Source organism: Paenibacillus sp. DMB20 (assembly GCF_000987955.1).
In the GTDB taxonomy this organism is placed as follows: domain Bacteria; phylum Bacillota; class Bacilli; order Paenibacillales; family Paenibacillaceae; genus Paenibacillus_AQ.
Genome location: NZ_LAZU01000025.1, coordinates 115,344 through 173,014, shown reverse-complemented (window position 1 = coordinate 173,014; position 57,671 = coordinate 115,344). Strand labels below are relative to the sequence as shown.

Genomic DNA, 57,671 nt, shown 5'->3' with positions numbered 1-57,671 from the left:
AAGATTGGACATCCTTGTCCAGATCGATCTTTCCCTGCTCGACCAGCTGCATGACGGCCGTGGCGGTAAACACTTTGGAGATCGAGGCGATCCGGAACGCGGTCTGGCGGGGATCCACAGGCGTTTTGGTTTTCAGGTCGGCGTAGCCGTAGCCTTTTTCAAGCAGCACCTTGTCTCCCTTGACGACGACAAATACCGCCCCCGGTACGTTTAGCGCCTTTACATCCTCGCGTTTAAAAAAAGCGTCCGCAAAACGCTCCGCTTCTTTCGCATCCAAACTTGCGGCCGGATTCGCAGCCGGCGCCGCGTATGCAGGCAAGGCCGTTGTGAATGCCAGACAGCTTCCTGCCAACACGCTGCACAACTTGGTCCAAAGCCTCTTCTTTCTTTTCATGTAAAAACCTCCTCTGCTTAACTGTTCTCCGTTTCCAATCCTATCAATCAAACCTGTCTCCAGACTTGGATTAACCTTACATTTACCTTTCAAAGAGCCATTCTCAACAAAAAAACCGCCCTCAAAGACTCGATTTGGTCTTGAGAGCGGTTTGCGACGGTATAGTATCGCCAATTACAAATCTGAAAATCTTATATCCCTTCGGCTATCCTAATCCATCCCAGGGTAATCCAGCTGCCGCAGTGCCTCGTAAACGACGATCGCCGCCGAGTTGGACAGATTCAGGGAACGGACTTTGTCCGTCATCGGCATCCGGATGCATTGATCCGGGTTCGCGGCCAGAAGCTCCGGAGGAAGCCCTTTGGTTTCCTTCCCGAATACCAGGAAATCCCCGTCTTGATACGCTACATCGGTAAAGCGCTTGTGAGCCTTGGTCGTGGAATAAAAAAACCGGCCCTCCGGATACATGGCCTGAAGCTCCTCGAAAGAGTCATGGTATTCGATATGTACGGCATACCAGTAGTCCAGCCCGGCCCGCTTCAAAGTTTTGTCGTCGGTGTTGAAGCCCAGAGGCCTTACCAAATGAAGATGCGTGCCGGTTGCGGCGCAGGTTCTTGCTATATTTCCCGTATTGGCCGGAATCTCCGGCTCAACGAGTACAATGTGCAGTGCCATGTTGTTCCAATCCACCCTTTTCGCTTGTTTCCTTCTATTATAACTTATCCGTGCAAAAAAAGACCGCCGCTATGCCGCGGCAGCCTTTCCAACCCGTTTAAGCGTTTTGTTGTTTAAAATGAGCCATAAAATCAACGAGTGCCTTGCAGCTTTCGTACGGAACCGCGTTATAGATCGAAGCGCGCAGCCCCCCGACGCTGCGGTGGCCCTTCAGGCCGACGAAGCCTTCCTGCTCGGATGCTTTGATAAACGCCTTTTCAAGCTCTTCGGACGCCAGGCGGAACGTGACGTTCATATGGGAGCGGCTGTCCGGGTTAACGCATCCGCTGTAGAAGCCTTCGCTGCCGTCGATCGCGTCATAGATCAGCTCGGCCTTCTTCCGGTTCGACTCCTCGATCCCTTGAAGACCCCCCCGCTCCTCAATCCATTTGAGAACTTCATTGATCATGTATATGCCGAAAGAAGGAGGCGTATTGTACAGAGAGTTATTGCCGCTGTGCGTGCTGTAACGCAGCATGGTCGGCAGGTGTTTCGGCGATTCGCTGATCAATTCTTCTCTCGCGAGCACGACCGTCACCCCGGATGGGCCAAGGTTCTTCTGCGCCCCGGCGTAAACCATCGCGAATTGATTCAAATCAAACGGCCGGCTTAAAATATCGCTCGACATATCGCAAATGAGCGGTACCGATCCGATATCCGGGAAAGCTTTGAACTGGGTCCCTTCAATGGTCTCATTGGAGGTCATATGCAGATACGCCGGATGATCCGACAGCTTGATATCGTCAAGTCGAGGCAAATCCATATATTTGCTTGCTTCCGAAGTTGCGGCAACATGCGTTTTCCCGATCAATTGGGCTTCCTTTAGCGCCTTGCCCGCCCAGCTGCCCGTCATGACATAGTTGGCCTGCTGACCTTCTCCGAGGAAATTCATTGGAATCATGGCAAACTGGGTACTCGCTCCGCCCTGAAGGAAGAGAACCTTGTAACCGGACGGATTGCCAAGCAGGGACAACATTCGCTCCTGCGCTTCATTATGTACCGATTCGTAGATGGCCCCCCGGTGGGACATTTCCATGATGGACATGCCGCTCTCCCGAAAATCAACAAACTCTGCCTGCGCCCGCTCCAACACTTCCAACGGCAGCGCTGCCGGACCTGCATTAAAATTGTATGCTCTCTTGCTCAAACGACTCTCCACCCTTTCTCTATCCTCTGAATAAATGTTATCGACTATCATAGCAACAATAAGGGATGGTATCAAGTGCTTTTTTCTCTATTAAAAGACACGGTAAAGGACCATAGGATTGTTCTTCGTTAAACCTTCGGTTGGCAAGCATACGCTCCGACGGTCATGAACTTTTTGCACCTTCCTTTTAAGAAAAAATACCGGGAAGGCGCTTCCTCCCCGGCTTTTTTCCATATACCATTCCAGTTATTAAAGATCGTAGTAGAGCGAATATTCGTGCGGATGTACCCGGATCGATACGGCCTTGGCTTCGCTGCGCTTCAGCTCAATGAAGTTATCGAGGAATTCCTTCGTGAACACGCCGCCTTCGGTCAGGAACTCGTAATCCGCCTGCAGTGCATCCAGCGCGTCATCCAGGGTTCCCGGAACGCTGCGGATTTCTTTCTTCTCGGCATCGGACAACTCGTAAATGTTTTTGTCGAACGGCCCAAATCCCAACGCAACCGGATCAATCTTCCGTTTGATGCCGTCCAGACCGGCCATCAGCATAGCCGAGAACGCAAGGTAAGGGTTCGCGGTGGAGTCCGGCGTACGGAACTCGATCCGGCAGCCCTTAGGCGTTACCGCCGCAACCGGAATCCGGATCGCCGCCGAGCGGTTTCCTTTGGAGAATACCAGGTTTACCGGAGCCTCATACCCGGGAACCAGACGCTTGAAGGAGTTCGTGCTCGGGTTGGTCAACGCGATCAGGGCCGGAGCATGGTACAGGATGCCCCCGATGTAGTGCATCGCCATTTCGCTCAGGTTGGCGTAAGCGCCTTTTTCGTAGAACAGCGGAGTATCGCCGTTAAAAATGGATTGGTGCACGTGCATCCCGCTGCCGTTGTCGCCAAAGAGCGGTTTCGGCATGAAGGTCGCCGTTTTGCCGTATTGGCGCGCCGTGTTATGCACGATGTATTTATAGATCAACAGGTTGTCTGCCGTCTTTTTCAAGGTGTCGAAACGGAAGTTGATTTCCGCCTGGCCTGCGGTAGCCACCTCATGATGATGGCGCTCGACGCGCAGACCCGCTTCATTCAGCAGACGGCACATTTCGCTGCGGATGTCCTGCTGGGTATCCACCGGCGCTACCGGTACATAACCTCCCTTAACCCTGATTTTGAAACCGAGGTTGCCGCCTTCTTCCTTGCGGTTCGTGTTCCAAGCCGCTTCTTCCGACTCCACGACATAACTGGAGCTGTTCATGGTACTTTCGTACCGGACATCGTCAAACAGGAAGAACTCCGATTCCGGTGCGAAAAACGCGGCTGTACCGACGCCGCTGTCCTGCAGGTACTTCTCGGCACGCCCCGCGATTCCGCGCGGATCGCGATCATATGCTTCGCCGTCCGGCGTAAAAATGTTGCTCATAATATTCAATGTCGGATGCGCGGTAAAAGGATCGATGTAGCAGGATTCCGCGTCCGGCATCATAACCATATCCGATTCTTCAATCCCCCGGAAGCCTGCAATGGAGGAACCGTCAAACGCTACCCCGTTAACAAAGGTTTCTTCATCCACCTCGGATGCCGGCAGGGTGATGTGATGTACCCGTCCAGACAAGTCGACAAAACGGAAATCAACCCACTCGATGTTGTTCTCTTGAATTGTTTGCAATACTTTCTCTACCGACATGCTTCTTCCTCCCAATATCCGAACATTAGATGCATTTTATTCAGCGAATGTTCCGAATTATAATTTCTTTGTTTGTAATTATATTCTGCATGATAGATAACGTCAATATTGATGTTATATATTTTTTCTGATTGTGTAAGATAATCTAACATTTCATTAAATAACTGCAAAAGTAAAACCCCTCAACGATGTGTTGAAGGGTTGATTAACGACTCGTCCCGTGCCCTATACTCTGGCAAACTCGGAAGCCGGCGCTTTCGATGTATTAAAGTTCTTCCCTACGATCGGGGCCAGCTTTTCCAGATCCTTCAGAAGCTCCGCGAACTGGTCAGGGAACAGGGATTGTACCCCGTCTCCCGTCATGGAGTTGTCCGGATCGGTATGCATTTCAATAATAAGCCCATCCGCACCCGCCGCGACGGAAGCCTTGGACATCGGCTCGACCAGCTCACGCCGGCCTGTACCATGACTTGGGTCGGAGATGACCGGCAGATGGCTCAGCGATTGCAGGGCAGGAATGGCCGACAAATCAAGGGTATTCCGGGTGTACGTTTCAAATGTTCGAATACCCCGCTCGCACAGCATGACATTCGGATTGCCGCCGGCCAGGATATATTCCGCCGCATTCAAGAATTCATCGTATGTGGAACTGAAGCCGCGTTTTAGGAGCACGGGCTTGCCGCAGGTTCCCAGCTTCCGCAGCAGGTCGAAGTTTTGCATGTTGCGGGTACCCACCTGGAGGATGTCCGCATACTCCGCACAAATATCAACATACTCGGGGGTCATGACCTCCGTAATGGTCAGAAGGCCGTGCTTCTGCCCTGCCTCGGCCATCATGATCAGGCCCTCGACGCCAATCCCCTGGAAGCTGTAAGGCCGGTTCGTGGCTTAAAAGCGCCTCCGCGCAGCACCTGCCCGCCCGCAGCCTTAACGAGCCTCGCGATTTCATCGATCTGTTCCGGGGACTCAACGGCGCATGGCCCGCCCATCACGACAAGATTGCCGCCGCCGATCCGGGTTCCCTTGATGTCAATGACCGTGTCCTCCGGATGAAAATCGCGGCTGGCCAGCTTGTAAGATTTTGAAATCTTAACTACGTTTTCAACGCCCTTCATCTGCCGCAGGTGCTCGGCAAGTTTGGGATTCACGCTGCCGATCAGGCCGATAACCGTACGATCGGCGCCTTTCGAGATATGGGCCTGAAGCCCTTCCTTTTCGATTTCCTTTATAATCAGGCGGATGTGCTCTTCCGGTGTTTTGTTGGATGTAATAACGATCATTGCAATACCCTCTTCCTCGAATGTCTTATTTCGCCTTGGTACCATCAACCAAGAACAATCGCTTTCGCGCTTTTATGCTTTTATCCACTGAAGTAAATATACAAAAGAAAACCTTGTTCGTCAAGCCCAACATCTCTTGACCCCAAGGCGCCTCGCCAAGATTTTCAAGTATTACGCCGCCTCCCAATAGGAAGGCGGCTTTTTTCGCAAGAAACCTCGCAAGTATGAATGTAACTCCCGCTGCCTCTCTTTAAATGGCCATCTTGTTTCTGCCTTCCGCGGCCATACGTTTTACAAGCGGAATGATAATTTTGACCGTCGTCCCCATTCCCGGCCTGCTGAACAGCGTCACGCCATACTCCGGACCATAGTGAAGCTTGATCCGTTGGTCCACATTCCGGATGCCGTACCCGGCATTCCTTAAATCCTTTGCGTTCGTCATTTCACGGGCGGTTCCCGGCGGGAAGCCGACTCCGTCATCGATGATTTTAAACTCAAGGGCCTCGCCGGTAACCGCTCCGCAAATCCGGATATGAATCCGGTCTCCGGTCCATGCATGCTCCAGCACGTTTTCAATAAAAGGCTGCAGTATAAGTTTAACCGTCTCGTAACGAACAAGCTCGGGTGCAATATCATACTCCACCTGCATCCGGTTTTGGTATTTGATTTTTTGAATGTCGATATACGCTTGAGCCTGTTCCAGCTCATTTTTGACGGGAATGATGTTCCGTCCGTCATTAAGGGAAAGACGGTAAAATTTGGCCAAATCCATAACCATCCGCTGCAGCTTATCCAGTTCCCCGAACCTGGCGAGCCTGCTGATGGAAGACAGGGTATTGTACAGAAAGTGCGGGTTGATCTGGGCGTGCAGGGACTCCAGCTCCGCCTGCTTTTTTTGCAGGTCGGCAAGATAAACCTCTTGAATCAACCTGCCAATATTGCTGCCCATCTCGTTAAGCGCCGAAGCGATCTTGGAAAATTCGTCGTTCCCCTTGAAATGGATACGTTTGTGGAACTCCCCTTCCTGAAAAGAATCCACGACCTTGACAATCTTATATACGCGTCTTCCGAAATACCTTGATACAATTACGCTCACAATAGAAAAAAGAACAATGCATCCCAGACCGATCAACAGCGTCAAATTGCGGACTTTGACGGAGTCCTTCTCCACGATATTTTCAGGCACAACAGCAACCAGCTCCATATTTAATCCCGGCAGCATGTCGCGGATGACCAGATCATCGTTGCTTCCGCCCGACTGATGGGGCGCCGTTCTCTGCGATGCCAATTCAGGACCTGACGATATGATGACGTTGCTCTTGGGGTCGGATATATAAATGGTTGTGCCTTCACCGATTTTCTGAAAATCCACGCTGTCAAACAGATCAGCCAATGACACGCTGATCCTCATAAAACCGATCTCGTCATAGGGTTGCTGCCGTCCGCTAATATCCACAAGCCGCCTCAGGAGCGATATTCTCCCGTACTTGGCATCATCCTCGATCTGCAGCCACTGCATCGTCGTTCCGTAAACCTCTTGGGTAGGAAAGCCTAGGTACCATTCTTTATTTTCAAGCCTGTGGTACTGGTATATGTCATAGAGCCGGGCTTTTATATCCAGCGGATCCATATTTTCATATACATTATAAGTTTCCCGAAACGTATCGTTCTTAAGGTAAACCGACAGCCACATCCGGCGGTTGGCCGTTTCCACGGCGGTTTGGAATTTCGGAATCAGCACATTTTTGGTCGCATCATAGCTCGCCCAGCCTTCCTCGTAGTGGCGGAGCTTTCTTGCAAGCATATCATCGAAATATAGCATATCGGAAATCCGCTTGGTATCCTCAAGCTTAAATGCAATATTATTTTTCATCTGATGAAGCGTTCCCTGGATAATGCTGCGGGTCTGCTCGCGGATGGACTCCACATAGATCCGGTTTGCCACATTGCCGACAAGGAGCACCGGGATCATGATGAAGACGCAGTAAGACAGCATTAGTTTATAGCCGAACGGAAGCTGCTTTAATTTGATTTTGTTACGCACGTCTGCTCACGCTCCCGAGTTCTTCTGTCTCATTGATGCACTCTTCGGTATTCCAGCGGCGTCATGCCGTAGGTTTCCTTAAACTGCCGGCTGAAGTACGGAAGATACTGATATCCTGTCTGCGCGGCAACCTCATAGATCTTCAGTTTGGTCGTACTGAGCAGCTCCCTGGCTTTTTCCATGCGCAGCGCAATGACATAATCACTGAAATTTTGGCCTGTTTCCTCTTTGAACAGCACGCCCAAATAATTGGGAGAGAATGAAAAACGGTTCGCGACATCCCTCAGCGTGATGCTTTCATGAAGCCGCTCCTTGACGTCATCGATCATCTCCTGGATTAATCGTCCATTCTTCGAGCTTTTCCGGTTGTGCAGTTGTTCGGAGATTTCAAACACCTTGCGGCGAAGCAGGAAAATATATCATCAATCGTTTCAAACTGAAGCAGAACATCCAGGTTTCTGAACTCCATTCCAAGAATTTTGAACAAATCCTCATGCATCGTATGCAAATATTCATCCAGTTTCATGATGATAAACACTGCGAAGTTGCGGATGGTGAACTTGGACCGCATGCTCGAGGCCAAGATTAGCATTGCTTCGATCTCGTCATGGATCGTTACCAGATCGTAACGGGTCATGGCGGTCAGAAGCGAGTCCAGCCGGATATCGAGATTTTCCGCATCCTTCCTGTCCTCGGAAGGCACGTCGCTGTACATGATCCACTTGCCCTTTCCTCGGAACATTTTGTAATCCAGCGCAGCGACGGCCTGGCGGTAGGATGGATGAAGCTCCTCAAGCCTGCTCACGGGATTGCCCGCTCCGACGGTAACCGTAAAAGGAAATTCAAGCTTCAGCTTATCCAGCAGCAAGGACGCGGCCTGATGACCTTTTTCCTTATTTAAAAGAACGGCAGTGCGGTGATTGCTGATCTTGCACGAATGGTTCAGTTCTTGTTCGGTCAATAGACTGTGCAGCCTGGAATTAAACCGCTCGATGAGCTCCCGTTTTTCAGCCTCATCCACGTGATGAGACTGCCACGAAATATCGTCCAGCTCGAGTATGGCGACATAAGCCGGCCAGGCAATCTCGTTCAAGCGGTATTCCTTGTTTAATACGTCGATCGGCACCGATTCATAGGGATTTTCCAGCAGCTGCAGCAGGTATTGATGTTTGACCATCGGGATCATCTTCTTGTAGGCCATTTCGGTTTCCTGCCGCTGCCGCTGGCGGTCCAATTCCCGGCGAACCTTGTTCAACGCATCGATCAGTTCATTATCGTCCATCGGTTTCAAAACGTAGCTGCAGGCATTCAGCGCGATCGCCTGTTTCACATACCCGAAATCCTGGTAACCGCTGACAAAAATAATCTGAATGTTTTCTTGCGTTTCGATCGCTTTTTGCGCCAGCTCCAGGCCCGTCATATTCGGCATCCGGATATCGGATACAAGGATATCGATCTTTTGTTTCTCCAAGACTTCGCAGGCTGCAAAACCGTTGTTTACGCTATCGACCACGGACATCCCCAGCGACTCCCAAGGGATGAACCGCTTCATTCCTTCCAGATCCAAAACCTCATCATCGGCTAATAATACTTTATACATGGTAAATATTTTCACCCCTAAAGTAGAAACGACTCGTCCCCAACGAAAGACGAAAGAATGACTCTAGAATGCTTCAGATCCGTTGAAACCCTTTATATCCAAATAATACTAAAAAAAGCCCTAAGGGTATACTGCGGCCGCAGTATACCCTGGCATTCGGAGAAGCTGTTATTTCCCCTGCATTTTTTTGAGGTTTTCTTGCCATTTTTTCGTTTTGAACTCAAGCAGCTTGCTGTAGCCTGCAGCCTGGGCATCCGCTTCGGCTTTATCCAGAATCGCGATGACCTCGGCATCGTCCTTAGCATACAAGGCTTTTGCTCTGGCTTCCAGGAAAATATCTTCAACGCGCTGACGGATAATTCCTTCCTCGCTGTCCGGCATAGGATCCAAATTGATATATTCCGTAGCGTTGGCCTGGGTTTTCCATGTAATTTCCGACTGCCAACGGGTTGACCAGTTGCGTTTTTCCTCAGGCAGCGTGCTTTCATATTTAGCCTTGGCTTGGTCGATATATACGGTATTTCCGTTCCAATGGATATTGGTCGTTATCGCCTGCAGCTTGCCAAGACCTTCGGCATCGCTTGTATACTTTTCGGTAAATTTAGGCGTTTTGCCGTCGGCTTCCAGACCCTTCCAATATCCGCCCTCCGGTCCCCACATCAGAATGCGCTGTCCTTCCGGACTGGTGTACCAGTCAAGGAAAGCAAAGATTGCTTCCGGATCTTTGGCAGCTTTCGTGATTACGCTGACGTTCCAGCCAAGCTGGGTATAGGTACCAGGGAAAATTTTATTTTTATCGAGTCCCTCTTTGTGAATCGGCCAGATCATGAAGTAGCCGGCTTCCGGATCTTTTTCCGTCAGGAGCGCGTGACCGTTCATCGCATACTCCGTCGGGCTGGAGGAAGCGAATACGGCCGCTCTGCCCGTATTGATCTTCTCTTTCACCTGGTCAGCCGTTTGGGTCATGGCATCCTGGGATATCAGCTTCTCCCGGAACAGTTTCGCGGAATACTGCATCGATTCGCGGAAGATCGGATCCGTGAAGATGGAAGTCAGCTTGTCGCCGTTCGCGACTCCGCGAATGCTGATCCAGCGGTTCACGGCATTTTCGCCAAACGCGGAATAGAGGACGTCCAGGCCTTGTCCGTCTTTCGCCAGATGCGGCTCAAAAGGAACGACGTTCGGGTATTTCTCTTTGACCTTCACGAGGTAATTGTAAAGATCATCCGTTGTTTCCAGCTTCGGCGAACCGAGCTCTTTGTATATTTTCTTGTTGACGACATAACCCGCGTTGCCGTTCGGCTGGTTCGTGTACCAGTTCGGGAACTGATAAAGCTTGCCGTCCTCGGAGCGAAGCATGTTGATGCCCGCCTCGCCCAACCATTCCTTCAGGTTAGGGTATTTATCCAGATAATCATCGAACGGAACCAACATGCCTGCCTGGCGAAGCTTCTCGACGTCCGGACCGCGGTCCATCCAAATCACGTCGGGAAGAGAGTTCGATGCGATCATCGTATTGAATTTTTGGGCCGCGTTGCCGCCGCTGTGAACCGGCGTCACGTTGACCTTCATATTTTCCTTGATCCATTTGGAAGCTTCATCCCCGCCCCATGGAGGCATCGTATACCAGTCGTAGTGCCCGTAAAAAGTGAAATCCAAGGGGTTTTGGCCCACAACGTATTTGCTTTCCGTTTTGGGAGCTTCCGCCTTACCAGCGTCTTTTGGCGTTTCCCCGGTGGCTGTTTTTCCTCCCGAACCGCCCGCGCATCCGGCCAGCATGAGAGCACCGGCTAACAGAGCCGCCATGGATGACGTTAATGCCTTTTTCCTCATCCTCATTTCGTAGTTTCCCCTTTCGTTCTTTCTGTGGTTATTTATGTTAAAGCCTTTCGGCCTTAAACACCTGTTCCAGAGAAAATGCGCTATTCCTTCAGCGATCCGACCAATACGCCTTTGACAAAGTATTTCTGAACAAACGGATACACCAGAATAATCGGTATCGTTGCAATCATCATGGTCGCCATGGAAAGCGATTTCGAGGTGACGCTCTGCATTTTTTGCAGCTGACCCTGGGCGGCGGAATCCAGATTGCCGATCTGATCGGATACGATGTTGGTGTTCAATATCTGCTTCAGCATCGTTTGAATCGGCATCAGATTTTCATTGTTGATATAAATGCTCGGCTGAAACCAGTCGTTCCAGTGGAACACCGCGGTAAACAGGGACAGGGTTGCAATGACAGGCCCCGACAGCGGAAGAACGATCCGGAAAAAGGTTCCCCAGTTGCCGCAGCCGTCAATCTTGGCCGATTCCTCCAGTCCTGAGGGAAGTCCCTGAAAGAACGTCCGGAAGATGATCATATTCCAGACGCTGATGAGCGACGGGATAACGAACACCCAGAACGAATCCATCAGACCGAGACTGCGGATCAGCAGGAAGCTCGGGATCAATCCTCCGCTGAAATACATGGTGATAATGCACATGACCATATAATACTTCCGGCCGATCAGCTCCCGCTTCGTCATTCCGTATGCGAACAAAGCCGTGGCGATAATGGATGCAAGCGTACCGACAATCGTCCGCATAACGGAAATGTAAAACCCGTTAAGCAGCCTGTCATCGTTGAACACGATCTTGTAATTCTCCAAAGTAAACTCCCTCGGCCAGAAGGTAACTCCCCCGAGCGCCGTATCAGAGCCCAAATTAAAGGAGATGACCGCCGCATTCCAGAAGGGATAGAACGTTGTAAATGCCAGCAGAGCCAGAAAAACATAAATGATAATGACCATTAACCGGTCCCCAAAGCCTAATCGTACCAAGACCATCTGCTCCTTTCATCTTGAGGCTGCCGGTATCTTACCACAAGCTGTTCCCCGATCTGCGCGCAACGAAATTCGCTATGGTTAACAGACCGACACTGACAACCGCCTTGAACAAACCGACTGCCGTAGCGTACGAAAACCGGGAGTTTTGGATACCCACGCGGTAGACATACGTATCAATGACGTCCGAAACCTCGCGCAGCACCGGATTGACGCCGAGAAGGAGGATATCCTCAAACCCTGCGGTCAGCAGGTTGCCGATTGCCAAAATCATAAAGATGATGACCACTGGCATGATGGACGGGAGCGTAATGGTGAGAATTTGCCGGAACTTGCTGGCTCCGTCCATATCCGCCGCTTCGTACATATGCGGATCGATTCCGGCGATGGCGGCCAAGTAAACGATGGATCCAAATCCGATTTCTTTCCAAACGCCGGTCGTTACCAGAATGGTCCAAAAGTATTCGGGTATCGACAGAAAGCTGATCGGCTCGTCAATCAGGCTGAGCTTCTCCATCAGGATATTGACGCTTCCATTGTCGGTCGACAGCATCGACATGACAAAGCCTGCTACGATAACCCAGGACAGGAAATGCGGCAGATAACTGACCGTCTGAACGATTCTCTTAAAAGCCATGTGCCTGATCTCATTGAGCATCAGGGCAAGCAAAATCGGTGCCGGAAAGCCTATCAAAAATTTGAGAAGGCTGATCACCACAGTGTTGCGCATGACATGATAAAATTCCGGCGATTCGAAAAACATCCGAAAATGTTTTAGCCCCACCCACGGGCTTTCGCTCATGCCCCCGAAAATGTTGTAGTCCTGAAAGGCCATGAGGACGCCGTACATCGGTATGTAGCTGAATACAAAAATAAGTGCAAGTGCGGGAAGCACCATCAGCTGGATGTCCCACTGCCTGGCGAACCTGACGAAAAAGTTGACCTTTCTCGGCTTCGAAGCAGGCTTCCGTTCCACGGATATTTGCGCCATAACCAACCCTCCGTTGCGTTGACTATCATACATGATGTCGTATGTCCTAATTGTAAGGGAGTCGCGCACCCATAACCATTTGTCTGATCAACGAAATTTGATACTTTTCAACCGGAATCTAAACCGCTTTCAAACCCGAAACAGTCCGATATAACACAAAAAAACCCGCGCGGCCTGTACCGCAGCGGGTTATAAGCTTAAATTATTCGGATTCAAAACATGATAATAATCAACGCAGCTCCCGTTATACGGAAGATTCGCTCTTCGGCTTCGGTTTTACCGGAGGCAGCAGCTTGCTCATATTCACGGTCCGTTTGACCTCCCAGGTTTCCGGCTTATCATGCTCGTACTGCTCCAGGTAAGAGATCACTTCCTTCGTGATCGGCGTTGGCGTTGATGCCCCGGACGTGACGGCCACCTTGCCGATGCCTTCCAGCCATTCCCGTTTCAGTTCCGTGACGTCACTGATCCGGTGGGCCGGAACGCCGGCGATTTCCTCGGACACCTGGGCAAGCCGGTTCGAGTTGTTGCTGCGCGGATCGCCGACCACAATGACCAGATCCGCCTGGCCCGCTTGTTCCGCTACGGCTTCCTGGCGCACCTGGGTAGCCAGGCAGATCTCGTTATGGATTTCGGCGCCTGGGAATTTCTCCAGCAGCCGTTTCATAATATGTTTGATGTCCCACTGGCTCATCGTGGTCTGGTTCGTGATGACGATGCGATCTCCGTTCACCTGCAGTTTATCGATCTCTTCTTCCTTCTCGATCAGGTGGACGTGATCCGGGGCAATGCCAATCGCGCCTTCCGGCTCGGGATGCCCTTTTTTCCCGATGTAAATGATATCGTAACCGTCCGCGGCCTTCTCCCGGATCAAAACATGGGTTTTGGTCACGTCGGGACATGTCGCGTCAAGCGTTGTCAGCCCTTTATCCCGGGCCAGCTTGCGCACTTCGGGCGACACGCCGTGGGCCGTGAAAATGACCGTACCGCGATCAACCTGACTCAAAATGTCCATCCGGTTCGGTCCGTCAAGCGTAATGATGCCTTCATCCTCAAAGGACTGGGTGACATGGCTGTTGTGCACGATCATGCCCAATATATATATAGGCCGGGGAAGATCCAAATTTTGCGCCGCCTGACGAGCCAGCACCATGCGTCAACAACGCCGTAGCAATAGCCGCGGGGCGAGATTTTAATCACTTCCAAGGTCCTCACCTGCTTTCTATCCAGCTTGAAATGCGAATCCACTCCATTATACCGTTATTCCAGCGGAGGGGCAAAGATGACGGGCAGCCATACAATAAACGTGCTTCCTTCCCCGCGTTTGGTCACGACCTCCACCGAGCCCTCATGGACGTCAATAATCCATTTCGCAATGGACAGGCCGAGACCCGTCCCTTCCGTAATCCCCCTGGATTGGTCCGCACGGTAAAAGCGCTCAAAAATGTGGGGGATTTCATCCTTATCCATCCCGATGCCCGTATCCATAAAGCGGATGCCGACCTGCCCCCTGTAAAGGATCACATCGAGCCTGACTTCGCCTTCCGGCGTATATTTAAACGCGTTTTCTATGAAAATGAACAGCATTTGCTGCAAATAATCGCGGTTGCCCTCCACATACACCCCGTTCAGCACCGCGAGGTCGCCGGTATGCCACTCGGCATTCCTCGGAAGGAACTGGGCCCGGCGGATCACCTCCTCCAGCAGCGGCTGCAGCGCGACCGGGTCCCTTTCAAAAGTCTGTCCCGTATCCGCTCTGGCCAGGGAAAGCATATCCGTCACCAGGCGCGTCATCCGCTTGGCCTCGTCGGAGATGTCGCCGATCGCCTCCACGGACATCTGGCGCAGCGTCTCTTCATCCAGATTCGGGCGCTCCTCCGAGGAGCCTGCCCAAATTTTGTGAAGCAGGTCCACGTTGCCCCGGATGGTGGTCAGCGGCGTCCTCAGCTCGTGCGAGGCATCCGATACGAATCTCCGCTGGGCGGCGTAGGCATCCTCCAGCTCTTTGTAGAATCCCTCGGTCCTCGCGAGCATGCCGTTAAAGGTATCGATGAGCCTGCCGATCTCGTCCTGCGGGCCGCTGTACTCGATCCTGACGCTGAGGTCCGTCCCCTTCTGAATCTGGTTGGCGGCATCGGCCACCTTTTGGATCGGCTTCATGGATTTGCGGGCCAGAAACAGCCCGAGCGTGGAAGCGATGATCAATGTCGCCAAAGAGCCGGTGAACAGAATGGACTGCAGCCGGTCAAGCGTTTTTTCCGCCGTTCCGGTATAGGCCCCCACCTGAAGCCATCCGACTATCTGATTGGTATCCTCTTCGACAACGTAACCCTGATATATCAGGAACGGGTACCCTGCCACGTTCGTTTTTTTGAACCCCTGCTCCCTTTGACCTTTGGAGATGGAGGGAACATCAAATTCAAGCCCTCTGAGCTTCATGTTCTCGGACCACCACTGCAGCCGGTTGGAATACGTAAAGGTTTGAACGTAAAAGTCGGCCTCCTCCATACGCTGCGCGGAAGAACGGTCGGGAGCAACGACGAGAATGCCGTTTTCGTTAAATATCAAGACCGGTTCTATTTTGTTATACAGCTGCTGAATCCGGGATTTCAATTCATCATACGTATACAGGTGGACGAAACCGTAAACGGCCATGCTGAACACGAGCAGCGTAATGAACAGGATGCCGGAATACCATGCCGTAAGCCGCCAGCGAATCGACATGCTAATGGTCTCCCCTTAGAATATATCCGGCTCCGCGGATCGTTTGGATCAGCCGCTTCCCGCCGTGCTCCTCCGTTTTTTGGCGAAGCATCGCAATGTATACCTCCAGGACGTTCGATTCGCCGCTGTAATCGTACCCCCAGATTTTGTCCATGATCAGATCCCGGGACAGCACCCGTTTCGGATTCATCATGAACAGATGAAGGAGTTCGAATTCCTTCGCCGTCAGTTCCAGCCGTTTGCCCGACCGGATCACTTCCCTGGCGTCGGTATCCATGACAAGGTCCTCGAATACAAGCTTCTGCGTGGCCGAGTCCTCTCCGGTATTTCTGCGGAGCAGGGCACGGACCCGGGCCAGCAGCTCCTCCAGGGCAAACGGCTTGACCAGGTAATCGTCGGCGCCGGTATCCAGCCCCTTCACGCGGTTCTCCACCTCGTCCTTCGCCGTCAGCATCAGCACCGGAATCTTGCTTCCGCCCTCCCTTAAGCGGCGCAATGCCTCAAACCCGTCCACCTGCGGCATCATGACATCCAGAATGACCATATCGGGTTCCTCGTTCATGATCGCCTTTAGTCCTTCGGCGCCGTTTGAGGCCGTGTGCACTTCATATCCTTCAAACGCAAGTCCGCGCCGAAGCATGGAAATGATTTTCTCATCGTCGTCTACTATTAGAATACGGGATCGCATACAGGTATCTCCTCTATCGGTTCTATGGTTATGTTAACCTAATTATATCTATCCGGCCGTATACAGCACAAGCGGAAGGGATCTCCCTTCCGCTTGTCACCGGGATTGCTATGCTACTGCCGGATCGATTCCTCGAATTTGTTGCGGTCCCCGATCGTCACTTCCAGATCCAGGTTTTTTCCGTTGCGGACCACATTGAACGTAACCTTGTCGCCGACTTTCTTGGACTGGATAAACTCGATCAAATCCTGCGAAGTCGGATATTTCTGTCCGTCGGCGCCGACGATGATATCGTACTGGCGCAAATCCGCTTCATATGCAGGGGAACGGTAAACGATGCTGTCGACATAAGATCCTTCCGTTACATCCGTACCGAGCTGCTGGGACACTTGCGGCGTTACGGTCCCAAGTTTGGCGCCGATAAACGGAACCGGCTTTTTCGGAACCTCTTTATTGTTCTTCAGATAATCCAATACCTCGTTGATCGTTTTGGACGGGATCGCAAAACCGATCCCCTGGGCATCCGCGCTGACCGCCACGTTCATGCCGATGACCTCGCCCTTCAGGTTGAGCAGCGGGCCGCCGGAGTTGCCCGGGTTAATGGAAGCATCGGTCTGAAGCAGATGTTCGTAATTCCGGTCGGCTTCGCCGTTTTCGCCGGAAATATCGATATCGCGTTCCTTGGAGCTCAGCACGCCGGCTGTTACCGTGTGGTCGAAGCCGTGCGGGTTGCCGATCGCTACAAGCCACTCCCCGACCTTAAGCTCATCCGAGTTGCCCAGATTCACGGAAGGGAAATCTTTGTCCCCTTCGATTTTCAAGACGGCGAGATCAAGTTCATAGCTTGAACCCAGCAGCTTGGCTTCGTAAGGCTTTTTATTGTCCTGAAGCGTAACCTGAATGACGTCAGCTCCATGGATGACGTGTTCGTTGGTCAAAATATAGCCGGACTTGTCAAAGATGAACCCGGAACCGATGCCGGACGGCTGCAGCTGGGAGGAGTCCGTGCTTCCGTTATCCTGGCCCCCGCTGTTTCCTCTGCTGCCGGATTGGTCGCCGAAAAAGTAGCGGAAAATCGGATCGTCCATATTCGGGCTGGACTGTCTCTGTCCATTGTTCTTGACCAGCGTTTCGATCAGCACGACGGCCGGACTTGCCTCATCCACGACCGCGGCGACATCCCCCGGATTGGAAGGAATCATGGCCGAAGCGGTCTTGGCGCTGCCGCCGTCGCCTGCAGGCGCAACCGCAGGCGCTGCATTCTCCTCCCCTGCCGCCTGGGAGCTCAAAGCCTGATCGGGCGTGAACAGATTGGTGCGATCCGCCGCGAACATGGAGCCCGTGATCACGATCATGCCGGCCAAGAAGGACAGCAGCACCGTTTTCACCGAACTTTTCGGCTTCTTGCTATAATTCCATTGTCCGGCCGAGGATTTCTCCGGCATATACCCTCCGTTTCCGCTGCCGCTCCCTTGTCCGCCAGCCGATCCGGAATAGCCGGACGTCGGGACCGGCTTAACCGGCTGGGGCGCCGTAATTTCTACCTCCTGCGGATTGCGTCTGACGTAAGAATTGTCCTGCTGCTCATTTCTTTGCTCTTCGTCGCTGATGGATTTAAAGGGTCCATAGGAATAATAATACGATGATTGATTCGATGAAGAATCCTGCTGCTCCCGCGGCTCGTTGTCAAACTGTTCATCCTTGCCTCCGAACCGATTTCTCTGATCGTCCATGACCTTACCTCCTATTAAATCACCTGCCCCTCTCGGGAGGTGGTTCGTTTATTATCTGTTCTTATTGTGTACTATAAACCTTAATAGCACCTTAAAAACAATTAAAAGGGAGATAAAAACAGAGAAATCGCGGTGCCGGAAGCAAAGATTCCGTCATTCCGGCTTGACCCAGCCTTTGCGGTGCGCATAGATCGCCAGCTGGGTTCGGTCCTCCAACTCGCATTTCATAAGCAGGTTGCTGACATGGGTTTTTACCGTTTTGATGCTGATATGCAGCTCCTCGGCGATTTCCTTGTTGCTTTTTCCTTCGGCAATCAGCAGCAGCACCTCTTGTTCCCGTTCGGTCAATCCCGAATGATCGTCCTGAACCATATGCTGCCGGATGCCTCGGGTCAGCGCCTCCGATACGTCCTTGGTCATCACCGGCATGCCCCGGTATGCTCCCTGGAGCGCATAAATAAGCTCGTCGGCCGACACGGTTTTAAGCACGTAGCTCACCGCGCCCGCCTCCACGCACTTCATGACCAGTTCATCCTCCAGGAAGCTGGTCAGGATGACGATTTTCTGGTCCGGAAATTCGGACATGACCGCTTTTGTGGTTTCCGCCCCGTTCATCACCGGCATCATTAAATCCATAAGAATGAGATCGGGCCTCTCTTCCGGCTCTCCATTCCGGAGGATTTCCAACACTTCCATTCCGTTTGCAGCCTCGCCGATCACCTCGAATGAAGGATCTAGCGATAAATATGTTTTAAGCCCCATCCGAACCATGTCATGGTCGTCTACAAGCAATACCTTAATAGCCCCATTACTTTTCTCCCCCCAAATCTAGGACAAATCCGCTTAAGAACCTCCGTTTTCCCCGGCACCAGCCCGGGCTTCTTCCCCTTCGTTGCTTTCAAACAGCGGTATATGTACCCTTACGGTCGTACCCGCGCCCCGGCGGCTTATAATCTCCACCTGGCCGCCCAGCTTCTCGGCCCGCTCACGCATCGTGGACAGCCCGTAGGAGCCGTGCTTCTGCATCGTTTCATCGAATCCCGTGCCATCGTCGCTGATGCTCAAAACGACGCGCTTCTGCTCCTCCCGGAGCGACAGGCTGACCAGTCCGGCCCCGGCATGTTTCACGATGTTGGCGACGGCCTCCTGGATAATAAGAAACAGTTGGTGCTCTATCGCGTCCGATAGCCCGTCGTACAACTCCACATCCTTGATCCCTTTCAGGCCGTTTTGCCGGCAATAATCGGGAAACCAGCGTTCAAGGGCTTCCTCCAGGGTCTTTCCTTCCAGCTCGACGGGGCGCAGTTGCGCGATCAGCGCCCTCATCTGCTTCTGGGCCGTATGCGACATGGAGATTAGCTGCTCCAGTACCTGACCGCCCTGTTCGGGATTTCTTTTGAGCATGACCGGCAAAGAGGATGCAGACATATGTATGGCAAAAAGCTGCTGACTGACCGTATCATGCAAATCCCGGGCCATCCGGCGTCTCTCTTCCAGCACCGCCGCTTCCGCGGCAACTTCCTTCTCCAGCACCTCCTGCTCGCCAAGCCTCTGAAGCAGCTTCATTTTTTTCTCAAGCGCCTCCGTCATGTTGTTGAATTCGGTGTACACGCGCGCAAAAGAAGCGTCCTCGGCAGCAGCCAGACGCACCGTCAGATTGCCTTTGGCTACCTGGAGCATGTTCAGATGGAGAAGATCCAGCGGCCGCTGGATCCGTTGGGCGGCGATATAGCCGGCTGCCCCCGTAAACAGCAGGATACCGGCCGTGTAATATACCCACAACCGGTTATCTTCAATAATGATGTAGCCCGCTTTATCGGCGGCAAACAGGAATATGCCCACTGCCGTTCCGATAAGCAAGAAGTTTATCATAAGCACCCATTTCGTATTCTTCAAGAAACCCATCGCTTAACCTACCTTGTTCACTTTTACGTCGCCGATAAAGACGCTGACGTTGATGCGCAGCTTTTTTCCGGCCTCCCGATAGTCAGGGCTCTCGAGATCAGCGCTGCTCATAAATCCGCTCCGGGTTTGGCCAATCACGGACATATCTCCGATAAACGAGTTGGTGGTTACGCATACGCCGATATCCGAGTCGTTCGGAACAAAAACCTTAACGTCCCCGATAAAAGCCGAAATGTTGATTTTGGTTTCCCCGTAAGGGATTTGGGCCTTCGTCAAGTCGAGTACCGTATCGCCGATAAATTGGGAAACGTTTGTCGGTTTAAGCGTGAAATAATCCTGTCCCATATGGATATCGCCGATGAATGCCGATTTATTGACCGTATCTCCATGTCCCCAGTTCCAGTCCTGCTTATACTCTCTCCGGCGGGGCCGCTCGTGCATGAACTCGGGCTCAGGCTCCCGCGGCTGTTCCTTCCCGTTCTTGGTCCCAAACGTTTGCTCGAACATTTCATCCAGGGAGGACTCCAGTTTGGGAGCTTCCGGGACCTCCGGAAAGGGCACGTCCCTCTCCACGGGAGGCCTGTCGTACGTTTTCGGCGGCCGCGGCGGTTGATGGTTTCTGGGCTTAAAAATAACGTAAAGGCCATATCCGATCAGCACGGCAGGCAAGCCCAACTTGATCATGTCCCCGAATGAAAAATAAACCAAATCCAAATTTCGGCCGAGGAAAAAAAGACCGATGATCAGCGGAATAAGCGAGCCGATAAAGCCCCCCACGTTGTCACGCTGGTTAAACATCCCCTGCAGGCCGACCCATATCAGAATCACGGGCCAGAACGTAGCGATCATTCTTCCCAGGCTTGGCTGCACAATTCCCATCTCATGCAGTATGAAGTAAACGCCGATGCCGATCAGCAGCAGTCCTCCAAACAGCTGATTCCATCCTCTTCTGTTCATAAAGCCATCCCTTGCTTTCCAATGTATTTTTTCCTTTGACTACAGTGTACAACATATAGGTCATTTCGGAATAGCGGCGGCGGGATGAAACATGCCTCGGTCTCGGGACCGATAAGCTGGATAAGATTTACAAGCGCGAGTTATGATTTCGGATTTCGCCCGGTTTCATCGAAAAAACAAGGCCTCCGCAATTCTGCGCGGAAGCCTTGTTCTCGTTAAGCAAATATGATGCTGATATTTAGCGGTTAGCTCTGTTTGTGGTTGTTTTACCAAACTCGGCAAACTCAGCGTCAAACTTTTCGTTTGGCGTTTTGAAGTTCTCTTGAACTTTCTGGCCGGCTTTTTGGGAAACGGAAGTGCTGTTTTCTTCAGCAAATTCGGCGTTGAACTTCTCGTTCGGCGTTTGGTAGCTCTCTTGCACTTTTTTCTTCACGGATATTCACCTCCCTGTTCTTTTACACCTCATCCTCTTCGGGGACTTCTCCCCGAAATTTAGTATGCGAAAGTCAGGGCCGCATTATGCGGAAAATAAGTTCTGCTCTAAATGGCTTCTTCAAGAACGGATGCCGGAAAATAACGGTACGTTGCAATCGCTTCGCCTAGCCGGCTCAGCATTTGCTCCGTGCATTTGCCGGAACCGCGTTTAATGACCTGTACTTCCACGTCCTTTTTGCCCCATTCCTTGAACACCTGTTTCGTCGTGGCAAAATACAGATCGATTTTCCGGCCTTTGATGGCGGATCCGATGTCCGCTACGACGCCGTAGCCATAATCCGGAATGTACAGGATGGTGCCGAGCGGAAACACGTTCGGATCCGCTGCTATTGTGGAAACCGTATTTTTGTCCCGCTTTACCTTTACGCCGGAAAAGGTGATGCCGTACTGCGGATGACCGGGCTTTTTACCCGTCGATTCATATCCTGCCGTATAACCGGTAGCCGTCACCTTAACCGTATGAAGCACCTGATCCGCCCTTGGCGCGGAAACCGGCATGGAACGAACCTTTTTCACCGGCTCTTTCTTATCCTTGACGTCTTTCAGCATCCCCCCGGCGGAATGCAACAGATAATTCATATCGCCCAGCCCTGCGGCTCTGAAAGCGTATAAACGCGACATTTCCATAAAGTAACTTCCTTCGATTACCTCTTCTTGGCTGCCGACATGGTATGCATCATGCTCTCCGTAAGAATCGGGCGACACCGACAGCAGTCTTGCCGCCTCCGTGGAAGAAACAGCCGAACCGTAAAGAAACGCCGATATGAGTAAGCAAATGAAATACCTCTGCCATGTTTTTCGATTGTTCATGTGTTCATGACCTCCCCCTTACTAGCGAGGGTTCCCATTTCACAATCGATTTATACGTTACATGACAGAGGTATGGAATAATCGGTAGCTATTGAAGCACAGTTCCCGTGTTAAACAGTACGGGTTTGAATCTCCTCACGAAGCTTCTGAATGACCTCATCCAGTGCCTGCGCGCCAAGATCCCCTTCGCCGCGTTTCCGAACCGAAACAGCATTGGCGTTCTTTTCGTTCTCCCCGACGATGAACATGTACGGGATTTTCTCGAGCTGGGCTTCCCGTATTTTGTATCCGAGCTTTTCGTTGCGCAGATCCGGCTCTACGGCAATTCCGGCGAGTTGAAGCTTGTCGGTTACTTCTTTCGCGTAATCGTCAAACGCCGACGATACCGGGATGACTTTGGCCTGGACCGGTGCAAGCCACAGCGGAAAAGCACCGGCAAAGTTCTCGAGCAGGAAGGCCGTGAAGCGTTCCATCGTGCTGATGATCCCGCGGTGAATAACGACCGGACGGTGCTTCTGCCCGTCTTCGCCGACATACTCAAGCTCAAACCGCTCCGGAAGAAGGAAGTCGAGCTGAACCGTAGACAAGGTCTCCTCTTTGCCGAGCGCCGTACGGATTTGAACGTCCAGCTTCGGACCGTAGAAAGCGGCTTCCCCTTCCGCCTCGTAGAACGGCATATCCAGGCTTTCCACAACCTCGCGCAGCATGCGCTGGGACATTTCCCACATGGCGTCGTTCTGGAAATATTTCTCGGTATCCTGCGGATCGCGGTAAGACAAGCGGAAACGGTAATCATGAATGCCGAAATCCTTATAAACCATCATGATCAGCTGGATCACGCGTGCAAATTCTTCCTTGATCTGATCCGGGCGGCAGAAAATATGCGAATCGTTCAGCGTCATCGCACGGACCCGGTGCAGGCCGGTGAGCGCGCCCGACATTTCGTACCGGTGCATCATGCCGAGCTCCGCAATGCGGATCGGAAGATCCCGGTAGCTGTGCATGCTGCTTTTGTATACCATCATATGGTGCGGACAGTTCATCGGGCGAAGGACCAGTTCCTCGTTGTCCATAGCCATGGTCGGGAACATGTCTTCCTGGTAGTGGTCCCAATGGCCGGAAGTCTTATACAGCTCAACATTCCCTAATACAGGGGTGTATACGTGCTGGTAACCGAGACGCTCCTCGATGTCCACGATATAACGCTCCAGCGTCCGGCGCAGCTTCGCGCCGTTCGGCAGCCAGATCGGAAGGCCTTGTCCCACAAGCTGGGAGAAGGTAAACATCTCAAGCTCTTTACCGAGCTTGCGGTGGTCGCGCTTCTTCGCTTCCTCCAGGAAATGAAGATGCTCGTCGAGCTGCGCTTTTTTTACAAACGCGGTACCGTAGACCCGCTGCAGCATTTTATTTTTGCTGTCCCCGCGCCAGTAAGCGCCCGCCACATTCATGAGTTTGAATACCTTAATCTTGCCGGTGGAAGGAAGATGAGGCCCGCGGCACAGATCGAAAAACTCACCCTGCTCATAAATGGAAATAACGCTGTCCTCCGGCAGATCGCGGATCAGCTCCAGCTTGTAAGGGTCCTCAAGCTCTCCGAATATGCGCAGCGCCTCTTCCCGGCTGACTTCCTTGCGGACGATCGGAAGATTTTCGGAGACGATGCGTTCCATTTCCTTTTCGATTTTTTGAAGGTCCTCGGGATTGAGCGGCTCTTCAAGGTCCATGTCGTAATAGAACCCGTCCTCGATAACAGGGCCGACGCCGAGTTTGACCGATTTCGCGCCATACAGGCGTTTCGTCGCCTGGGCCAGCAGGTGGGCGGTGCTGTGGCGCATTACCTCAAGCCCTTCCGGGGAATCGAGGGTCACGATTTCAATCAAGGCCCCCTCCTCAAGCGGAGTCGACAGATCGACCACGATTCCGTTCATTTTGCCGGCCGCCGCGTTTTTCCGCAGACCGCTGCTGATGGACGCCGCAACATCCTCGATGCTGCTGCCTTCCGCGTATTCCCGGACGGAGCCGTCCGGAAGCTTGATGCTGATTGCCATCTAAAATACCTCCTAAAATCAAGTACTGAACTTCACGTTAAATCATTTTGACAAAGTCGCCGGGGGACGGCGGTTTATTATGAAAAACGTGTTTCAACGCAAACAAAAAACACCCGTCCCGCGAAGGGACGAGTGTTGGTACTCGTGGTTCCACCCTAGTTCGATCATGACAAGCGATGCCCGAGCTCCGGCTTGGCATGATCCTTCATTGGCATCGGTTAACGGCAATGAACCGGCGGCGCCTACTTCGTCCAAATCAGACCACGAAGCCTTGAGGGACATTTCGGCGGCGCAGCTACAAAGGGGTAAATCAACGGTGTCACCGAAGGAAATTGCAGCCTGGGTTTCCTCTCTCTGAACGGCGAAGTTTCCGATTGATTCATGTCTTTGTCAACGCTTTTCACGTGAATTTATCAGTTATTATAATCCCGCTTGGCCGGGAACGTCAAGTCGTCATTAGCCAGGCTCCCTAGAAACGGGCTGCATTCCGGGCAGCAGCAGCAAACCTCCGACCGATTGTCAAAAATATGCGCCAGCGTTACGATCACGGGTAAATCCGGCTCCCGCGTATGAATAATCATCCTTGCCGGAGACAACGAAATCAGGGTGCTGACGACCATGTCTTCCATTTCCATCTCCTGATCCAGTCTCTCCATGACCAGTCCTTCATCCCTCATTTTCTCGATCGGCCGCAGGCTGCCGTCCAGCAGAAGGAAGTCCTCTCCCCCTTTATGAACGACATGAACGAGCGGCATAAGGGGCTCCTGAAAATAAACAAAATATTTCAGCAGGCTTACAAATTCCTCATACTGCTGGTCCAGCATGAACTCATCCACCGCATACTCCGCCATTTCCCTCAGTTCCTGTTCATACGGCTCCAGCCGGAACGTCATTAAACCGTCCAGATTAAGCTCAGGGCATTCCGTCAGGCATACATGGATGCTCTCTTTCAGCTTCCGCCTGCGGCGCGAAGCAAATTCGCCGGAAGCACCGTCCTCTTTTACCAGCAGCTGCAAAAACCACTGCAGAATCCGTTCAGCCTCCACCTGGTCATTAAACTCAAACTCCGAGAACAACAGCCTGGTTGCCAAATCCTGCTCTTTTTCCTTCATAATATAGGAAGCAGCGGCATCGGATACGAGTTGACGCACCGTTTCAACGGTAGAGCTCCACGCGGTCAACGGCAGCTTTCCCGAGCACGCCCAAGTGACCCGATCGGCCGAAGCCCTGAAATTAAACTTCAGCTGCCTGCATTGTTTATGTAACTCCTTCTGCTTGTCTGACAAGATACGGTAAAAGGCTTCTTTTTCACCGTGAGTCCGTGTGTTGACCGATATGCTGAACAGTTCCATGGAATCGCTCCTTTCGGGTTCCTGTTTCAGTATATGGGGAGCCAAGGGGGGATATACGGAACTCCTCTTTGGAAAATGAAGCTAGCGGCGCAAAAAAGCCCTGACTTGTAAAAACAAGACAGGGCTGTGATCATCGCGGCCTATTAGTTCTGCATGACGAAATCCCGTTCCACCGTGCTGTTATCGTTAAACACGCGCAGGATATCGTATCGGGTATTCCGCTGTGCAGGGATGTTTCCGGTTTCCCGGATCATTTTCAGAATCGTTTCAATGTTTACCTTGTAAACGGCGCCCGCAGCCGATACGACGTTCTCTTCCATCATGGTGCTTCCGAAGTCGTTGCAGCCGTAAGATAGGGATAGTTTGCCGATTTCCGGCCCCATGGTTACCCAAGAGGACTGCAGGTTAGGCACGTTATCGATAGCCAGACGCCCGATCGCAACGGTCTTCAGATAAGCTTCCGGCGTTTCGCGGTCGCGCTTCAGATTGGTGTTGTCCGGCTGGAACGTAAACGGAATAAAGGCCAAAAAGCCTTTGGAATCCCATCCGTTTTGGATGCATTCATCCTGGGCGTCGCGGATCCGGAGCAGATGAAGCGCGCGTTCTTCCATCGTTTCGCCGAGCCCGATAACCATCGTGGCCGTCGTGTTCATGCCGAGCTTATGCGCCGTCTGCATAACGTCCATCCATTGGCGCCAGCTGCCCTTAAGCTTGCTGACCTTCGAACGGATGCGGTCATCGAGGATTTCCGCGCCTCCGCCCGGCAAGGAGTCCAGTCCGGCATCCCGAAGCTCCCGAACCACTTCCTCCAGGCTCAGGCCGGACACCTCCACCATTTTCATGATTTCGGCCGGCGAGAAGGAGTGCATCGTAATATTGGGGAAACGTTTCTTAATATTGCGGAGCAGGTCGGTATAATAACTGAAAGGAAGGTTCGGATTCGTGCCCCCCTGCATCAATATTTCCGTTCCGTTCACGTCTTCCGTTTCCTTAATTTTTTGGAATATCGTATCGTCCGAAAGGACATAGCCTTCCTCATGGCCCGGACGCCGGTAAAAAGCGCAGAACCGGCAGTACACGTCGCACACGTTCGTATAATTTATGTTGCGCCCGATGACAAATGTCGTGATCGGGTCCGGATGCAGCCTTTTCGTCATGACATCGGCGGCATGGCCGATCTTCTCGATCTCGTCGCTCTCAAAGAGTCTGACGGTATCCTCAAGATTCAAGCGTTCGCCGCGAAGCGCTTTATCCAGTATTTGGTCAACAGTGCTCATATATTAGATCCTCCCTCATGACAGCTAAAATGAAAAACATTCAACCTCCGACATAAATTCCTTTCCCATCGTACCACATATAGGAAGCAAAAACGACATCCCGATCGATGCGGGATGCCGTTTAAAGCGCGTTATTTTTTTCCACCGAGCGCCTGGTCCAGATCGGCAATCAAATCGTCGATATCTTCCAGGCCGACGGAAAAACGCAGCAGGCCGTCGGTAATGCCCCGCTCGTGCCGAACCTTCTCCCCCATGGCGGCATGCGACATCATGGCCGGATAGGACAAAATGCTCTCTACGGCGCCGAGGCTTACGGCAACCAGCGGAAGCCTTACGGAATTGAGCACCTCTTTGGCCCGCTCCCCGGAGCCGACGTCAAACGATACCACCGCGCCGTAACCCCGGCACTGCCTTTCGTGTATTTCGCGCCCGGGATGATGAAGAAGCCCAGGATAATATACCGCCTCGATATCGCTTCGGCCCGTAAGCCAGGCCGCCAGCTTGGCCGCGCTCTGCTCGCTGTGGCTCATGCGTGCGCCCAGCGTTTTCATCCCGCGCATGAGCAGCCAGGAATCCTGTACGCCGAGGACGGTGCCCAATCCGTTCTGAAGCTGTTTCAGCTTGGCGCCAAGCTCCTCGGTCCGGGCAACTGCCAGTCCTGCCAGAACATCGCTATGGCCTCCGAGGAATTTGGTTGCGCTGTGCAGGACGATATCCACGCCTTGTTCAATCGGCCGCTGATAATACGGCGTCATGAATGTGTTGTCGAGCAGGGTCAGCAGACCGTGCTCTCGGGCCCATCCGGTTACGGCGCCGATGTCGGTTATTTTGAGCGTCGGGTTCGACGGCGTTTCCATATATACCGCCTTGGTATTCGGCTTAAGGGCCGCTTTAACCTGCTCCGGGTCCGTCATATCGACGAACGTGCACTCGATCCCCATTCGGTTAAGTATGCTTGTTAACAGACGGTAAGTACCTCCATAAACGTCTTCGGTAACGATGATATGATCGCCCGAAGAGAGAAGCATGAAAGTGCTGGCGATAGCCGCCATGCCCGATGCATAGGCGAACCCCCGGGCCCCGCCCTCCAGTTTCGCGATGTAATCCTCAAGCGCCTGGCGGGTCGGATTGCCGGATCTGCTGTAATCATGCGCCGGCGGGTTAAACACATCCTCGTGGTGGAACGTGGATGCCTGATAGATCGGCACGCTCGAAGCGCCGGTCGCTTCGTCGATCTCTCCGCCGAAATGCAGCAATCTCGTTTCGAATCGGAGCGGCTCGGCGGGAGGTGACTTTCGGCGCACGTTTCTTCCTGAACCTTCCGGTTGCCTGTTCTGGTTTTCTCCGCTCATTCCTCGTCTCCTCTCTCAACTTCGGCGACGGCCGCTTCCAACGCGGCCCCCAAATCCCCGATCAAGTCCTCCGGGTGCTCGATGCCCACGGAGAATCGCAGCAGCCTGTCATCCACGCCGACGGCTTCGCGGATTTCCAGCGGAATATCGGCATGGGTTTGAACTGCGGGATAAGTCATGAGCGACTCCACTCCGCCCAGGCTTTCCGCGAAAGCAATCAACCGGATATGGCGCAGGAGAGGCTCTATGTAGCGGGCATCCTTCACCTTGAAAGAAAATATCCCGGTATTTCCACTCGACTGCTTTTTCTGTATTTCATGACCCGGATGGTCCGGAAGCGCCGGGTAAAACACCTCGGCAACCGCCGGATGCTCCTTAAGAAAAACGGCGACGGCCGTTGCATTGCTTTCATGGCGCTCCATCCGAAGCGCCAGGGTTTTCATCCCGCGCATGAGCTGATAGGAGTCGGATGGGCTGAGAACGGCACCGATCGAGTTGTGCAGGAAAGCCATTTTATCCGAAAGTTCTTTCCCTTTGGTAACGATCAAGCCGGCGAGCACGTCATTGTGCCCCCCCAAATATTTGGTTGCGCTGTGAACGACGATATCGGCGCCAAGCTCGATCGGCCGTTGAAAGAACGGGGTAAGCAGGGTATTGTCCACGATGGACAACAAGCCGTGGCGTTTTGCCCATGTACAGACGAGCTCGATGTCCGTAATCATCATCAGCGGATTGGTCGGCGTCTCAATAAATACGGCCTTGGTGTTCTCCTTGCGGGATCGCTCGAGAGCGTCCAGATCATTCGTATCCACATAGGTGGCCGTTACGCCGAACCTGGACAGAATCGCCTCCAGAAGGCGGTACGTTCCGCCGTACAAATCCAGCGATACAATCAGATGGTCTCCCTGTCCGAACAAGGCAAACACGGTCTGAAGAGCCGCCATGCCTGAGCTGCAGGCAAATCCGGCATCCCCGGATTCCAGACCGGCCGCGGCCTCCTCCAGCACTTTTCTCGTAGGGTTTTGAGTGCGGATGTAATCGAATCCCGTGCTTTGGCCCAGCTTCGGATGGCGGAACGCCGTTGCCTGATAGATCGGGAAGTTGATCGCACCGGTTACCGGCTCCTCGACGGAACCGATCTGAGCCAGCCGGCTCTCTATTTTCAGCTGTTTTTTCTCCATTTTCTCTCTCCTCCTTCAAGACTCTTTTTTCTTTCGTTTCTATGCTTGCGGTCCGATGTCATAAGGCGTTTCCTGATATACATAGTAATTCAGCCAGTTAGAGAATAATAAGTTGGCATGGGCCCTCCAAACGGAAGGAGGTTTGCGCGTTGGATCATCGTTCGGATAGTAATGGCGCGGAAGAGCTACCTCGAGCCCTTTGGCAACGTCGCGTTCATATTCCCATTGCAGCGATTCGGGATCGTATTCGGAATGGCCCGTGACAAAAATTTGGCTGCCGTCCTTGGAAGCCACGATATAAACTCCGGCTTCCTCCGATTCCGACAGAATTTCCAGCTTCTCCGATTTCTCGATATCCTCGCGGCGCACTTCGGTATGCCGCGAATGCGGAGCATGAAAGACTTCATCAAAACCGCGAAGGAGTTTGACCCGCGGCTCGTTCACCGCGTGGGAGAAAACGCCGAAGCATTTTTCCGCCAGTCCGTATTTCGGTACATCGTAGTGGTAATAAAGACCTGCCTGCGAGGCCCAACATATATGCAGCGTCGAGGTGACGTTCTTCTTGCTCCATTCGAAAATTTCGGTCAGTTCATTCCAATAATTGACTTCCTCGAACTCCAGCTGCTCGACGGGAGCACCGGTAATGATCATCCCGTCAAACCGCAGATGTTTAACCTCTTCAAACGTTTTATAAAAGGCCTCCAGATGCTCCGCGGGCGTATTCTTGGAAATGTGGGAGCCGGGATGAAGCAGCACGACATCCACCTGAAGCGGCGAGTTCCCGATGAGGCGCAGCAGCTGCGTTTCCGTCGTTTCCTTCGTCGGCATCAGGTTTAGGATCGCGATCCGAAGCGGGCGGATATCCTGGTGAAAGGCATGGCTTTCATCCATGACGAAAATATTCTCTCCTGCAAGAATTTCCTTAGCCGGCAGGGTGTCCGGAATTTTGATTGGCATGATAAACTCCTCCTTCGGTAAGTAACTTGTTTGTCGGACTCTTGATATACGCAGAGAAGGTTTTCTATAGCAAAAAGACCTTTCTCTGCTTGAGAAAGGTCATATGTACGTAGACGTATGCTATGATTCTCTCTCATCTGTCAGAGTGTCTGCGACCTAAAGGCCGCGTACATCCTGCAAGAATTAGCACCGTGCGATATTGCCGCCGGTTGCCGGGTTTCATTGGGCTAGTCCCTCCACCTGCTCTTGATAAGATTTCGCATTATGAAGTTGTGGTTAAACTTGATATTACTTTAAATCAAGAATAATTTTTCGTCAAGAAGCTTTTGGGTGAAAACATTGGAACCTTCAATCCTTCTCCTCCATACCCTGTACGAAGAGCGATCTCACCCAATTCAGCCTTGAAAGGTGATAACCCCGGCGTTATACTAGACAAGTGCTTATGAACCATATGAAAGAGGTGACATGGATAATGGACGGTGACCCGGGCCAGAAGCTGGAAACCAGCAGTGCACAACCGCATAGGACCAAGATCAGCTTACCGGCGAAGGGCAGCGTTATTTTTCATGCGCTTATTTAATAACCTTATCCGATAGCTCCTCCCGCCACCCGTGTGCCGGAAAGCTGATACTCCTGTGCCTTTAGTCAGGACTGCGTTAAGCAGTTAACGAAAAAGGAGTGATATCAGATGAAAATCCGGTTGGTGAACTCGGGTGTCTTTACCCCCATCGACGATATTAAAGCAACGCTGACGGCTCCGGCCGACGGATTTTACTGGATTGACGCCGACGTTGAGGATTTGGCCGAAATCCAGCCTTTGTTTTTGCTGCATGACCTGGCGGTCGAGGACTGCCTGAGCGAAGAGGAACAGCGTCCGAAAATCGAAATTTACGAGAACCATTATTTTATCGTAGTAAACAGCATCCGTTTTGATGACGAGGAAATTTTCCTTCGCGCCCTTAACGTTTTCCTGGGCAGACATTTTATTATCACGGTCACCAAGCAAAAAATTCACGAGCTTCGTTCCATTAAACCGCTGCTGTGGGAAGACGAAGTGAACACGCCCGACCGTTTCCTGTATATCCTGATCGATTTGGTTACGGACAATTACTTTACGGTCGCGACCGGATCGAAGCCCGGATCGACCAGCTTGAGGAAGACATCCTCATGCATACGAAAAAAACGCATCTGAACGAGATCATCGGTCTCCGAAGCGAAATTTTATGGCTCAAGAAAGTGCTCGGCCCGCAGAAGGAAGTTATCAATACCCTTAATAAAAAAGACTTGCGCCTGATCGATGACCAGCTGCAGAAATATTTCAGCGACATTTACGAAAACGCCGTTAAAATATCCGAAACCTTTGAAACCTACCGCGATCTCATGAGTAACCTTCGCGAGGCTTACCAATCCAGCATCGCCAACCGCGCGAACGAGATCATGAGGGTGTTTACCGCCATGACCACGATCTTCATGCCGCTGACGGTCATTACCGGAATATACGGTATGAACTTTGATTATATGCCGGAGCTAAAATGGAAATATTCATATTTTGCCGTTCTCGGAATAATGATTCTTCTCGGTTCCGGCATGTATTACCTGTTCCGCAAAAAAGATTGGTTATGATATCCAAGGGTGCTTTCTTTAAAGGAAGGCACCCTTTTTTTGTTGAAGCGGTCCCGCCGCGCGCTCAAACGTTATCCGGCATTCCGCTTCGGGCTCTGGGTTCTGCGGAAGGTTATCCGAATCAGCCGGAGCCGTTCGTACACCTGCTCCAGATCTCCCCCTTCCGCCTTCTCCTGACCATAGACGCGCTGCAGCACCGGCTTGAGAAACGTATCGCCAAGCTCCTCATAGGCCTGCAAGATATCTTGCTGCTCTTCCTCCGGCATGGAAGCAAGCTCCGCCCGGATCAGGAGCTCCGTGTCGTATCCCTCCTTCTCCAGCCCCTCCAGCAGCTCGACGATCGCCCTGCGCGACAATCCGGTCTTCCCGCTCAGCTGATCCAGCGTCAGGCCTTCTCTTATGCCCGTCAGCATGGTCCGGCTCATCCGGAAATGCTCAAGCTCCTGTTTATATTTCTGTTCCTTCTGTTTATACAGCCAGGACCTGAATTCGTCATCCTTAAGCTCCTGAAGTACCCAATCCAGCGGAAAAGCGGTCGTCCGTTCTGCGCGGGACGTGATTTCCAGCCACTCGGCACCGTGCTCTCCGGCCTTGCTGCTTCCGATGCCCGGCAGCTGCAGCAATTCCTCCAGGGTTTGCGGCACGAACGTGCTGATCAGCCGAAGCACCCGGTTGCTCGCTATAAAATAAGGGGCCTTCCGGCCAGCCGCCGCTTTGCGCCGCCTCCATGCGCACAACTCCGCGTAAAGCTCCTCGGAGGCATGCGTTTCGCTGTAGCACTGAAGCTTGAGAGCCGCATGATTTCTCCCCTTGATTTCCTCCGGCTCATGAAAGACCCCCTCAATGACCGGTCGGTATCCCTCTCCAAGCTTTTGGGCCAACCCGTGGCGGTATACGCACAATAACTCCTCCCATGAACCTCCCTCATACCATGCCTCATCCCGGGAATGCCCGTCCTGTCCCGTTTCCCTCCAGCCTGCGCGCCAAGCCCCTTCTTCTTCCCCGATCCATACCTGAGCCGCCGCCATGTTCTCATTTCCAACCGTTCTGCTCATTTGATTCATAAATACGATTTGCATGTTTCCGTTCCTCCTGTTATCTCATTTCCGGCACAACGCAAAAAGGCACCTTTCTATCGCCGCAGCGTCGGAAAGGTGCTTCCTTAAGCATGTATACCGTTACCCATCATGATACCATAATTTGTAACAAGGTCAATTCATTTGTTTCGTTCCTATATAGATTGCCGGCGATTTTCTTGTATAATCAATGAAACACGATAAACGTCCAAGGAGTGATCCTCATTATGTCAGCCGAAGCAAACCAACTCGATTTTTTGTCCGACAGCACGGAAGCCACCTCCACCCGTTTCGTCACTTTTATCGGAAAGTCCTTGAAGCGTTTTGACCTTGCCGTTATGACAACCGACCGTTTTTACGGAAAAAAGATTGTTACCGACCTCCAATACGGCCGTTCCGCGATCCTGGCAGCCGATGATTTGGAGCAGGAGGGCTACCTGGAGCGGACCTTTCGGCTGGAACCCGAGGAGGCCGGCGATCTTCGCGAATTTTTGGCTCTTGTCCTGGGAAACGCGCATTTTACCGATTAACGAGATTTTTCAAGACCCCAAGCAAAGCCGGTTTGGAACAGCCTGTTACAGCGACTCCTTGATCACGCCTTTGTAATACAGCACCGACAGCAGACCGAATATGGAATACAGCGCCGTATATAACAGCATAACCATAACCATCGGCGTCCACAGTTCCGTCCCGAAGAAAAACCAGCCCGATTTTACGGCAAAATAACTGTGAACGAGGCCGATCACGAGCGGAATGCCGAAGTTGAAAACCTGCTTGAATTGAATGCCGCGAAGCAAATTCCCCTGCGTAAAGCCCAGTTTTCGCAAGATGGTGTAATTGGATTTCTCCTCTTCGCTTTCATCCATCTGTTTAAAGTAAAGGATGCAGCCCGAAGTGATCAGGAAGGTCAGGCCCAAAAACCCGACGATGAACATCATCAATCCCATATTGCTTTTCTGGCTATTGCTCAGGTCAAGTTGAGACAAATTGCCTATATCCCCGCTAAAGTTCATCTTGCGGAAAATCTCGTCCGCCTGCTTCAGCCGGGCCGGATCCGTAATGTCGATGCCCACATAAACCGATGACTTCTTCTGAATCTTAGGATTCAAGTCCCCGGCCAGCTGCCGGTAGGTGTCTTTGTCCACAATCGCGGTCGGCAGGCCGTTATTCGAGAAATACCAGGAAACGATCGTGTCCTTGTTCATGCCGATCAGCTTCTGGGGAATGGAACGGCTGCTGCCCTTCAGCGTAATCTGTCCTTTGCCTTTAAGCCCCATGAATATGGTAATCGCATCGTTGTCTCCGGTAAACAGCGTTTCCCCGGGAGCGATGTCCTTTCCGGGAACGCTCTCTTCGCTGACAACGGCAATCGGCACGTTGGCCGTATCCCGATCCCCGTACTCTATACCGGCTCCGATCACGCCGGACAAATCGGCATTCACCTGCAATACTTCTCTTTGAATCTCCGTATACGCAATGTTCTGTTCGGCCAGAGCCTTGGTGAACAGCTCCTTGTCCGCCGGTTGAAGGACCGAGAAATCGTTCGGCACGCTCTGCTCTGCCGATTTTTCGGCAGAATAATACGAGATGTAGCTTAGCGACAGCAACCCGATCGCGAGCGCGGACACCGTCGTAATGATCGTCAGCAGCAAGGCGTTCGATTTCATGCGGAACATGATGGAGGATAGGGAAAGCACCTCGTTCAGGGACAAATACCCGTCTTTGCTTTTCCGGATCATATTAAAAATCGTGCTGACCGAGCCTTTATAAAACAGGTATGTCCCGAAAATGACCGACCCCAGGATCAGCATCATCGCTATAGACATTTCGTTCATGGTTCCATATTTGCCGCTGAACAGCTCTGTCGAAACGTAATAGCCATAAATGATCAGCCCGATTCCGAGAAGGCCGATGACGATCTCGAGCAAGGACAGCTTTTTGACTCTTTCCTGGGCTGTTGCTACGACCCGGAACAGCGATAGAATGCTTTGTCTCTTAATGAACGTCCAGTTCATGATCATGATGAATGCATAGATCACCGCGAAGACGATCACCGACTGAATGAGCGCTTCCGGCGAAAATCGCAAACTTGCAACCTCGTCCACCCCGAGGATTTTATAGAGGATCATCAGTAAGAGCCGGGAAAAAGAAAACCCCGCAAAAATCCCGATCAACATCGAACCGAAGTACAGCATCAGATTTTCAAGGCTGAGAATTTTGAAAATTTTCCCTTTCGTCAGCCCGATCAATTGAAACAAACCGATTTCCTTGCTGCGGCGTTTGATAAATATGTTGTTGGCATACAGAAGAAAAACCGAAACGATCACGACCAGCAGAACCGAAGCCGCCTTGATGGCCGCTCCGCCTTTGACCGACCCCTCAACTTCATCCATGGCGGGATCGAATTGCAGGGTGACGAAAGCGAAATACAGGGCGACGCTGAATATTAAGGCGAACACGTAAAGATAATAATTTTTTATGTTTTTCTTGAGGTTGCGGTAGATGAGATAATTAATGTTCATATTGGACACCGCCCAGCACGCCTTGTGTTTTGATAATATCGTTGAAGAAAGCCTGTCTCGATTCCTCTCCTTTATTCAGCTGCGTGTAAATCTGTCCGTCTTTAATAAAGATGACTCTGCTGCAGTAGCTTGCCGCCACGGGATCGTGCGTTACCATAATGATGGTGGATTCGAGCTTTTGGTTAAGATCGCTCAATTTGTTCAGCAGGTCCGAAGCCGATTTGGAGTCGAGCGCACCGGTCGGCTCGTCCGCAAAAATAATGCTTGGATCGTGAATAAAGGCCCGTGCCGCCGAAGTCCGCTGCTTCTGGCCGCCAGATATTTCGCTGGGGTACTTATCTTTCAGCTCGTAGATCCCCAATTCGGCCGCCACCGTTTTGAATTTTTGATCGGCTTCTTTTTTGGAGACGTTTTTGATGGACAGCGGAAGCAGCACGTTCTCTTTAACCGTCAGCGTATCCAACAGGTTGTACTCTTGAAAAATAAATCCCAGATGAAACTTGCGGAATTCGGCAAGCTGCTTTTCCTTCATCCCGGTGAATTCTTTCCCCTCGATTCTGATCGTGCCTTGGCTCACCTTGTCAATGGATGACAGGACGTTCAGCAGCGTCGTTTTGCCCGAGCCGGACGCTCCCATAATGCTCACGAACTCGCCCTTCTCCACCGTAATGTCGATTCCCTTTAATACTTCCTGTTTATTAAACTTGTTGCCGTAGTTTTTATAAATTTTGCTCGCTTCGAGAATTGCCATGTTCACTCACTCCTTTGCTATAGTTCCATCATAATGGAGAGCGGTGCCGTTTTCCTTCGATTCTCCGAACAAAGCAGAAAAGCATGTGACAGTTTCGTCACATGCCCCTGATGCTAAGAATATCGTTCCTTTTCGGAAACGCAAGCGTGAACGTCGTTCCCTCGCCAAGCACGGAATGAACATCGATGCGGATCAGCAGGGAATCCGCCGCTTTTTTCGCGAGATACAGGCCCATGCCGGTCGCGGCATGATCCTGATGGTCGGTCGTTGACGTAAACCCCTTGTCAAAGATGCGCGGCAGGTCCTTCGGATCGATCCCCCGCCCATGGTCCTTGATTTCCAGCACGGTCTGCTGTTCTTCGCCCAGACGGGTCTCGATGTGAATATCCGAGCTTTGGCTGTATTTCACGGCGTTGGTCAGCAGCTGCCTGAGAATAAAGCCGAGCCATTTCGCGTCGCTCAGGACCTCCTGAACCTGAAGGGAAACGTCAAAACCGATGCCTTTCTGCATGCACCAGGTCTGCAGCGCTCTGATCTCCTGGTTAATGATGGGCTCCAGCCCGGCCTGTTCAAAATACAGATCATTTTGGATGAAAGGAATCCGTTTCCGGTGAAGCTGTTGGTCCAGCAAAAGGTGAATCCTCAGCCACTCGTACATTAACTTCCCTTTTAACGTTTCATCGTCCAAACGTTCAATCATCAGCTTCATCGTGGTCAATGGGGTTTTGACTTCGTGAATCCAGGACAGCAGCTCGTCCTTCTCCTGCTCCACCTCGACCAGGCGCTGGGTGGTCTCTCTTTGATAGCATTCGAATTGGAGGGCAAAGGTCTCTTCGACAATTCTTTCAAAAGGGCTCTCCGCCTCCGTGATCGCAGTTAATCCGCTGCTTTCGTCCCAGTTTTCCAGGCTTTTATAAAATTTCGTTTCCTTATGATATCTCATGACCATAAACCCTATAAATATAAGCGATGACAGAAAAACGATGTAAAGCATGGGCAGGAACGGGATGGCCGAATCGATAAACGACACAAAAAGGATAAGCAGCTGCAGAAGCAAGAATAAAAAAATCCAGCTGCGGCGTTCGGCCGCAAATTTTTTAACCATACGGCTGCGCCTCCTCCGTCGCCATATACCCTTGGCCCACCCTCGTTTCTATATAGGAGCCCAGCCCGATTTGCTCAAGCTTTTTACGCAATCGGTTTACGTTCACGGTCAGGGTATTATCGCTGACGAAATGCTCGTTGTCCCATAAGCTTCGAATGATTTCTTCCCGGGTGACGATCCCGTTTTTCCGCTCGACCAGGACCTTCAAAATGAACATTTCATTTTTCGTCAGCTCGATGGAACCGGCCTCGTTGGTCACGGTACCTTTCACGTATTCCACCGCCGCTCCGCGCCAGGTCCTAAGCTCGGCCCGTTCCGTATTGTAATTGTACACCCGGCGGAGGGTTGCTTGTATTTTCGCGATCAGCACTTCAAAATGAAAGGGCTTCTGAACAAAATCGTCCGCCCCGAGCTGCATGGACATCACCATATCGGTTGATGATCCCGCGACGAAAGGAATATGATCGGCACGTTGGAGTGGGAGCGGATCATCCGACACCAATGAAAGCCGTCGAATTTCGGCAGCTGGATGTCGATAATGACGAGGTCCGGCTGAACGACCGTAAACTCCTGAAGAACGCTGCCGAAATCCCGGATTCCGTAAATCTCATACGACCATTGCTCGAGCCTCTCTTTGATCTCCTTAAAAAGGCTGGTGTCGTCTTCAATCAGCATGATTTTAAACAAAGGGATCACCACATTATTCGTTATTGTTTTAAATCAGAATTACATAAAGAAAAACAACAAAAGGGCGTCCCAAAAGTCATGGTTTGACTCTGGAGCACCCCTCATCTTCATACGGTGCAGTAACTATTGACGCCTTTTTCATCCGAGTTTCGGAGAATGCTTTTGTTCCCGGCTTCCTCTCTGTAATCGGCAATCAGCTTCCCCAGCTCAATGCACTGCCCGTCATTCAGGCGGGATTCCTCGGCCGCAAATGCCATCATATGACTCTGAATCGAAGCGGATGCCGAGGTTAAAGAGCTGCCGGTAAAACAGCTGACCTGCTCGCAAAACTCGTTCAGCATCATATCCGTTCCTTCCCGGCCCTTGTCTTCAACCTGGATCTCCGTGCGCCCGCCGTCGACGAAGGAATATACCGTAAACGATTGCTGTGCCATATTCCCCCGGATCTCGCCGCGCGTCCCGGAAATCTGCACGGTGCGGGAGCTGTCATGCGTAAAAGCGGACAACGAGAAGGAGGCGGTTGCCCCGTCCCCGAACTGCATGTTGACGTTTTGATGATCGACGACGTCATTGTCGCAGTGATAGACGCAGCGTCCGTACGGCGTATGCGGCAGCTGTCTCCGAATCATTTCATCGGACAGATCGTCCGAAAAATGCTTCGCGCGCCGCCGGCCTTCTCCCATATAGTAGCGGAGATCCACATAGCAGCATTCTTTCACATGCGGACAGCCGTCCGAGCAGCGCTCCGTCGCCCCCTCCGGCGCCTGGTCTTTGGTAAAGTGAAACAGCGAACCGAAAGAGGTAAGGCGCACGCAGTCCTGCCCCATCAGCCAGGAGATCAAATCCAGGTCATGGCAGGACTTGGCCAAAATCATGGGACTCGCCGAAGCCGTATTATTCCAATTGCCGCGAACATAGCTGTGCGCCATATGGGCGTAGCCGATATTTTCCCTCAGCTGAATGTCCACCACCCTGCCGATATCGCCCCGTTCGATAATCCGGTGAATGCCGGACCAGAATGGGGTATAGCGAAGGACATGGCAAATGGTCAGCAGGCGGTTGCTCTTGCGGGCCGTTTCCTCCAGCTCCAGGCATTCCAGCGGGGAAGGGGAAATCGGCTTCTCGAGCAGGACGTGATACCCTTGCCGAAGCGCAAGCATGGCAACGTCATAGTGCATGCGATCCTGGGTGCAGATCCATACGGCATCGGCAAACCGCGGCTTCTGAAGCACGTCGCGCCAATCCTCGTAGGTCTGATCTTCCGGTATATGGTGCTGCATCGCAAACGAAGATCTTCGTATCCGATCAGGTTCTGCCACCGCGACAAACTGTAATTGATCCGGATGGTTCCTGGCGTAAGGCGCGTAAACATTCGCCCCGCGGACACCGGCACCGATCAAGATAGCCTTAATAGTCATAACGATTACTCCTTGTGAAACATGGAAGTGGAAACAGTCCAACATCATCCGGCAATCTATCTTAATATGGTATACCCGAACTCATGCCTAAAGTCAATTGTAGAACGGTCCAAATTTAATCGGCGTTTTTATATAAGAAATATCCCTCAATCTATGAAGCGACCAAGGGATAGACGTACCTTAGGATCATTGCGGAGCACTTTTTCGTAACCTGGCAATGGCTATGAAGCTTCAGCAATACGGTTATTTCTCCGCTTCAATTCCAAATCTGCAATCATTTCTTTCTCTACATGGTCCAATTTATAAAACAGATAAAGTATGGCGCAGAGCACAAAGCATATGAACGGTATCCACACGAAATTGAATTGAATGGCAGCCAGTCCGGAAGCCGCCTGGTTCTGATTGGGGACATAGCTGCCGATCGCGAGAACCCAAGCCGCAATGGCTCCGCCGATCCCCATGCCGAACTTGACTCCGAAGGAACTGGATGCCGTAAGCAACCCCTGGGCTCTGACGCCGGATTTCCACTCGCCGAAATCAACCGTATCCGCCACCATCGCGAACATGAGGCCGGCCGTAAATCCGAGACCGATGTTGCCGACAATGATGGCTCCCATCAGGACCGGGATAGAGCTCATCGTCGCTCCCATGTAGATCGCAAGCTGGCTTCCCGCTCCAATGACCATGCCCAGGAATGCCGTATTTCGCTTGCCGATCCGCTTTGCGATCATGGGCATCATAGCAATGCCAACCAGCAGGAGCGCGTTTAAACCGTTTACGAGCGGAACGAGATCCTGCCGCCCCAAATTGTATTTAAAGAAAAATACGGTAGACTGGCCTTTGCTGGTGAAGGCAATCCAAAAAAATATATTAATAAAGAGCAGCAGCCACCAGGGAAAATTCCCTTTTATCGCCTTGACGCTTTCCTTGAGCAGTATCACTTGTTGACTGTCGGCAGCCTGTACCCGTTCGCGGGTATTGGCAAATGTTATATAGAACAGCAGAACGGCAAACGCCGCAAACAACACCATGGTCCACAAAAAACCCTGCTGCTGATTGCCTCTGCCGAACAGCGAAACGAGAGGGAGTGTGGCGATGCTGACGATCAAGCCGCCCAATTGGCCGAAGATCATCCGCACGGAGTTGACGACCGTGCGCTCCTGCGGGTTACTCGTCATGCTTGTAAGTAGAGAGGTCAGCGGCAAATTAATGCCCGCATACAATATGCCAAGCGTAATGTAGGTAATATAGGCGTACACAAGCTTACCCGTTTCCCCTAGATCGGGCGTCATAAACGTTAGCACGGCAATAACGGAAAAGGGTAACGCCAGCCAGAGAAAATACGGCCTGGATTTGCCCCATTTCGTATTTGTGCGGTCGATCAGCATGCCGATGATCGGACTGTCGAAGGCATCGATGATCCGGGCAACCAGGAATAAGGTCCCTACGGCCGCCACGTTCAATCCGAACACGTCGGTATAGAAGAACATCAAGTACAGCGTAATCATCTGAAAAACGAGATTGGAGGCCGTATCGCCGAGACCGTAACTGATCCGTTCTTTCCATGAAACTTGATTTTCCATGAGATATCCCCCTGAACGGTATTGTAACCCCTTACATTTTTACGTGTTTACTTCCGCCTACTAGGCATAAAAGCAGTAGACGGAAGCGCACGTCCATTTAATTTAAAATGATTTCTTGCCCTGTTCTGGAAGATTCATAAATGGCCTCGAGGATCCTGGTTACGACATACGCCTCTTCAGGATTTACAAGCAGCGCTTTATCCCCAAGAATGGCCTCAAGCCATTGTCTCGCTTCGCGGTCCGCCTCATTCTCGACTTTCGAACCGTAATACGGAATGGAGGCGTTCATCTCCGGCTTGATTTCAACGAGCTTGCCATACAATTCGGTATTTAGATGCAAAGCAGGGTTTCCGTCAGCCGGATTGCGGCGCATTTCCGCTCCGCCCCTCGTTCCGAACAGCGAGGTCATGGCTTCCCGAACGTCAAGGGTGTTAAGGGCCCATGATGACTCCAGGAATATCGTTGCACCGTTCTCCATTTTGATGAATCCGACGGCGGAGTCCTCCACCTCAAACTCGTTTGGATCCCACTTGCCGAACAGGTTCGCTTGGTTTTGATCCTTCAATTTTTGAAAGGCGGTTCCGGATACGGACTTCACTTTGTAATTGTTCATGTACCAGAGCGTCAGGTCGAGCGCGTGGGTTCCGATGTCGATCAAGGGCCCTCCCCCTTGCTTCTCCTTGTCCATAAACACCCCCCATGTCGGAACCGCGCGGCGGCGGACCGCATGTGCTTTAGCCAAATAGATATCGCCCAGGAATCCATCTTCGCAGGCTTCCTTCAGCATCAACGCATCTTCCCTAAACCGGTTCTGATAACCGATCGTCAGCTTTTTGCCCGTTCTTTTGGCGGCATCGAGCATGCTTTTCGCTTCCAGTGAATTTATGGCCATCGGCTTCTCGCACATGACATGCTTGCCTGCCTCAAGCGCTTCGACGGTAATCACGGAGTGCGTGCTGTTCGGCGTGAGTACATGAACCACATCAAGCTGTCCGTCTTGAATAAGTTGCCTATAATCCGTATAGGTTTTGGCGCCTGCGGCTCCGTACTGCTTGGCAGCAAGTTCCGCCCGTTCGATGATGATATCGCAAAACGCCGTCATTTCCGCCAGCTCCGACAATTTGGACAAGGCCGGCAAATGCTTGGCATTGGCGATTCCGCCGCAGCCGATAATGCCTATTTTTAATTTGCTCATTTTCGCTCCTCCAATGTCCGGCCCATTAGGCTTGAAATAGTTTGGAAATATAGTGGTAGCTGATCTCGACGCTTTCCAGCTGATTTTTCGTCGTCCAGTCCTGTTCGATGAACAGATATCTGGCCCCAGGCTTGCTTCTGAACGCTTTCAATATAGCCGGGATGTCCATGACCCCTTCTCCTGCTTCCGTGAAATACTCGATCTTATGCAGCTTGATCATCAATTCCATATCGATTCGGGCGTCGTCGCCGATAACTTCGAATAAGTTCACAGGTTTCACATCGGCTGGCAGATCCTTTTGATGTATTAGATCGCACCGGTTTCCAAGCTTGTTCAGATAAGCAATCGGATCCACGCCGCCTCTCAAAGCCCAATACGTATCAAATTCGACCTTAAGGAGATCTTCCTCCGTATTCTCCAAAATGATATCCAGCACATATTGACCGTCAAACTTTTGGAATTCCTCAAAATGGTTGTGGTAATACAGCTGAATTCCGTTCTCCTTGAAAAAACGCCCCGCTTTGTCTAATTTCCCGCACATCGCCATAACCTCTTCTTTATCGGCAAAGAAAGCGATTGCAATTGCCACGGAATCAAAACCGGCTTCTTTCGCATAGTCGACGATCTGCAGCGCGTTGTCCTGCTCCAAAAATCCAAGGTCAATGTGGGCCGATACCGCTTTCAAGCCATGGCGATCCAACTCCTGTCTCAGCTCAGCCGGTTTCAGTTGCCCAACCGTGCCTCCGATATTGTTAGCGTCGTGGAAAAACAGCTCGACGTTTCGGTATCCGATGGCAGCCACCTTTTCCAAAGTACCTTTAAAATCTTTTGTCAATTCGTCTCTGACCGAATAAAGCTGCAAACCAAATTCCAGACCCATTTTCAATCTCCTCCCTAATTTATGAAGTACACAAATGCACCTTTTACAAATGACATAAATCTTTGTAATTGATTACATTAAAACAAAATAAACCTTTGTTTTATGGTATTTATTATAAATGTAATGGATTACATTTGTGTATCTGGATTGTACCCCATTATTTGACCCCCGTCAAATCTTTTCGAACATGGTTTCCCTTCAAACGAAAAAAACCGGATGAAGATATGGGCTTTTCGCCTCTTCAAACCGGTTCCGTTAGAGTTCTATTCTATTGGTTCATCCACGGGAAGTTGATTCCCGTTCGACAAGCCGATGCGGCAGCGTTACTCTTTCATAATTCTTGTCTTCGCTCGTCATATTGTGAATGAGCAAATTCATGGCGGTATACCCCAGATCATATTTAGGCTGGTGCACCGTCGTCAATGCTGGCAAAGACATCGTGGCTTCGCGAGTGTTGTCGAATCCGATGACGGCGATCTCATCCGGCACGGTGCGGCCGTTTATCTTGATGGCATTGACGCAGCCTACGGCAACACTGTCATTCAGGCAAAATATGGCCGAAGGGCTCTCCGATAGCTGCAGCAATTCGTTTGTCAGGGCCACGCCGTCATCATACCTGCCATCCCCCAGCTTTATCCATTCCTTTCGAACCGGAATATCGTATTGCGCCAGCGCCCTCCTGTATCCTTGCAGCCTCAGGTGGGTGGAGTTAATGTTTGAGGGCCCGCCGATCAAAGCAATATCCCTGTGCCCGGCTTCAATGAAATGACGAACCGCATCATAAGCGGCGGCTTCATCGTCTATGGATACCGCGCAGGTGAAGGAGGCCTCTTTAATCTCGCAGCATTGCACGATGCTGTACTTTTGCCCCAATGCGCTTAATTTTTCCTCGGTAAGCGTGGAACTAAAAGTAATGACTCCATCGGCAAGCTTATTTTGCAACATTTGAAACAATTCTTCTTCCCGGTTTTTATGATTGGAGGTCGGACATACCAACACGTAATAACCATCCTGCTTAGCGCGGTCTTCAAGCCCCTGAACGACATCGGCAAAGAAAGGCCAGTCTATCCGGGGAGTCAGCACAAGCACTTTCATCGTTTCCGATCTTCTTAAAGCCCGGCCCTGCAAATTCGGCTGGTAATCGAATTTACGTATAACGCTCATCACTTTTTCGCGGGTATCGTCTTTGACCAGCGGACTTCCGTTCAAAACCCTGGATACGGTAGCTACGGACACACCGGCCAATCGTGCCACTTCCTGAATCGTCATCGATTTCTCCATTTGTTTCCTTCCTTTACAGCTGCAATTCCAAGCTTCTGAAAAAGTTTATCATGATCGCAACGTTTGTTCAAACCCTGCTGTTATACCACTTTCACGGAGTGTTTGCTAAACAAAAAGGGGGCCCCATGGTCCATAGACCACAAGGGTTCCCCCGTTAAGGATCAAAAGCTGCTTCAGATAAGAAGCACTCTTCCAACCCTGTAAAGTTCAATGAAGCGGATCTTCTCCAAGCACGCGTTCCTTAGTTAGCCGCTTCGCCGGCCGCAAGCTTTGCGAGAGCCAGGGCACCGCATAGTCCCGCATTGTCGCCGAGCTGCGGCGGAACGATGAACCGGTCGATATCCTGATTGAGGCTCGGATGCGATACGTAGCCGTTCAGCAGCTCCTGCAGCTTCGTGCGGATCAGCGGGAACAACTGCAGTTGCTTCATCACGCCTCCGCCCATGACGATCCGCTGCGGCGAAAGAATCAGCACGTAGTTCATCAGCGCCTGCGCAAGGTAATAAGCCTCCATCTCCCATGCCGGATGGTCAGGCGTCAGCTCCGCACCGGCCACGCCCCAGCGTCTGCCAAGCGATGGGCCTGCCGCCAAGCCCTCAAGGCAATCCTTGTGGTACGGGCAGGTACCTTCGTATGTGTCCTCCGGATGGCGGCGAACGATAATGTGTCCCATTTCCGGGTGGGACAGGCCGTGAATCAGCTTGCCGTCCACCACGGCACCCGCTCCGACGCCGGTACCGATCGTGATGTACAGACAGCTGTCCAGTCCCTGGGCTGCGCCCCATGTATATTCCCCAAGCGCTGCGCCGTTTACGTCCGTATCGAAAGCGATGGGCACGTCAAACCGTTCCTTCAACGCATGAACGACATTGAAATTGCTCCAGTGGGGCTTCGGCGTCGTTGTAATGGAACCGTACGTCGGGCTTCCCTTTACGGGGTCAATCGGTCCGAAGAAACCGGCCCCGATCGCTTCCACTCCTTTGTCCGCAAAAAAATCGAACACCTGCGCCATCGTTTCCTCCGGCGTCGTTGTCGGAAAGCTGATACGCTCGATAACCGTACCGTCCTCCGTACCGATCCCGCATACAAATTTGGTGCCGCCTGCTTCAATCGCTCCAAGTTTCATGTAGTTCATCCTCTCCTAGGTGTGCAAGTATGGTTTATATATGTTAATCTTTCCGGTCCTGACGGCAATGGCTCCCGCCGTTTCCCGCCGCGTCAAGAAGCAGCCAGGATAACAAACAATCATGCCGGTCCAGGCCCGGGCGAGATCACTCTCTTTCGTTCCCTTCGGCAATATATATCGCCGTCAGCGGTGTCGGGGTTCGTATGGGTTGGCCCTGTGCATCCACCTGGCGGGTGCAGTTCCCAGTATAAAGGCAATCACGCTGGATGGCAGTGATCTATTTACGGAAAGCCGCACCGGCATCCAAAACAAATGGCTCTCGATCACAAAGCTTCCTCCGGAAGAAAAAATCCATGCCTTTTGAAAATGGCCCCGGCCTCTTTCGAACGCAAAAATTCGAGAAAGCGGCCGGCCTCCTCCGGATGCTTCGCGGTTCTGATCACCGCCGCCGGATAATGGATAGGCGTATGGAATGACGGAGGTATCTCTTCCGCAATCCGGACATCCTTCGATTTTGACGCGTCGCTTGCGTAAACGAATCCCGCATCGGCGTTTCCGGACGAAACGTAAGACAATACCTGGGAAACATCCTTTCCATAAACGGCTTTCGGTTCAATCATGTCCCACAATTCCTCATGCCGAAGAGCTTCCTTGGCATACGCGCCGGCCGGAACGGTTTCGGGCTGGCCCACCGCAACCGCCTTTACGTGCATTCGGCTCAAATCCTTCATGGCCGTGACCGTTTGCCGGTTTTTGGGCGTGATCAGGACCAGCCGGTTCAGCAGCAGCGGGCGGTTATGTCCGGGGTCAACCAAGCCTTTATCCCGCAGGGCGAGCATCGGCTCCATGGCAGCGGAAATAAACAGATCGACAGGGGCTCCCTGCTCGATCTGCTGCTGAAGGGAACCGGAGCCGCCGAAATTGTACGCGATTTTGATATCGGGGTACTCTTCGTTGAACAGCTTCGCGATCTCCTCAAGGCTCCCCTTCAAGCTGGCTGCGGCGGATACCGTGATTTCCATGGTCGCGCCGGACGGGTCGGCCGCCTTCCCGCCGCTGCCCGAACAGGCTGTTGCGTAAGCGATCATGAAAATAAAAAGTGCGGACAATACTCCCTTTTTCATTTTCGGTTTAAAAAAACCGCTCACGGTACCATTGCAGCTCCCATCATATGGCTTAGGCTCTTCATTTCGAGCTCATCCAGCTTGGCGGCGGCACGCTCATGATCAATCTCCAGCAGGCACAGGTCAAGCTCGCATTCCAGCGGAACCTCGCAATGAATTTCAGCCAGTCTCCGGGATAAATGCAACATTTCCAGATCCGCCTCGATCTTGTTTCTAACGCTTTTGGTCAACGCATCCATGTTCTCAAGAATGCCTTCGATCGACTCAAACTCCTGGACCAGCTTCATGGCCGTCTTCTCGCCGATTCCGCGGACTCCGGGATAATTGTCGCTCGTATCGCCCATGAGTCCCTTGACGTCGATGACCTGGCGCGGAAGCAAACCTTTTTCCTGATAAAGGGATTCCGGCGTATAAACCATATAGTTGCCATGGCCCTTTTTCATAATGATAACCGATGTGCGGTCGCTCACGAGCTGAAGCAGGTCATGGTCCCCGGACAGGATCATCACGTTCATGTCCTCGCCGAAGCGGCGGGACAGGGTTCCGATGCAGTCGTCGGCTTCATATCCTTCCACGCCAAGGTTTGGAATGCCCAGGCATTCCGTCACTTCCCGGATCAGGGAGAACTGGGGCACGAGATCGTCCGGGGCCTCCGGCCGGTTGCCCTTATAAGCCGCAAATTGGTCGCTGCGGAACGTCTTGGAAGCCATGTCCCAGCAGCAGGCTACGTGCGTCGGTTTAAACGTATCTATGGCATCCCACAAATAACGGAGAAATCCGTATACCGCATTGGTCGGAAGGCCGGATTTCGTCCGGCGGATATAACCGCTGGAAGCCGTCGCATAGTAAGCGCGGAACAAAAGGGCCATGCCGTCAACGAGCATGAGGGATGGTTGTATGGTAGGGTTCACGTTTCAAATTTCCTCCTATTTGTATTCAAAAAACAAAATGTTTTACCATGCTATGACTTTGCCATTATATCATATTTGATATTTTCATAGGGTTAAACAGGCTTATTTTCCAAGCAGGGAATCGTTCGTTGTTCCGATAGACCGTTTGGAGTACCGGTCAGGGACGGTGAACCCTTGCAGCGGCAAGAAGAACCCCGCGAGAAAACCTCGCGGGGCGCATTCATTGCATGTTATCGTTTAGTCCATTGAACTCGATTTACTGAAGCTGCTTCAGCAGCTCCTGCATTGGACGCAGCTCGCGCGTCACGTCATATGGATATCGGTTCAGCACCTCAAGCAGCATTTTGTGCAGAGGCCCGTGCGCTTTCGGCAGCAGTTCATCCATCAAGCCGATCAGCCGTTTGTACTCCTGCACCTGATCCGGGGCATACACCTCGAACTCATAGAAGGAGTTGCCGAAGACGGTTGCGCGCTTCACGCCCTGGAACTTGACATAACGCGCATTCGTCGGAGCGAATGTAATAATGTCCAGCTTGCCTTTGGATGTGACGACTCCCTCATCCCCGGACACGTTCGTCCAGTTCTGCTTGTCTTCGGATACGAGCAGCTGGTATTTCTCGGCTCCTGCCTGCCATTTGATAATGACCTTGTTGATCTCTTTCGATTCGCCAAGATCAACGGTAAACCAGGCATCGTCGACATAAGCGCTGGACCATCGCGAATTGATGGATACGACTCCATCCACCGCCATGTCCGGCGAGTAATACGGAAATTCCAGTTCCGAAGATTCAGCCGTTTTATGGAGCGCCAAATTTTCGCCGCTCAGCAGATCGATCGGCTTGTTGTAGATCATGACGTTATCCAGCACGCCCTTGAACGCATTCGAATCGCTGCCGATCCGAAGCGCAGGCAAAACCAGGGTGTGCATTTTCGGATACCGCTCCTCCAGCCGCTCTACATGCTCGTCGATATTGACGAACAGCGTAACGCCTTTATTGTCTCCCTTCAGCAAAATATGCGTCCATTCTCCTTCAGGTACAACGTAATCGAACGTGCTGTCGTAGTGCTCCTTGGAGAATCCCAGCTTGCCGGTCTTGCCCTGCTTGAGCTTGATCTTGCCGACCGGGGACTCCATTAAAACGGCATCGTCCGGGTTATCGGGGTCGGGCTTCACCCACATGGAGAGCGTCCAGCCGAACCCGACCGCGTCAACCGGCGTCTCGATATAGCTGGAGCCGCCCTTGAACCGGACTCCCTTCCCGTATTTCCCCTCCGTCATGTTGACATGGACGCCTTTGCCGTCAAAGTCGTTGCCGGAGTCATCCTGAAGCCCTTTTTCGAACAAGTACCGGATCACCTGATTCTCGTCATTCTTTACCGTGAGTTTATGGGACAAATTCGCGTTCGGAGCATCGCCGATGGCCTTGGTACGTTGTTCAAACCGTTCAAAGGATCGGTCGTCTCTCGTTCCGGTCCACATCTTCTCCGACACGACCTGAATGCCGGGCAGCAACCGGTCATGCGAGTCGTCCATGGACAAGCCGTTGGCATCGGATACGTCGTTCCATAATGCGAACATGCCTCCTTTTATGCGCGGATGCCCCAGCGGCAGGGTCGAGATTTCCCATTTATTCGGCTCCCATTCGTTGTAAAGGAACTGGGAATTCAAATAATCGCCATACAAGGTAGGTACGATATACATAAATACGTTCTGAACGTTAAGGATGTCGTAACCGAGATCTACCGCCTGCTGCGGGGGACCGTACGGTTCGTACCATATATCCATCGTGGCTTCGTTGCTTACCGGGGTCGTTCCGTTGTACTGCGTCATTCCGCCCCACATATGCGGATGCTTGCCTTTGTCGTTGATATGTTTCACGAGGGTATCCATATACCAGCGGAACCGCTCCACGTCCGGTCCCCAGTACTCGTCGGTGCCGATATGCACGTCAGGACCGACAAAAGTCGGATCGCTGCCGTCCAAATATTCGTTGAACAGATTTTTAACGAATTCGACGGTTTCCGGTTTGGAAATATCCAGCGCATGTTCGTTGCCCAATGAAGGGTCATAGGACGTGAAGGCGCGGGAATGACCCGGCGTATCGATTTCCGGAATCACGTTAACCCCGTAATCCATGCCCAAAAGCTGCAGTTCCTTAAATTCCTGCTTCGTATAATGCCCATTCGGGCTCGCCAATCCCGGATAGGTCGTGCTCTCCAGCCGGAAGGCGGCCGTCGTTCCGTCCGCGAACGGCGTGCCGACATCATCGTTCAAATGAACCTGGAACATGTTCATTTTGTACCATGACAGCAGCTTCACATAACTTCTCATAAAATCGATCGTATAAAATTTTCGCCCTACGTCGATCATAAGTCCCCGTTTCTCATACTTCGGATAATCTCTGGCCTCCCCGCGCGGAATCGTACGGTCGGGATGCTGCTTGATGATCTGGAGCGCGGTTCTCGTGCCGAAGAAAGCTCCGGTCGGCGATACGGAAGCAATCGATACGTAATCGTCGACCTTAAACACGTTGCCCTCCTTGCCAAGCCAGGCGAGCGAAGGATCGATCGCCAAATATAAATCTCCCGCCTTCGGCTGTCCGTAAACGATCTCAAGCTCCAAACCCGTCAGATCGATCAGATCCTCGCGCGTCAGTTCCGCCGCCTTGCGCAGGACCCCTTCGTCTTCCGGACGGACGACAATCCGCGAATCCGCCGTCAACGTATAGTCGCCCGATCCGCCGTACCATTCTCTTAAGGAAGGGATGACCTCCGGCTCGGCATTGCGGTCCGGCGTCTGCTGATGCTGACCCGGAACCGTAACCGTGATATTATCAGACAGCAGCTTCCGGTTCGGATCGCTCTCATCCTCGACCTCGACGATCAGATTTACTTTGGCATCGACCAGCGGGGTGCGGATACGGCCTTCCCGGTCGATGACGGGCAGCCGGTCGCTGCCATACAAGCGGACGCTGTACCCATCCGGAACCTCGGCCGCAGACCAATCCAACTCCGTCTGGCCGGCCTGGACCGTCAGCGTCGCCGCAACGCGGTCTACGATGGATTGCAGGTCATTCAATTGATAAACTTCGAATTCGTAGAAGGAGTAGCCGTACAGGGTGCCTTCGACGGGTGCCCGCTTCATGCCCTGGAACTTGACGTACCTGGTTTTCAGGGGAGCGAAGTCGATGGTCTCCGTTCCTCCCTTGCATTGAATGATGCCGTCGTCTTCCTTCACGTTCGTCCAATTCTCTCCGTCATCCGATACGAGTATTTTGTATGTATCGGCCGGCGTCTGCCAGCGGATCACCACGCGATCAATGTCCGTAGGCTCTCCCAGATCCACGTAAAACCATTGATCATCATGCTTATCGGAAGACCATCTTGTATTTCCCTTCCCGTCCACGGCCAGATTCGGCGTCAAGTAATCCACCTCGTTTCCCGAAGAAAAAGCCGGCTTGTTCAGAGCCAGGTTGGTCCCGCTGAACGCGGCGGCTTGATCCGCGAGACGCTTGCCGTCTTGGTCATAGACGGCTTCCGTAACGCTTGGGAGCGCTCCGGCTTCCGGATCAACCTTAGCCGGCGCGTCCGTCTTCTCTGATGCGGCTTCCGTCACACCGGACTGGGCCAACGCCGTTGCCGGCAAGGCGGCGCCCAAAACCGTCGTTACGGCAAGCCATAGACACAGCATCCATAAAAACGCTTTCAATTTTATCTTCTTCATATTCCCTCCATACTAAAGGCGGTCAGAGCCCTTTTTAAGAGATAAGAAAGGATAAACATCAGAGGTTAGCCATCCTTATCTCGCAAGAAAAACTTCAGCTAAACGCGGTCTGTCTTCTGAGTAAGTACATCGATAGACGTTTTTCTTATTTGGCAATTAATTAGGTTGGACCCCTCCTTTACTCCAATTCATTCTAATTTTGGGGAAGAAAAAAAACATTGAATAGGCCTATTCAATGTCCATGTTAAGAGAACGGTCCTCTTATGCAAAAGAGATAATTCCTTACTTTTATATACATCTGTTTACTTTCGTCATGCCCTCCGCTCTCCATATTTATTTATGATTCCGGTAATTGGACAATGACCGTGAAAACAAATCATTACGGATTATTTTGTTTAACCTGCTTGTCCCCGTAAAACTCCTGATACTGGCTTGGCGTGACGTGGGCGTACTTTTTGAAGATGCTGATAAAATACTTATAGTCGCTGAATCCGATATCCTGCGCGATCGTATACACTTTATGGTCCCCTGTTTTCAGCATATCCATCGCCTTTTGAATGCGATAGCGATTAAGGAACTCGTTGAACGTATAGCTGGTTTCCGCTTTGAATTTCTGATTGAGGTAGTAGGCGCTCAAGCCAAGCTGTTCTACAAGGTCATGAATGCTGATCTTCTTGGCATAGTGCTCCTGCACATAGGCGATCATTCGGGACACGTATTTCGATGTCTTCGTTTCTTTCTCCAGAAACTTACTGCTGATGACCTCTTCTTTTTCTTGTGGAAAGCTGGAGATGACTTCGTATTTTCGCAACATGTCCACTTTGGCTTTGGCGGAGTTCAGTGCTTCGATCAACTGCTCATCCTCCAGCGGTTTCACCAGAAACTCCGTTACGCCCAGCTGGAGGGCTTGCTTGGCAAGATGAAATTCATTATAACCGGAGATGATAATGCTGCTGAAGGTATGCTTCCGCAACCCTTCCCTAATCATCGCAATACCGTCCATCATGGGCATGGTGATGTCGGAAATGACAATATCCGGCTTAAGCTCGCAGATTTTCTCGTAACCGTCTTTTCCGTTAACCGCTTCCTCGATCACGACGCAATCATATTGGAGCCAATCCACGCTGAAGCGTATGCCTCTGCGAATCATGTCCTCATCTTCGACAAGAAGAACCTTAAACATCATGTCCACTCCTTTCGTAAGGAATCGTTAACGTTACGCGGGTGCCTTTTCCTTCGACGCTGTCGATATGGATGCCGGATTCCTCACCGTATAAAAGAACTAAACGACGATGCACGTTATAAAGCCCGATATGCTGCGAGGTGTTGTTCCGGCTTTTCAGAATTCCACGTACCTTCCGCAGCGTCTCTTCATCCATGCCTTGACCGTTGTCGAGGACTTCCAATATGAGTTTCCCTGCAGTAGCGTAAATTCCGATTTCAATAAGCACGCTGCTTTGGTTCTGATAACCATATTTGATAGCGTTTTCAATAATTGGTTGAAGCAGGAGCTTGGGGACATATACCTCCAGCGTTTCATCCGCTGCCGAAATTCGATACTCCAACCGTTCGTTGAAACGAATCTGTTGAAGTTTTAAATAATCCCTAACATAATTCATGTCGTCTTTCAGCAGCACGCTGCGATCATGGCCAATGCTGTACCTTAGCAGACGCGAAAGAATCATGACGATCTCCTGCGCCTGATTGGCGTCCATCTTAATCGCGTAACGCAAGGTTTCCAGCACATTGAATATGAAATGCGGATGGAACTGCGATTGCAGATGCTTCACCTCGGCAATGGCGCCGAGTTCCGACAGCTCTTTATTTTTATCCATCAAATCCTTCAACCGGTCAAGCATCACGTTGTATTCATTGCCCAGAATTTCGAATTCGTCGTCCGTCCGTATGTTGACATACCCGCTGAAATTTCCCTTCCGAAGCTGTGCTAAAGCATGAATCAGCTTATCGATGGATTCGGAGTTGCGGGTTGACATTTTGTCGGCCAGGAAGTGAAGCATAACCCACAGCAATATGCCGGCTGCAGTCACAAAAACGGACACCGTATAGTAGTTGTATCGTTCGGATTTGTAAGAATTAAGCGTGATCACCTGAATGGGCGCCTCGGGTATCCGTTTGACAACCTTATAGTATTTGCCCTGATTCAGTAGGACGTTTCCCCGATGATCGAGCTTCGGGCTGAACTTGTTCAGGACGCCTTTGGTCATGTTGCTGGTCGTGGCAATGATCGTGTTGTGTTCATCGGTGACTACGGCAATTTCGTTATTTTGCTCAAAAATGATTTTCTGAATATCGGATTCGTACAGCTGATAGACCAAATAGCCTACCGTCCGATTGTTCCTGACAAGCGCTTTGCCGAACGTGTAGCTGGTTTCCCGGTCATGCGAGTAACGGAAGCTGTTCATTTCGGTAAGCGTGCCATTCGGGCGCTGATCCATCCGGTTTATGAGGTTCCCGAAGGCAAAGTTGGAATATAGTCCATCCGCCGGTGCGGAGCTGGCCAGGAAGACGCCGTTCGTATCGACGATATGGAAGATGCTTTTGACCTTCTGATGGTTGTTGAAATCATAAAATTCGGAGTACACTTTATCGCTGCCCAAATGCGTTGCCACGTAGTTCATAACGGCCGGAGATGCGGCCATCCGGTTGACTTCCTTATAGTATTGTTGATATACCTCGGCCAAAGACTGGCTTATGGATTGTGCGGCCTCCGTCGTTTTTTGAGTTAAATTCATTCTTCCGTTAATGATGGTGAAAATAAAAAATAATACGATTAAAATGGCAAACGGAATAACCGTGTAGAGCCGGAATAAGTGACGGGTTGATTCCTTGAAGTTGCGATGCTTTTTATGTTCCATGCTGCCCCCTACAATTACGCCCTCTCTTTCATTATATCTTACTCTTACGCAAGGCTGAACTTGATCTGCGGGCGAGAGCCTATCCAAATAAATCCAAGCCGGTCCTCATGGCTGCAGGTACCGGCTTGGATGCTACGTTTTCGTATGGAATTAAAGCGATACTTCCTTTTGTCCGGAAAGTCTAAGAAAGACAAGCAGCGACACGACCGTGATCACGGTAAGGATCGTGGACAGGGCTGCGGCAACCCCGTAATTTCCGCGGATGACCTCGGTATAAATGGCAACCGTGACCGTCTTCGTCTTGCCTGTATACAAGATGATGGAGGTGCTCAATTCCGTAATGATGGTAATCCAGCTCAATATCGCGCCGGAGACGACCCCTGCAAGCATCATCGGAAGGGTAATCTTGAAAAACGTCTTCATCTGGGAAGCGCCCAGGCTGATTGCCGCTTCTTCAATGCCGTCATTGATCTGATGCAGAATGGCGGCACTCGATCGAATCGTATAAGGCAGCCGCCGAATGACGAACGAGATGATCATGATGAACGCCGTCCCGCTCAGCGCGAGCGGTTTATTGTTAAACGTAATCAATAAGGCGATCCCCAGAATGGAGCCGGGTACGATATAAGGGAACATCGTGAAGATATCAAGCGTATTCGTTAAAGCATTCTTTCTGCGAACCGTTACGTAAGCGATGAGAATGGCCAGCAAAATGATGACGGCAAGCGATACGATGGCCAGCATGAACGTGTTCGTAATGACGCCCCCGATATTATCGAATGCATTCCGGTAGCTTTGGAGCGAGAATCCGTCCACAAAGACGCGGCCGTTCGATTTCAGGAACGACGTATAGATGACGTAGAGCTGCGGCAAAAGCGCAAGCGCGGTGTACAGATAGATCACGGCATGCGCCGTTATGCTGCCGATTCCTTTTTTCTTCTTGGCTTCGATGGGATGCAGCGCGCTCATCGTGAATGATTTCCGATTGGAAATGAACTTTTGAAGCAGGAAGACCGCTGTCGCAAACAGAACGACAATGACGCTGATCGCTGCGGCAAAGCCGTCGTCGCCGCCGACTTCGCTGATGAATTCGTTAAAGATCAGAACAGGAACCGTTTTGAACCCTTCACCGATCAACATGGGCGTACCGAAATCCGCGAGTGCGCGCATGAATACGAGCAGGCCGCCTGCGAGCAAGGTTGGCGTAATGAGCGGGAGCAGTACCTTGCGCATCTTGCCAAGACCCTTATAACCTAAACTCTCAGCGGCTTCCATCAGGGACTGGTCCACATTTTTAAGCGCTCCCGATACATACATAAAGATGAGGGGCACCATCTGCAGGGTCAAGACCACCAAAATCCCCGTGAAACCATAAATATCGGGCATCGTGATTCCGAATGTGTTGCTTACGAATTTGGTAATGACGCCGTTTCTGCCAAGCAGCAGTATCCAGGAGTATGCTCCAATGAACGGGGCCGACATCGACGAGATCAGAATCATCACGCGAATGGCCGCCCCTCCTTTAATCTTGACCGTTGCCATCATGTAGGCCAGCGGCGTTGCGATGATGGCGGCAAGGAGGGTCACGCAGACGGTAACCTTGATACTGTTGAACAGGGCGTTCATATAATAGGGCTTGCTGAAAAACTTCATGAAATAGGCGAAGGAAAAATCGCCGGTCGTCCCGTTATATACGCTTTTGAACAGCATGGTGAATAAAGGAAGCGCCAGGAAAAGAATATAGAACACAAAGATCAGGAACGAGATGTTGGTCCAGATATCGAATCTTCTGCGCGTCCCCTTCATAGCTGACCGCCCCTTGTATAATTCAATTCGCCTGCCTCATCGTAAACATTGATTTTATCCGTTTTGACTTTGAGATGAATGGTTTGGCCGGGCTCCAGCAAGTGTGACGATTTCGATTCCTGCGTAATTTCAATCCGCTGGCCGGATTCCAAATCGACGAAATAATGGGTGTTCTGGCCTAAAAATACGCTGTGCACGATGGTTGCCTTCAGCCCCGAGTGGTCCTCGGTCATGATGAACTCCTCAGGCCGAACCGAGATTTGGACTTGGAAATCCGCTTGCGTCTCGGATGCAGGAACTTGAATGTTGGAGAGCCGTTCCGAGTAGCCTGAACCGATCCTCAGGTTATAGCTTCCCGCCTCCTGCGTTAATCTCCCCTCGATAATGTTGGTGCGGCCGATAAAGGTGGCCACGAATACATTCGCAGGGCGTTGATATATTTCTTGCGGCGTCCCGAGATGCTGAATCACCCCAGACTTCATGACGGCGATCCGATCGGATACCGCCATCGCTTCCTCCTGATCATGCGTTACGTAGACGGTTGTAATCCCTACTTCTCTTTGAATATCCTTGATCGCGTTGCGCATATCGACTCGAAGCTTGGCATCAAGATTGGAGAGCGGCTCATCCATCAGCAGAACATCCGGCCGGATGACGATCGCTCTGGCAAGCGCAACCCGCTGCTGCTGGCCGCCGGACAGGTTTTTCGGCATGCGGTCCTTGTATTGCTCGATTTGAACAACCTTCAAAATTTCCTCTACCTTCGAATTGATTTCAGCTTTGGACAGCTTCCGGTTCTCAAGCCCGAAAGCGATATTCCCTTTAACGGTTAAATGGGGAAAAATCGCATAGCTCTGGAATACCATCCCGATATTCCGCTTGCCCGGCTCGACTTGATTAATGACGCGCTCGTTAAAGTTAATGGTCCCGCCCTCGATGCTGTTGAAGCCGGCGATCATGCGCAGCAGGGTTGTTTTGCCGCATCCCGAAGGACCGAGAAGGGTGAAAAATTCCCCCTTCTTGATCTCCAGGGACAACTCGGGAATGACGGTGGTATCGCCGTATTTTTTTACAAGGTCCTTGATGGATATGTTCACGCTCATCGTTGTCACCTAACCTTTGCAGAGGTTGTGCAAAAAGTCCGCTTTTCATCTCAAGCACGGTAAAAGCTACTCGGTGATCACCGGACTTTTTGAACAGTAATCTTGTCGTTTATTTGATGCTTGTAAATAAATCGATATAGCGTTCGATGATTTCGGATTTATGCTCGCTCACATAATCCGTGTCCTCATCGATCATGTTGATGTCGGCATATGGTTTCATGTAGTCTCCAAGCTTCGTGTCTTTGCGAAGCGGACGGTTCGTTAATTGCGTGCCGAACGCATCCTGGGCTTCTTTCGAAAGAATGAAGTCGATGAATTTCTTGGCATTGTCCATGTGCGGCGCGCCTTTCACGACGGCCGATGCGGCATCCAGGAATACGGCGCCTTCTTTCGGATACACGACTTCCACGGGTGCGCCGTTTCTTACATATGTGCTGGCAGGGTCTTCGTAAGTCAAACCGACCACGTATTCGCCGTCAGCCACGCTCTTGTGAACGGCCCCGGAACCGCTTGCAATTTTACCGTCCAGGTTCTCGATCAATTTGCCGACATAGTCCCAGCCCTTCTCGTTTTCATAGTCGCCGCCCACGGCTTTCAGCATATTGGTCAGCTGCGCGAAAGCCGAGCTTGAGCTGGCCGGGTCGGCAGAAGCGATTTTTCCTTTCAGCTCCGGATTCAGCAAATCCGCATAGCCTTCGATTTTGATATCGCCGATCAGGTTTTTGTTCACGAGCA

Annotated in this window: 43 protein-coding genes, 4 pseudogenes and 1 riboswitch (2 of these 48 cut by a window edge); of the genes and pseudogenes, 2 read left to right on the top strand and 45 right to left on the bottom strand. The window is 51.7% G+C overall.

Going from position 1 to position 57,671, the window contains the following annotated elements:
* The 26 genes and pseudogenes from XI25_RS11545 to metA all read right to left on the bottom strand — a co-directional run.
* A protein-coding gene (locus XI25_RS11545; RefSeq protein ID WP_046678710.1) for a serine hydrolase crosses the window boundary here: on the bottom strand, positions 1-394 show its beginning. It extends 1,610 nt beyond the left edge of the window; only the first 394 of its 2,004 coding nucleotides appear in the window; the start codon lies at positions 392-394; its stop codon lies off the left edge, out of view.
* Positions 395-604: 210 nt separating this feature from the next.
* Positions 605-1,069, bottom strand: a complete 465-nt coding sequence (trmL, locus tag XI25_RS11540; protein WP_046678901.1) for a tRNA (uridine(34)/cytosine(34)/5-carboxymethylaminomethyluridine(34)-2'-O)-methyltransferase TrmL — start codon at positions 1,067-1,069, stop codon at positions 605-607.
* Between the two features lie 97 nt (positions 1,070-1,166).
* Entirely contained in the window at positions 1,167-2,255 is a 1,089-nt protein-coding gene (serC, locus tag XI25_RS11535) for a 3-phosphoserine/phosphohydroxythreonine transaminase (protein WP_046678709.1), read from the bottom strand.
* 249 nt (positions 2,256-2,504) lie between these two features.
* On the bottom strand, positions 2,505-3,929 hold the full coding sequence (gene glnA / locus XI25_RS11530; protein WP_046678708.1) for a type I glutamate--ammonia ligase: 1,425 nt from the start codon (positions 3,927-3,929) through the stop codon (positions 2,505-2,507).
* A gap of 225 nt (positions 3,930-4,154) precedes the next feature.
* Positions 4,155-5,209: pseudogene (gene aroF, locus XI25_RS11520) on the bottom strand (3-deoxy-7-phosphoheptulonate synthase).
* Between the two features lie 250 nt (positions 5,210-5,459).
* Positions 5,460-7,205, bottom strand: a complete 1,746-nt coding sequence (locus tag XI25_RS11515) for a sensor histidine kinase (protein ID WP_082112335.1) — start codon at positions 7,203-7,205, stop codon at positions 5,460-5,462.
* Positions 7,206-7,282: 77 nt separating this feature from the next.
* The gene (locus XI25_RS36225; protein ID WP_327204768.1) at positions 7,283-7,582 is read right to left on the bottom strand and encodes a helix-turn-helix transcriptional regulator; all 300 of its coding nucleotides are present in this window, start codon (positions 7,580-7,582) and stop codon (positions 7,283-7,285) included.
* Positions 7,583-7,590: 8 nt separating this feature from the next.
* Positions 7,591-8,853 carry a response regulator gene (locus tag XI25_RS11510; protein ID WP_327204767.1) on the bottom strand — a complete coding sequence of 421 codons (1,263 nt, stop codon included), beginning with the start codon at positions 8,851-8,853 and terminating at the stop codon, positions 7,591-7,593.
* 168 nt (positions 8,854-9,021) lie between these two features.
* The gene (locus XI25_RS11505; protein WP_046678705.1) at positions 9,022-10,692 is read right to left on the bottom strand and encodes an extracellular solute-binding protein; all 1,671 of its coding nucleotides are present in this window, start codon (positions 10,690-10,692) and stop codon (positions 9,022-9,024) included.
* Positions 10,693-10,775: 83 nt separating this feature from the next.
* Positions 10,776-11,672 (bottom strand): carbohydrate ABC transporter permease, encoded by an 897-nt coding sequence (locus XI25_RS11500; RefSeq protein ID WP_046678704.1) that lies wholly within the window; start codon positions 11,670-11,672, stop codon positions 10,776-10,778.
* 37 nt (positions 11,673-11,709) lie between these two features.
* Positions 11,710-12,666 carry an ABC transporter permease gene (locus XI25_RS11495; protein ID WP_046678703.1) on the bottom strand — a complete coding sequence of 319 codons (957 nt, stop codon included), beginning with the start codon at positions 12,664-12,666 and terminating at the stop codon, positions 11,710-11,712.
* Positions 12,667-12,910: 244 nt separating this feature from the next.
* A pseudogene (locus XI25_RS11490) lies at positions 12,911-13,872 on the bottom strand (4-hydroxy-3-methylbut-2-enyl diphosphate reductase).
* A 54-nt stretch (positions 13,873-13,926) separates the two neighbouring features.
* The gene (locus XI25_RS11485) at positions 13,927-15,390 is read right to left on the bottom strand and encodes a sensor histidine kinase (protein ID WP_046678701.1); all 1,464 of its coding nucleotides are present in this window, start codon (positions 15,388-15,390) and stop codon (positions 13,927-13,929) included.
* Between the two features lies 1 nt (position 15,391).
* Positions 15,392-16,078: a response regulator transcription factor gene (locus XI25_RS11480; protein WP_046678700.1), complete on the bottom strand. Its 687-nt coding sequence runs from the start codon at positions 16,076-16,078 to the stop codon at positions 15,392-15,394.
* Between the two features lie 113 nt (positions 16,079-16,191).
* Positions 16,192-17,811, bottom strand: coding sequence for a S1C family serine protease (locus XI25_RS11475; RefSeq protein WP_046678699.1), 1,620 nt, complete (start codon positions 17,809-17,811; stop codon positions 16,192-16,194).
* Between the two features lie 153 nt (positions 17,812-17,964).
* Positions 17,965-18,612, bottom strand: a complete 648-nt coding sequence (locus XI25_RS11470) for a response regulator (protein ID WP_268794503.1) — start codon at positions 18,610-18,612, stop codon at positions 17,965-17,967.
* Between the two features lie 42 nt (positions 18,613-18,654).
* Positions 18,655-19,716: a sensor histidine kinase gene (locus tag XI25_RS11465; protein ID WP_046678698.1), complete on the bottom strand. Its 1,062-nt coding sequence runs from the start codon at positions 19,714-19,716 to the stop codon at positions 18,655-18,657.
* A 3-nt stretch (positions 19,717-19,719) separates the two neighbouring features.
* On the bottom strand, positions 19,720-20,673 hold the full coding sequence (gene liaF, locus XI25_RS11460; protein ID WP_046678697.1) for a cell wall-active antibiotics response protein LiaF: 954 nt from the start codon (positions 20,671-20,673) through the stop codon (positions 19,720-19,722).
* Between the two features lie 238 nt (positions 20,674-20,911).
* Positions 20,912-21,106: a hypothetical protein gene (locus XI25_RS11455; RefSeq protein WP_235439828.1), complete on the bottom strand. Its 195-nt coding sequence runs from the start codon at positions 21,104-21,106 to the stop codon at positions 20,912-20,914.
* 107 nt (positions 21,107-21,213) lie between these two features.
* On the bottom strand, positions 21,214-21,747 hold the full coding sequence (locus XI25_RS11450) for a 3D domain-containing protein (RefSeq protein WP_442950380.1): 534 nt from the start codon (positions 21,745-21,747) through the stop codon (positions 21,214-21,216).
* Positions 21,748-22,088: 341 nt separating this feature from the next.
* Positions 22,089-24,026, bottom strand: coding sequence for a threonine--tRNA ligase (gene thrS, locus XI25_RS11445; RefSeq protein WP_046678695.1), 1,938 nt, complete (start codon positions 24,024-24,026; stop codon positions 22,089-22,091).
* A 413-nt stretch (positions 24,027-24,439) separates the two neighbouring features.
* A complete protein-coding gene (locus tag XI25_RS11440; protein WP_046678694.1) occupies positions 24,440-25,378 on the bottom strand; it encodes a putative sporulation protein YtxC in 939 nt (312 codons plus the stop codon).
* A gap of 143 nt (positions 25,379-25,521) precedes the next feature.
* Positions 25,522-26,655, bottom strand: a complete 1,134-nt coding sequence (gene mqnC, locus XI25_RS11435) for a cyclic dehypoxanthinyl futalosine synthase (RefSeq protein WP_046678693.1) — start codon at positions 26,653-26,655, stop codon at positions 25,522-25,524.
* A 131-nt stretch (positions 26,656-26,786) separates the two neighbouring features.
* Positions 26,787-28,007 (bottom strand): aminotransferase class I/II-fold pyridoxal phosphate-dependent enzyme, encoded by a 1,221-nt coding sequence (locus tag XI25_RS11430; protein WP_082112327.1) that lies wholly within the window; start codon positions 28,005-28,007, stop codon positions 26,787-26,789.
* Positions 28,004-29,188: an aminotransferase class I/II-fold pyridoxal phosphate-dependent enzyme gene (locus XI25_RS11425; protein WP_046678692.1), complete on the bottom strand. Its 1,185-nt coding sequence runs from the start codon at positions 29,186-29,188 to the stop codon at positions 28,004-28,006. The genes XI25_RS11430 and XI25_RS11425 overlap by 4 nt, the downstream gene beginning before the upstream one ends.
* Before the next feature lie 39 nt (positions 29,189-29,227).
* Positions 29,228-30,145 (bottom strand): homoserine O-acetyltransferase MetA, encoded by a 918-nt coding sequence (gene metA / locus XI25_RS11420; RefSeq protein ID WP_046678691.1) that lies wholly within the window; start codon positions 30,143-30,145, stop codon positions 29,228-29,230.
* Between the two features lie 130 nt (positions 30,146-30,275).
* Positions 30,276-30,401, bottom strand: a riboswitch (SAM riboswitch).
* Between the two features lie 432 nt (positions 30,402-30,833).
* Here metA and corA point away from each other — a divergent pair.
* Positions 30,834-31,768, top strand: a pseudogene (corA, locus tag XI25_RS11415) (magnesium/cobalt transporter CorA).
* Positions 31,769-31,839: 71 nt separating this feature from the next.
* On the opposite strand, the gene XI25_RS11410 reads toward corA, so the two are convergent.
* Positions 31,840-32,847 (bottom strand): HRDC domain-containing protein, encoded by a 1,008-nt coding sequence (locus XI25_RS11410; protein WP_046678690.1) that lies wholly within the window; start codon positions 32,845-32,847, stop codon positions 31,840-31,842.
* A gap of 224 nt (positions 32,848-33,071) precedes the next feature.
* Between XI25_RS11410 and XI25_RS11405 the strand changes: the two genes are divergently transcribed.
* A complete protein-coding gene (locus XI25_RS11405; protein WP_046678689.1) occupies positions 33,072-33,374 on the top strand; it encodes a DUF3055 domain-containing protein in 303 nt (100 codons plus the stop codon).
* A gap of 45 nt (positions 33,375-33,419) precedes the next feature.
* On the opposite strand, the gene XI25_RS11400 is transcribed toward XI25_RS11405, so the two are convergent.
* The 18 genes and pseudogenes from XI25_RS11400 to XI25_RS11315 all read right to left on the bottom strand — a co-directional run.
* Entirely contained in the window at positions 33,420-35,366 is a 1,947-nt protein-coding gene (locus XI25_RS11400) for an ABC transporter permease (RefSeq protein ID WP_046678688.1), read from the bottom strand.
* Positions 35,356-36,117 carry an ABC transporter ATP-binding protein gene (locus XI25_RS11395; RefSeq protein WP_046678687.1) on the bottom strand — a complete coding sequence of 254 codons (762 nt, stop codon included), beginning with the start codon at positions 36,115-36,117 and terminating at the stop codon, positions 35,356-35,358. The genes XI25_RS11400 and XI25_RS11395 overlap by 11 nt, the downstream gene beginning before the upstream one ends.
* 97 nt (positions 36,118-36,214) lie before the next feature.
* Positions 36,215-37,222, bottom strand: coding sequence for a sensor histidine kinase (locus XI25_RS11390; RefSeq protein WP_046678686.1), 1,008 nt, complete (start codon positions 37,220-37,222; stop codon positions 36,215-36,217).
* A pseudogene (locus tag XI25_RS11385) lies at positions 37,215-37,909 on the bottom strand (response regulator). Before XI25_RS11385 ends, XI25_RS11390 begins: the two are co-directional and overlap by 8 nt.
* A 107-nt stretch (positions 37,910-38,016) precedes the next feature.
* Complete coding sequence (locus tag XI25_RS11380; protein WP_046678685.1) at positions 38,017-39,327, bottom strand: Gfo/Idh/MocA family protein; 1,311 nt, start codon at positions 39,325-39,327, stop codon at positions 38,017-38,019.
* A gap of 221 nt (positions 39,328-39,548) precedes the next feature.
* A complete protein-coding gene (locus XI25_RS11375; RefSeq protein ID WP_046678684.1) occupies positions 39,549-40,910 on the bottom strand; it encodes an MFS transporter in 1,362 nt (453 codons plus the stop codon).
* A gap of 97 nt (positions 40,911-41,007) precedes the next feature.
* The gene (locus XI25_RS11370) at positions 41,008-42,105 is read right to left on the bottom strand and encodes a Gfo/Idh/MocA family protein (protein WP_046678683.1); all 1,098 of its coding nucleotides are present in this window, start codon (positions 42,103-42,105) and stop codon (positions 41,008-41,010) included.
* Positions 42,106-42,130: 25 nt separating this feature from the next.
* Positions 42,131-42,985 carry a sugar phosphate isomerase/epimerase family protein gene (locus XI25_RS11365; protein ID WP_046678682.1) on the bottom strand — a complete coding sequence of 285 codons (855 nt, stop codon included), beginning with the start codon at positions 42,983-42,985 and terminating at the stop codon, positions 42,131-42,133.
* A gap of 276 nt (positions 42,986-43,261) precedes the next feature.
* On the bottom strand, positions 43,262-44,266 hold the full coding sequence (locus XI25_RS11360) for a LacI family DNA-binding transcriptional regulator (RefSeq protein ID WP_052759559.1): 1,005 nt from the start codon (positions 44,264-44,266) through the stop codon (positions 43,262-43,264).
* A gap of 241 nt (positions 44,267-44,507) precedes the next feature.
* Positions 44,508-45,401: an ROK family protein gene (locus XI25_RS11355; RefSeq protein WP_442950379.1), complete on the bottom strand. Its 894-nt coding sequence runs from the start codon at positions 45,399-45,401 to the stop codon at positions 44,508-44,510.
* A gap of 314 nt (positions 45,402-45,715) precedes the next feature.
* Entirely contained in the window at positions 45,716-46,540 is an 825-nt protein-coding gene (gene modA / locus XI25_RS11350; protein WP_235439827.1) for a molybdate ABC transporter substrate-binding protein, read from the bottom strand.
* The gene (locus XI25_RS11345) at positions 46,537-47,400 is read right to left on the bottom strand and encodes a 5'-3' exonuclease (RefSeq protein ID WP_200901414.1); all 864 of its coding nucleotides are present in this window, start codon (positions 47,398-47,400) and stop codon (positions 46,537-46,539) included. The genes modA and XI25_RS11345 overlap by 4 nt, the downstream gene beginning before the upstream one ends.
* A gap of 283 nt (positions 47,401-47,683) precedes the next feature.
* Positions 47,684-51,151, bottom strand: a complete 3,468-nt coding sequence (locus tag XI25_RS11340) for a discoidin domain-containing protein (RefSeq protein ID WP_046678679.1) — start codon at positions 51,149-51,151, stop codon at positions 47,684-47,686.
* A gap of 379 nt (positions 51,152-51,530) precedes the next feature.
* On the bottom strand, positions 51,531-52,334 hold the full coding sequence (locus tag XI25_RS11335) for a response regulator transcription factor (protein ID WP_046678678.1): 804 nt from the start codon (positions 52,332-52,334) through the stop codon (positions 51,531-51,533).
* Entirely contained in the window at positions 52,327-54,027 is a 1,701-nt protein-coding gene (locus tag XI25_RS11330; protein ID WP_046678677.1) for a sensor histidine kinase, read from the bottom strand. The genes XI25_RS11335 and XI25_RS11330 overlap by 8 nt, the downstream gene beginning before the upstream one ends.
* Before the next feature lie 150 nt (positions 54,028-54,177).
* On the bottom strand, positions 54,178-55,833 hold the full coding sequence (locus XI25_RS11325; RefSeq protein ID WP_046678676.1) for an ABC transporter permease: 1,656 nt from the start codon (positions 55,831-55,833) through the stop codon (positions 54,178-54,180).
* A complete protein-coding gene (locus XI25_RS11320; RefSeq protein WP_046678675.1) occupies positions 55,830-56,936 on the bottom strand; it encodes an ABC transporter ATP-binding protein in 1,107 nt (368 codons plus the stop codon). Before XI25_RS11320 ends, XI25_RS11325 begins: the two co-directional genes overlap by 4 nt.
* A 109-nt stretch (positions 56,937-57,045) precedes the next feature.
* Positions 57,046-57,671: the 3' portion of an ABC transporter substrate-binding protein gene (locus XI25_RS11315; RefSeq protein ID WP_046678674.1), read on the bottom strand. 397 nt of this gene lie beyond the right edge of the window; only the last 626 of its 1,023 coding nucleotides appear in the window; the start codon falls outside the window, past its right edge — the gene reads right to left on this strand; its stop codon occupies positions 57,046-57,048.

Coding starts and splice junctions, on each gene's coding strand:
- XI25_RS11370 (WP_046678683.1), bottom strand. CDS start 42,105: ATGAGCAAATTAAAAATAGGCATTATCGGCTGCGGCGGAATCGCCAAT.
- XI25_RS11345 (WP_200901414.1), bottom strand. CDS start 47,400: ATGCTCGTTGACGGCATGGCCCTTTTGTTCCGCGCTTACTATGCGACG.
- XI25_RS11440 (WP_046678694.1), bottom strand. CDS start 25,378: ATGGAACTGTTCAGCATATCGGTCAACACACGGACTCACGGTGAAAAA.
- XI25_RS11390 (WP_046678686.1), bottom strand. CDS start 37,222: ATGGTTAAAAAATTTGCGGCCGAACGCCGCAGCTGGATTTTTTTATTC.
- XI25_RS11360 (WP_052759559.1), bottom strand. CDS start 44,266: ATGGAGAAATCGATGACGATTCAGGAAGTGGCACGATTGGCCGGTGTG.
- XI25_RS11355 (WP_442950379.1), bottom strand. CDS start 45,401: ATGAACTACATGAAACTTGGAGCGATTGAAGCAGGCGGCACCAAATTT.
- XI25_RS11325 (WP_046678676.1), bottom strand. CDS start 55,833: ATGAAGGGGACGCGCAGAAGATTCGATATCTGGACCAACATCTCGTTC.
- XI25_RS11425 (WP_046678692.1), bottom strand. CDS start 29,188: ATGGAGAAAAAACAGCTGAAAATAGAGAGCCGGCTGGCTCAGATCGGT.
- liaF (WP_046678697.1), bottom strand. CDS start 20,673: ATGAACAGAAGAGGATGGAATCAGCTGTTTGGAGGACTGCTGCTGATC.
- XI25_RS11430 (WP_082112327.1), bottom strand. CDS start 28,007: ATGAGCGGAGAAAACCAGAACAGGCAACCGGAAGGTTCAGGAAGAAAC.
- XI25_RS11495 (WP_046678703.1), bottom strand. CDS start 12,666: ATGGCGCAAATATCCGTGGAACGGAAGCCTGCTTCGAAGCCGAGAAAG.
- metA (WP_046678691.1), bottom strand. CDS start 30,145: ATGCCAATCAAAATTCCGGACACCCTGCCGGCTAAGGAAATTCTTGCA.
- XI25_RS11340 (WP_046678679.1), bottom strand. CDS start 51,151: ATGAAGAAGATAAAATTGAAAGCGTTTTTATGGATGCTGTGTCTATGG.
- XI25_RS11330 (WP_046678677.1), bottom strand. CDS start 54,027: ATGGAACATAAAAAGCATCGCAACTTCAAGGAATCAACCCGTCACTTA.
- mqnC (WP_046678693.1), bottom strand. CDS start 26,655: ATGAGCACTGTTGACCAAATACTGGATAAAGCGCTTCGCGGCGAACGC.
- XI25_RS11485 (WP_046678701.1), bottom strand. CDS start 15,390: ATGTCGATTCGCTGGCGGCTTACGGCATGGTATTCCGGCATCCTGTTC.
- glnA (WP_046678708.1), bottom strand. CDS start 3,929: ATGTCGGTAGAGAAAGTATTGCAAACAATTCAAGAGAACAACATCGAG.
- XI25_RS11465 (WP_046678698.1), bottom strand. CDS start 19,716: ATGGGTTTCTTGAAGAATACGAAATGGGTGCTTATGATAAACTTCTTG.
- XI25_RS11510 (WP_327204767.1), bottom strand. CDS start 8,853: ATGTATAAAGTATTATTAGCCGATGATGAGGTTTTGGATCTGGAAGGA.
- XI25_RS11450 (WP_442950380.1), bottom strand. CDS start 21,747: ATGAATTATCTGTTGCATTCCGCCGGGGGGATGCTGAAAGACGTCAAG.
- XI25_RS36225 (WP_327204768.1), bottom strand. CDS start 7,582: ATGATCGATGACGTCAAGGAGCGGCTTCATGAAAGCATCACGCTGAGG.
- XI25_RS11395 (WP_046678687.1), bottom strand. CDS start 36,117: ATGGCAATTCTCGAAGCGAGCAAAATTTATAAAAACTACGGCAACAAG.
- XI25_RS11410 (WP_046678690.1), bottom strand. CDS start 32,847: ATGCAAATCGTATTTATGAATCAAATGAGCAGAACGGTTGGAAATGAG.
- XI25_RS11405 (WP_046678689.1), top strand. CDS start 33,072: ATGTCAGCCGAAGCAAACCAACTCGATTTTTTGTCCGACAGCACGGAA.
- XI25_RS11480 (WP_046678700.1), bottom strand. CDS start 16,078: ATGCGATCCCGTATTCTAATAGTAGACGACGATGAGAAAATCATTTCC.
- XI25_RS11365 (WP_046678682.1), bottom strand. CDS start 42,985: ATGGGTCTGGAATTTGGTTTGCAGCTTTATTCGGTCAGAGACGAATTG.
- XI25_RS11505 (WP_046678705.1), bottom strand. CDS start 10,692: ATGAGGATGAGGAAAAAGGCATTAACGTCATCCATGGCGGCTCTGTTA.
- trmL (WP_046678901.1), bottom strand. CDS start 1,069: ATGGCACTGCACATTGTACTCGTTGAGCCGGAGATTCCGGCCAATACG.
- XI25_RS11335 (WP_046678678.1), bottom strand. CDS start 52,334: ATGTTTAAGGTTCTTCTTGTCGAAGATGAGGACATGATTCGCAGAGGC.
- XI25_RS11515 (WP_082112335.1), bottom strand. CDS start 7,205: ATGCTGTCTTACTGCGTCTTCATCATGATCCCGGTGCTCCTTGTCGGC.
- XI25_RS11380 (WP_046678685.1), bottom strand. CDS start 39,327: ATGACTATTAAGGCTATCTTGATCGGTGCCGGTGTCCGCGGGGCGAAT.
- XI25_RS11400 (WP_046678688.1), bottom strand. CDS start 35,366: ATGAACATTAATTATCTCATCTACCGCAACCTCAAGAAAAACATAAAA.
- XI25_RS11475 (WP_046678699.1), bottom strand. CDS start 17,811: ATGGACGATCAGAGAAATCGGTTCGGAGGCAAGGATGAACAGTTTGAC.
- XI25_RS11375 (WP_046678684.1), bottom strand. CDS start 40,910: ATGGAAAATCAAGTTTCATGGAAAGAACGGATCAGTTACGGTCTCGGC.
- XI25_RS11320 (WP_046678675.1), bottom strand. CDS start 56,936: ATGAGCGTGAACATATCCATCAAGGACCTTGTAAAAAAATACGGCGAT.
- thrS (WP_046678695.1), bottom strand. CDS start 24,026: ATGGCAATCAGCATCAAGCTTCCGGACGGCTCCGTCCGGGAATACGCG.